The 57,671-nt window shown below is 40.7% G+C and carries 52 protein-coding genes and 1 pseudogene (2 of these 53 cut by a window edge); 15 read left to right on the forward strand and 38 right to left on the reverse strand.

The window, feature by feature from the left end; all coding sequences use genetic code 11:
• The 3 genes and pseudogenes from serA to B9T29_RS03085 form a co-directional block, all read left to right on the forward strand.
• Window positions 1-630: the 3' portion of a phosphoglycerate dehydrogenase gene (serA, locus tag B9T29_RS03075; protein ID WP_086174511.1), read on the forward strand. 603 nt of this gene lie to the left of the window's left edge; only the last 630 of its 1,233 coding nucleotides appear in the window; the start codon falls outside the window, past its left edge; the stop codon is at window positions 628-630.
• Window positions 631-1,139: 509 nt separating this feature from the next.
• A pseudogene (locus B9T29_RS03080) lies at window positions 1,140-1,439 on the forward strand (EamA family transporter); the annotation flags it as partial.
• Window positions 1,440-1,631: 192 nt separating this feature from the next.
• Window positions 1,632-2,498, forward strand: a complete 867-nt coding sequence (locus B9T29_RS03085; protein WP_086174512.1) for an EamA family transporter — start codon at window positions 1,632-1,634, stop codon at window positions 2,496-2,498.
• 409 nt (window positions 2,499-2,907) lie between these two features.
• Here B9T29_RS03085 and B9T29_RS03090 read toward each other — a convergent pair whose 3' ends face one another.
• The 3 genes from B9T29_RS03090 to truB form a co-directional block, all read right to left on the reverse strand.
• On the reverse strand, window positions 2,908-3,375 hold the full coding sequence (locus tag B9T29_RS03090) for a hemerythrin domain-containing protein (protein WP_086174513.1): 468 nt from the start codon (window positions 3,373-3,375) through the stop codon (window positions 2,908-2,910).
• A 115-nt stretch (window positions 3,376-3,490) separates the two neighbouring features.
• The gene (locus tag B9T29_RS03095; protein WP_086174514.1) at window positions 3,491-4,258 is read right to left on the reverse strand and encodes a sulfite exporter TauE/SafE family protein; all 768 of its coding nucleotides are present in this window, start codon (window positions 4,256-4,258) and stop codon (window positions 3,491-3,493) included.
• A gap of 16 nt (window positions 4,259-4,274) precedes the next feature.
• Window positions 4,275-5,183, reverse strand: a complete 909-nt coding sequence (gene truB / locus B9T29_RS03100) for a tRNA pseudouridine(55) synthase TruB (RefSeq protein ID WP_086174515.1) — start codon at window positions 5,181-5,183, stop codon at window positions 4,275-4,277.
• Window positions 5,184-5,332: 149 nt separating this feature from the next.
• Between truB and B9T29_RS03105 the strand changes: the two genes are divergently transcribed.
• The 3 genes from B9T29_RS03105 to B9T29_RS03115 all read left to right on the forward strand — a co-directional run bounded on the left by B9T29_RS03105 (window position 5,333) and on the right by B9T29_RS03115 (window position 8,687).
• The gene (locus B9T29_RS03105) at window positions 5,333-6,364 is read left to right on the forward strand and encodes a lipase secretion chaperone (RefSeq protein WP_086174516.1); all 1,032 of its coding nucleotides are present in this window, start codon (window positions 5,333-5,335) and stop codon (window positions 6,362-6,364) included.
• Window positions 6,365-6,478: 114 nt separating this feature from the next.
• Window positions 6,479-7,459: a lipase family alpha/beta hydrolase gene (locus tag B9T29_RS03110; RefSeq protein ID WP_086174517.1), complete on the forward strand. Its 981-nt coding sequence runs from the start codon at window positions 6,479-6,481 to the stop codon at window positions 7,457-7,459.
• A 274-nt stretch (window positions 7,460-7,733) separates the two neighbouring features.
• Entirely contained in the window at window positions 7,734-8,687 is a 954-nt protein-coding gene (locus B9T29_RS03115; RefSeq protein ID WP_416202474.1) for an esterase/lipase family protein, read from the forward strand.
• A 74-nt stretch (window positions 8,688-8,761) separates the two neighbouring features.
• Here the strand turns inward: B9T29_RS03115 and rplS are convergent, their stop codons facing one another.
• The 12 genes from rplS to ispH all read right to left on the reverse strand — a co-directional run bounded on the left by rplS (window position 8,762) and on the right by ispH (window position 19,855).
• Window positions 8,762-9,136, reverse strand: a complete 375-nt coding sequence (gene rplS, locus B9T29_RS03120) for a 50S ribosomal protein L19 (protein ID WP_086174519.1) — start codon at window positions 9,134-9,136, stop codon at window positions 8,762-8,764.
• 151 nt (window positions 9,137-9,287) lie between these two features.
• Window positions 9,288-10,028, reverse strand: a complete 741-nt coding sequence (trmD, locus tag B9T29_RS03125) for a tRNA (guanosine(37)-N1)-methyltransferase TrmD (RefSeq protein ID WP_086174520.1) — start codon at window positions 10,026-10,028, stop codon at window positions 9,288-9,290.
• A 57-nt stretch (window positions 10,029-10,085) separates the two neighbouring features.
• The gene (gene rimM, locus B9T29_RS03130; protein WP_086174521.1) at window positions 10,086-10,634 is read right to left on the reverse strand and encodes a ribosome maturation factor RimM; all 549 of its coding nucleotides are present in this window, start codon (window positions 10,632-10,634) and stop codon (window positions 10,086-10,088) included.
• Window positions 10,635-10,650: 16 nt separating this feature from the next.
• Window positions 10,651-10,908, reverse strand: coding sequence for a 30S ribosomal protein S16 (gene rpsP, locus B9T29_RS03135; RefSeq protein ID WP_068912833.1), 258 nt, complete (start codon window positions 10,906-10,908; stop codon window positions 10,651-10,653).
• A gap of 146 nt (window positions 10,909-11,054) precedes the next feature.
• Entirely contained in the window at window positions 11,055-11,480 is a 426-nt protein-coding gene (locus B9T29_RS03140) for a type IV pilin protein (RefSeq protein ID WP_086174522.1), read from the reverse strand.
• Window positions 11,480-12,082 carry a type IV pilin protein gene (locus B9T29_RS03145; RefSeq protein WP_086174523.1) on the reverse strand — a complete coding sequence of 201 codons (603 nt, stop codon included), beginning with the start codon at window positions 12,080-12,082 and terminating at the stop codon, window positions 11,480-11,482. The genes B9T29_RS03140 and B9T29_RS03145 overlap by 1 nt, the downstream gene beginning before the upstream one ends.
• 10 nt (window positions 12,083-12,092) lie before the next feature.
• On the reverse strand, window positions 12,093-16,151 hold the full coding sequence (locus B9T29_RS03150) for a pilus assembly protein (protein WP_086174524.1): 4,059 nt from the start codon (window positions 16,149-16,151) through the stop codon (window positions 12,093-12,095).
• A gap of 17 nt (window positions 16,152-16,168) precedes the next feature.
• On the reverse strand, window positions 16,169-16,855 hold the full coding sequence (locus tag B9T29_RS03155; protein ID WP_086174525.1) for a pilus assembly protein PilX: 687 nt from the start codon (window positions 16,853-16,855) through the stop codon (window positions 16,169-16,171).
• Complete coding sequence (locus tag B9T29_RS03160) at window positions 16,855-17,811, reverse strand: PilW family protein (protein ID WP_086174526.1); 957 nt, start codon at window positions 17,809-17,811, stop codon at window positions 16,855-16,857. Before B9T29_RS03160 ends, B9T29_RS03155 begins: the two co-directional genes overlap by 1 nt.
• Window positions 17,801-18,289, reverse strand: coding sequence for a type IV pilus modification protein PilV (gene pilV / locus B9T29_RS03165; protein WP_086174527.1), 489 nt, complete (start codon window positions 18,287-18,289; stop codon window positions 17,801-17,803). The genes B9T29_RS03160 and pilV overlap by 11 nt, the downstream gene beginning before the upstream one ends.
• Before the next feature lie 20 nt (window positions 18,290-18,309).
• Complete coding sequence (locus B9T29_RS03170) at window positions 18,310-18,741, reverse strand: pilus assembly FimT family protein (RefSeq protein WP_086174528.1); 432 nt, start codon at window positions 18,739-18,741, stop codon at window positions 18,310-18,312.
• A 163-nt stretch (window positions 18,742-18,904) separates the two neighbouring features.
• The gene (ispH, locus tag B9T29_RS03175; protein ID WP_086174529.1) at window positions 18,905-19,855 is read right to left on the reverse strand and encodes a 4-hydroxy-3-methylbut-2-enyl diphosphate reductase; all 951 of its coding nucleotides are present in this window, start codon (window positions 19,853-19,855) and stop codon (window positions 18,905-18,907) included.
• Between the two features lie 134 nt (window positions 19,856-19,989).
• On the opposite strand from ispH, the gene gmk reads away from it, so the two are divergent.
• The 6 genes from gmk (at window position 19,990) to bfr (ending at window position 24,827) form a co-directional block, all read left to right on the forward strand.
• The gene (gene gmk, locus B9T29_RS03180) at window positions 19,990-20,613 is read left to right on the forward strand and encodes a guanylate kinase (protein ID WP_086174530.1); all 624 of its coding nucleotides are present in this window, start codon (window positions 19,990-19,992) and stop codon (window positions 20,611-20,613) included.
• Between the two features lie 76 nt (window positions 20,614-20,689).
• Window positions 20,690-20,971: a DNA-directed RNA polymerase subunit omega gene (rpoZ, locus tag B9T29_RS03185; protein ID WP_086174531.1), complete on the forward strand. Its 282-nt coding sequence runs from the start codon at window positions 20,690-20,692 to the stop codon at window positions 20,969-20,971.
• Window positions 20,972-21,192: 221 nt separating this feature from the next.
• Window positions 21,193-23,298 carry a RelA/SpoT family protein gene (locus B9T29_RS03190; RefSeq protein WP_086174532.1) on the forward strand — a complete coding sequence of 702 codons (2,106 nt, stop codon included), beginning with the start codon at window positions 21,193-21,195 and terminating at the stop codon, window positions 23,296-23,298.
• 68 nt (window positions 23,299-23,366) lie between these two features.
• Window positions 23,367-23,750: a RidA family protein gene (locus B9T29_RS03195; protein WP_086174533.1), complete on the forward strand. Its 384-nt coding sequence runs from the start codon at window positions 23,367-23,369 to the stop codon at window positions 23,748-23,750.
• Between the two features lie 168 nt (window positions 23,751-23,918).
• Window positions 23,919-24,113 (forward strand): bacterioferritin-associated ferredoxin, encoded by a 195-nt coding sequence (locus B9T29_RS03200; RefSeq protein ID WP_086174534.1) that lies wholly within the window; start codon window positions 23,919-23,921, stop codon window positions 24,111-24,113.
• A 249-nt stretch (window positions 24,114-24,362) separates the two neighbouring features.
• On the forward strand, window positions 24,363-24,827 hold the full coding sequence (bfr, locus tag B9T29_RS03205; protein ID WP_086174535.1) for a heteropolymeric bacterioferritin subunit Bfr: 465 nt from the start codon (window positions 24,363-24,365) through the stop codon (window positions 24,825-24,827).
• A gap of 60 nt (window positions 24,828-24,887) precedes the next feature.
• Here bfr and B9T29_RS03210 read toward each other — a convergent pair whose 3' ends face one another.
• Window positions 24,888-26,525 (reverse strand): PglL family O-oligosaccharyltransferase, encoded by a 1,638-nt coding sequence (locus B9T29_RS03210; RefSeq protein WP_086174536.1) that lies wholly within the window; start codon window positions 26,523-26,525, stop codon window positions 24,888-24,890.
• A 136-nt stretch (window positions 26,526-26,661) separates the two neighbouring features.
• Between B9T29_RS03210 and B9T29_RS03215 the strand changes: the two genes are divergently transcribed.
• Both B9T29_RS03215 and B9T29_RS03220 read left to right on the forward strand, forming a co-directional pair.
• Window positions 26,662-27,816 carry a glycosyltransferase family 4 protein gene (locus tag B9T29_RS03215; RefSeq protein ID WP_228146549.1) on the forward strand — a complete coding sequence of 385 codons (1,155 nt, stop codon included), beginning with the start codon at window positions 26,662-26,664 and terminating at the stop codon, window positions 27,814-27,816.
• On the forward strand, window positions 27,813-28,832 hold the full coding sequence (locus tag B9T29_RS03220) for a glycosyltransferase family 4 protein (RefSeq protein ID WP_086174538.1): 1,020 nt from the start codon (window positions 27,813-27,815) through the stop codon (window positions 28,830-28,832). The genes B9T29_RS03215 and B9T29_RS03220 overlap by 4 nt, the downstream gene beginning before the upstream one ends.
• On the opposite strand, the gene B9T29_RS03225 is transcribed toward B9T29_RS03220, so the two are convergent.
• From B9T29_RS03225 to B9T29_RS03325, 20 genes are all read right to left on the reverse strand, one after another.
• Entirely contained in the window at window positions 28,822-29,835 is a 1,014-nt protein-coding gene (locus B9T29_RS03225; RefSeq protein WP_086174539.1) for a glycosyltransferase family 2 protein, read from the reverse strand. The two genes, B9T29_RS03220 and B9T29_RS03225, sit on opposite strands and share 11 nt — an antisense overlap.
• A gap of 9 nt (window positions 29,836-29,844) precedes the next feature.
• Complete coding sequence (locus B9T29_RS03230) at window positions 29,845-30,867, reverse strand: stealth family protein (RefSeq protein WP_086174540.1); 1,023 nt, start codon at window positions 30,865-30,867, stop codon at window positions 29,845-29,847.
• 11 nt (window positions 30,868-30,878) lie between these two features.
• On the reverse strand, window positions 30,879-32,606 hold the full coding sequence (locus B9T29_RS03235) for an ABC transporter ATP-binding protein (RefSeq protein WP_086174541.1): 1,728 nt from the start codon (window positions 32,604-32,606) through the stop codon (window positions 30,879-30,881).
• Between the two features lie 8 nt (window positions 32,607-32,614).
• Window positions 32,615-33,463: a glycosyltransferase family 2 protein gene (locus B9T29_RS03240; RefSeq protein WP_086174542.1), complete on the reverse strand. Its 849-nt coding sequence runs from the start codon at window positions 33,461-33,463 to the stop codon at window positions 32,615-32,617.
• The gene (locus tag B9T29_RS03245; RefSeq protein ID WP_086174543.1) at window positions 33,460-35,397 is read right to left on the reverse strand and encodes a hypothetical protein; all 1,938 of its coding nucleotides are present in this window, start codon (window positions 35,395-35,397) and stop codon (window positions 33,460-33,462) included. Before B9T29_RS03245 ends, B9T29_RS03240 begins: the two co-directional genes overlap by 4 nt.
• Window positions 35,398-35,492: 95 nt before the next feature.
• Window positions 35,493-35,918, reverse strand: a complete 426-nt coding sequence (locus B9T29_RS03250; protein ID WP_416202475.1) for a pilin — start codon at window positions 35,916-35,918, stop codon at window positions 35,493-35,495.
• A gap of 218 nt (window positions 35,919-36,136) precedes the next feature.
• Window positions 36,137-36,697 carry a TPM domain-containing protein gene (locus B9T29_RS03255; protein ID WP_086174545.1) on the reverse strand — a complete coding sequence of 187 codons (561 nt, stop codon included), beginning with the start codon at window positions 36,695-36,697 and terminating at the stop codon, window positions 36,137-36,139.
• A complete protein-coding gene (locus B9T29_RS03260; protein ID WP_086174546.1) occupies window positions 36,691-37,752 on the reverse strand; it encodes a TPM domain-containing protein in 1,062 nt (353 codons plus the stop codon). The genes B9T29_RS03255 and B9T29_RS03260 overlap by 7 nt, the downstream gene beginning before the upstream one ends.
• A 41-nt stretch (window positions 37,753-37,793) precedes the next feature.
• A complete protein-coding gene (locus B9T29_RS03265; protein WP_086174547.1) occupies window positions 37,794-38,384 on the reverse strand; it encodes a LemA family protein in 591 nt (196 codons plus the stop codon).
• A 162-nt stretch (window positions 38,385-38,546) separates the two neighbouring features.
• Window positions 38,547-39,431, reverse strand: a complete 885-nt coding sequence (locus B9T29_RS03270; RefSeq protein ID WP_086174548.1) for a metal-dependent hydrolase — start codon at window positions 39,429-39,431, stop codon at window positions 38,547-38,549.
• 296 nt (window positions 39,432-39,727) lie between these two features.
• Window positions 39,728-41,149 carry an FAD-dependent oxidoreductase gene (locus tag B9T29_RS03280; RefSeq protein ID WP_086174550.1) on the reverse strand — a complete coding sequence of 474 codons (1,422 nt, stop codon included), beginning with the start codon at window positions 41,147-41,149 and terminating at the stop codon, window positions 39,728-39,730.
• 74 nt (window positions 41,150-41,223) lie between these two features.
• Window positions 41,224-45,699 (reverse strand): glutamate synthase large subunit, encoded by a 4,476-nt coding sequence (gltB, locus tag B9T29_RS03285; RefSeq protein WP_171263961.1) that lies wholly within the window; start codon window positions 45,697-45,699, stop codon window positions 41,224-41,226.
• 453 nt (window positions 45,700-46,152) lie between these two features.
• Window positions 46,153-46,998 (reverse strand): hypothetical protein, encoded by an 846-nt coding sequence (locus tag B9T29_RS03290; protein ID WP_086174552.1) that lies wholly within the window; start codon window positions 46,996-46,998, stop codon window positions 46,153-46,155.
• 3 nt (window positions 46,999-47,001) lie between these two features.
• On the reverse strand, window positions 47,002-48,087 hold the full coding sequence (gene aroB / locus B9T29_RS03295) for a 3-dehydroquinate synthase (protein WP_086174553.1): 1,086 nt from the start codon (window positions 48,085-48,087) through the stop codon (window positions 47,002-47,004).
• A gap of 17 nt (window positions 48,088-48,104) precedes the next feature.
• Window positions 48,105-48,653 carry a shikimate kinase AroK gene (gene aroK, locus B9T29_RS03300; protein ID WP_086174554.1) on the reverse strand — a complete coding sequence of 183 codons (549 nt, stop codon included), beginning with the start codon at window positions 48,651-48,653 and terminating at the stop codon, window positions 48,105-48,107.
• Between the two features lie 36 nt (window positions 48,654-48,689).
• Complete coding sequence (gene pilQ / locus B9T29_RS03305) at window positions 48,690-50,813, reverse strand: type IV pilus secretin PilQ family protein (protein WP_171263962.1); 2,124 nt, start codon at window positions 50,811-50,813, stop codon at window positions 48,690-48,692.
• A gap of 62 nt (window positions 50,814-50,875) precedes the next feature.
• Window positions 50,876-51,403 carry a pilus assembly protein PilP gene (locus B9T29_RS03310; protein ID WP_086174556.1) on the reverse strand — a complete coding sequence of 176 codons (528 nt, stop codon included), beginning with the start codon at window positions 51,401-51,403 and terminating at the stop codon, window positions 50,876-50,878.
• Entirely contained in the window at window positions 51,403-52,155 is a 753-nt protein-coding gene (locus tag B9T29_RS03315; protein WP_086174557.1) for a type 4a pilus biogenesis protein PilO, read from the reverse strand. The genes B9T29_RS03310 and B9T29_RS03315 overlap by 1 nt, the downstream gene beginning before the upstream one ends.
• The gene (locus tag B9T29_RS03320; protein ID WP_086174558.1) at window positions 52,152-52,805 is read right to left on the reverse strand and encodes a PilN domain-containing protein; all 654 of its coding nucleotides are present in this window, start codon (window positions 52,803-52,805) and stop codon (window positions 52,152-52,154) included. Before B9T29_RS03320 ends, B9T29_RS03315 begins: the two co-directional genes overlap by 4 nt.
• Window positions 52,805-53,866, reverse strand: coding sequence for a pilus assembly protein PilM (locus tag B9T29_RS03325; RefSeq protein WP_086174559.1), 1,062 nt, complete (start codon window positions 53,864-53,866; stop codon window positions 52,805-52,807). The genes B9T29_RS03320 and B9T29_RS03325 overlap by 1 nt, the downstream gene beginning before the upstream one ends.
• A 165-nt stretch (window positions 53,867-54,031) precedes the next feature.
• Between B9T29_RS03325 and ponA the strand changes: the two genes are divergently transcribed.
• On the forward strand, window positions 54,032-56,560 hold the full coding sequence (gene ponA / locus B9T29_RS03330; RefSeq protein WP_086174560.1) for a penicillin-binding protein PBP1a: 2,529 nt from the start codon (window positions 54,032-54,034) through the stop codon (window positions 56,558-56,560).
• 40 nt (window positions 56,561-56,600) lie between these two features.
• Here the strand turns inward: ponA and B9T29_RS03335 are convergent, their stop codons facing one another.
• Window positions 56,601-57,404 carry a putative RNA methyltransferase gene (locus tag B9T29_RS03335; RefSeq protein WP_086174561.1) on the reverse strand — a complete coding sequence of 268 codons (804 nt, stop codon included), beginning with the start codon at window positions 57,402-57,404 and terminating at the stop codon, window positions 56,601-56,603.
• 80 nt (window positions 57,405-57,484) lie between these two features.
• Window positions 57,485-57,671: the 3' portion of a phospho-N-acetylmuramoyl-pentapeptide-transferase gene (gene mraY, locus B9T29_RS03340; RefSeq protein ID WP_086174562.1), read on the reverse strand. Its footprint extends 932 nt past the window's final position; only the last 187 of its 1,119 coding nucleotides appear in the window; its start codon lies beyond the right edge, outside the window; its stop codon occupies window positions 57,485-57,487.

Raw genomic sequence — 57,671 nt, forward strand, 5'->3', positions numbered from 1 at the left:
CTTGCCAATGCAGACGTTGTATCTCTACACGTTCCAGACGTTCCATCTACTCGTAACTTCTTTGGCAAAGATCAGTTTGCACAAATGAAAGAAGGTTCAATCTTCATCAATGCTGCACGTGGTACTTGTGTGATCATTGAAGATCTTGCTGATGCGATCAAGTCTGGTCACATTGCAGGTGCTGCAGTAGACGTATTCCCTAAAGAACCTAAAGCAAACGGTGAAGAATTTGTTTCTCCACTTCGTGGCTTGGACAACGTGATCTTGACTCCTCACGTGGGTGGTTCAACCATGGAAGCGCAAGCGAATATCGGTTTAGAAGTAGCAGAGAAATTTGTGGCTTACTCAGATAAAGGTATGACTTTATCTGCAGTGAACTTCCCGGAAATCGCGTTGCCGTTGACTGAAGGTAAACACCGTTTACTTCACATCCATAAAAACATCCCGGGTGTATTGTCTAAAATCAACAACCTGTTTGCTGAACACGGCATCAACATCTCTGGTCAGTCTTTAATGACTAAAGGTGATGTCGGTTACCTGGTGATGGACGTTGATGCAACTGCATCTAAAGAAGCGCTTGATACGCTTAACGAAGTTGAAGGTACAATCCGCGTTCGCGTATTGTTCTAATTCAATTTTATTTAAAAACCACAGCATTCGTGCTGTGGTTTTTTTATTTTTTAAAATCCGTAATTTGAATGTAAAAAAATATAGGTTCCGCAATTACGCTATTCGCAGCTGTTCGAGGCAGACTGAAATTAAATAATGAATGTTTCTGCGATAAACAAAATTAGATGGAAACATTTGACAAGTTTTGCGATGAGAACATTTAAAACATGTTTCAAATGTTCGTAAAGTGGTTTTGTTCTTGCGCAGTTTTGCTGCTCATGCCGAAACAAAAGTAATAAAGTCTTTCAAGAAGGATTACCCGTCTCAATGAAAAGACTCCGTCGTGAAATTTATTCAATGTTTTTGAATATAAACAAAGGCTATGAATTTTTTAAAGCTTTTGTTGCTGATCTCCCGCTATTCGAGAAATCGAAACAAATTTAATTATGCCGAATTTTAAAATGGCACCGCATGTGCAAGCGCCACTGATTCTTCTCATTGCAATGATGAGCATGCAAAGCAGTGGCTCTTTCTCGGGTATGCCTGCCCATACTTTCGAGCCAAACAGTCTGGGGTACTTTATGGCTTTGGCTGTACTCGCGAGTGCCTTGCCTTTTAGTTTAGAGATGATTGCCTTACGCAATTTAAGCGCCTTAAGTTTTGGTACTTTAATGAGTGTGGAACCTGCCATTGCGGCACTTTCAGGTTTTATATTTTTAGGCGAACAGCTGCTTTGGAATCAGTGGCTGGCTTTAGCCACCATTATCACCGCCTCGATTGGCTGTACCTTTACCACACAGCGAGCGAAAAAAGCCGTTTCGAACAGCTAGCATCCTGTTTAGTTTTATCTCTTTTAATTTGAATTCAAAATTAATTAGCTTTAGCAATATGCATTTTAAAGATTTAAACACTTTGAATTTAAATTTTAGTCTGCGAATGGCATACCTCAACATTCAAATGATTTTCGTTATAATGCAGGCCCCTTTTTCATATGAACTAGCGCTGTAGTTCTTGTATGTGCCATGCCTAAATCCCAAATGATTGCCGTGCTGTTTATGCTGCTGTCGATGGTGTCCTATCAAATTAGTGCATCTTTCGCCAAACAGCTGTTTATGGTACTTGATCCCCTGACCGTCACGATTTTGCGCTTGGGTTTTGCCTCGGTCATTGTCTGCATCATGTTTCGTTCATGGCACATCTTAAAACGTCTGTCCTTTTTAAAATGGCGTGACTTATTGTGTTATAGCGCAGCACTTGGATTCATGAATATCCTGTTCTATATGTCCTTGGGAAAACTGCCTCAAGGCATTGCTGTCGGTTTGGAGTTTATCGGGCCTTTGGGCTTGGCCTTACTGTCTATCCAGCGCCGTAGTGATTATCTCTGGGTTGGACTTGCCATTTTAGGCATTGCCCTGATGGTGCCATGGGGACAGACTCAAAGTGAACAATTTTCACTGATCGGTGCTGCATGTGCCTTAGCGGCAGGACTCTGCTGGGCATTTTATATTTATTTTGGCCAAAAAGTGGTGCAGCAGAATATTGGCATGCATGCGCTGACCATTGCCATCAGTTTGTCTGCTCTCAGCCTGTTACCCATTGGCTTATATCATAATGCTGCTGCATTAGTTGAAACCCAATATTGGGGCAAGGCCTTGGCAATTGCAGTACTGGCAACCGCCATTCCTTATGCGCTAGATCTGCAAGCGCTTAAGTCTTTAAGCAAACTGAGTTACGGCACATTATCCAGTCTTTCTCCTGCTCTAGCTGCACTTACGGGACTGCTTTTGCTTGGAGAAAAAATAGGAATGTTACAGTGGATGGCCCTGCTGTGTGTCATGCTGGCATCGGTTGGGGTGACATTCAGATCCCGCCAAAAAGCCGGGTCTTGAAATAACTCAATTCAAAAAAGATGGCACTGATGCCACTGCTGTCCCATAGTTGAAGTCCATGTGTCAGATTCGCGAGTGTGGCAGGGATGCCACACATTCCCCATCCTTGCGCTGCGTTTTAAAGCAGTGCTTAAAACTGGCTCAGGATGTCGTGTATGGGGAATAAAGACTTTTCTTGCGAACTCAAAATATATTTTGAGTTCTCATTTTGGTCTGTCGAAAGTAGGGCTTAGCCTACACAAAGCAACTTTAACCTTTAAAGAAAAGACAAGGCTGTGAAAAATATAAATATCAAATATTTAAAGATAAGAAATCATCATGCTGATTCAGTACTAAAATAAAATTTAAATTGTGGGACAGTAGTGGCACTGACGCCATCTTTTTTATCCTGCAACTTTTAATTTAAATTTTAGCTTTTTACCAGCATATCTTTTTTCATGTCTTTATAACGCTGATATTCATTTTTGTACTGCACTGCTAAAGCTGTTTTCTGTTCCTCTCCCAGAATTTTTCCGGCCTGCTGAAAAAAGCCGTGCTCTTCCTCTTTCAGATGATGGTGCACCTTTTCAGAAAGCTTTTTGGCTATTGCGATCCAGCCGGGATTGCTGAAATCGGTTTCACTCAGCTCTTCAATCATCTCATCCATTTCATGATGTTCAGCCAAGGCATGACGGGTAATATTTAATCCAGAATCTGTCATCATGAGCGGAATATAAAAATAACGGTCTTCAGCCGCTTCATGTGCAAATAATTCATTCTTCAGTTGCTTGAATAACTCATGGCGTTCTGGTGAATCCCCAGAAGTTTGCAGTAATTTTTCTGCCAGATCGCGCTGGATTTCATGACTTTCCCTTAATGCTTCGAAAATGGTCATCATGTAATTTTTCTCCTGTTTTTATCATGCCTTTAATCCAGCATAGAGTGGAATTGGCAAATATTCAGGAACTTTTATAAGGAGAATTTGTATAAGAAAGTTTAATATCAAAAATGATTTATGGGAAAAATGTTTGATAAGCCAAACGGCATATCAATATGCTCACCAGAATTAAAAACAGAATACGGATAAAACCGCTGCCGTATTTTAATGCCGCCCGCACACCGACAATTGAACCGGCCACATTGGCTACAGCCATCATTAAACCCAAGCCAAACAGGACATGACCGGTCGGGGCGAAAAAGCTCAGTGCCGCCAGGTTGGTGGTTAAATTGGCCACCTTGGACAAGGCTGAAGCATGCAAAAAGTCAGCTTGTAAGTAACGAATAAAAAAGAAGATAAAAAAACTGCCGGTTCCTGGACCAAAAATGCCGTCATAAAAACCAATCAGCAGGCTGCCTACTGCTGCTAACAGCAAGATTTTTGGTGTCAGTTCCTGACGCACATGCACTTGCCCAAACTGTTTTTTCATAAAGGTATAGATGGCAATCACAATCAGCATCACCAATACAAACGGACGCAGCACTTCTTTGGGAATCATGCTGACACAGGCCGCACCAGCAAAAGAGCTGACAAAAGCACAGCTGGCAATAACCGCCAGCAGCTTCCAGCGCAATTTGACTTTACGCACAAATGAATAGGCGGCCGATGTGGTACCGCAGATTGAGGACAGTTTGTTGGTACCAAATACCGTCGCGGGCGACAGTTGCGGCATGGCATTCATAATGGCTGGAATTTGAATTAACCCGCCACCTCCTACTGCTGCATCAATTGCACCGGCAAAAAATGCAAAAAACAGAAGGCTTAAGATAATTTCAATTTCCATACATTTATTTCAACAATTATTCGAGATTTAACACGCGTTTCGGCACCAGACGATTACGCTCGGTAATTTCTGCCAGCCCCAAACATTTTTCACCATCAAACACCAACACTTGGGCTTCTGCTGCATGCTCAATATTGCTTTCCATGCCACGGCTAAAGTATTCCGCACGCCCTTCTGGCACTTGTACTTTAAGAAAATGATCCACAGGTGCATAGGCAGGCAGCAACAAAGCCTCTCGCTCTTGCTCTGTCAGGTTTTCCAGATACTCAATGGTATAACTTGGGATCAGGTCGAAATGACCGGTTTTGATACGGTGCAGATAAGTCAGATGACCATATGTACCCAAGGCTTGGGCAATATCTTCCCCCAATACACGAATGTACGTGCCTTTAGAACAGGTCACGTCAAGGGTAATACTATTTTCAGTAAAAGAGAGTAATTCGATGGCATAAATATGAATCGGACGTGCTTCCCGTTCAATTTCTATCCCTTTACGCGCCAATTCGTACAGTGGACGACCTTCTTTTTTCAATGCCGAATACATGGGTGGCACCTGCTGAATATCGCCGAAAAATTTTGCCAAAACCTGGGCAATTTTCTCTTCAGTCAATGCAGGCACAGCCTGTTCCAGCAGTACTTCACCTTCGACATCGCCAGTCGTCGTGCTATGTCCCAAATGAATGGTGGTTAGGTAACGCTTGGTCGAATCGAGCAAATAATGGGAAAATTTGGTTGCCTCACCCAAACAGATTGGCAATAAACCTGAAGCCAATGGATCTAAAGCCCCGGTATGCCCGGCCTTTTGCGCACGATACAGCCAGCGTACTTTTTGCAAGGCCGCATTTGAACTGATACCCAAAGGCTTATTCAGTAAAAATACGCCGCTGATAGGACGGCGCTGAATTTTAGGTGAAGTCTTTTTCATAGTGAAAATCAAACAAGTTCAAACGGCTGCTATGTTAGCAACCGCTTGTCATTTTTTACAACTTTTCTACGCTTTATTAATTTTTTTTATGGCACATTGGGTTCACTTTTAGAACCATAAAAAAACAGAAAAAGAAGGTTGCATAGGAAATGCATAAAAATCATAAATTATGGATTATTTTGGTGGTGATTCTGGTGTGTCTAGGAGTGCTGTTATTTTGGCTCGCACCTTCCCAGTCCACCGCAGAACAAACAGAGGCTGCTCAAACGGCTGATGTGCAGAATAATACCTTAACATCATCTATGCCAGCCACTACAGATCAAAGTCGGGCTTTGGTCAGTCATAGCCAGCAAGACACGCAAGTGAACTGTCAGTTAGGTCTAGACAAGGCCAATCATTTAATCGTGAATGAACAGACACGCAACTGTTTTGAATATTTCATTACCGAATATGGCGAAAAAGATCTCAAGCAAATCAAACACGATTTCAAAGCATACATCCAACTTAACTATAAGGAACCCGCTTTAGGACAAATTATTGATTTGTGGAATCGCTACATGGATTACCGGGAAAAACTGGGCGATTTGCAGGCACCTAATATCGATAAGGAAGATTCTAAATATTATCAAAGCGTTTTTGCGAATATGAAAAATTTGCGTAAACAACTTTTCTCTGACTACGAAATTGAAGGCTTATTTGGTACTGAAGATACCTATCATGAATATACCCTCAATCGCATGGCCGTTCTGGCAGACAAGAGCTTAACCGAAGCACAAAAAGCACAAAAATTAAAAGATCTGTTTAATCAATTACCTGAAGACTGGAAAGAAAACCTCGAACAACTCAATAAACTGGAAGACTTGCGCAAACTCACCGCAGACATAAAAGCCCGTGGCGGTTCAGCGGAAGAAATTCATCAGATGCGTACCAACCTGGTAGGTCCCGAAGCCACCCAACGTTTAGAAGCCTTAGATAGTCAACGCACTGACTGGAAAGATAAGGTCAATCAATATCTGAATGAACGGGACAGCATCATGAAAAGCGGCATGAGTGATGAAGCCAAGCAACAAGCCGTGCAGAAATTACGAACTCAGCATTTTAAAAAACCAGAAGAACAACTTCGAGTAGGGACTTTTGAAACCATCCATGATCAGGGAGGAAAATTACCATATAGCGAGTAATCGCAATGTAGTCCAATAAGGCGATCAGATCGATCCTCTTATTCAGCACCTGTACCAGCTAAAGTTTAAAAAATGGGGACAGGGTTAAAAATAAAAAAAAGTGAGATAAACAAAATGAAATGGAACTCAAAGCGTTTAATTTGCGCAATTTTATCTGGCGCTGCAATTGCATCCAGCCAAATAGCTGTAGCGGGTAATGCATCGCAAATTAAAGGGAATGCGATCACCAGCTATGCAAAAACCAAATATCCACTGGTGTTTGCTCATGGTATGGGCGGCTGGATTCGTGCAGGAACTGATGAACTGGGTGTGGATTACTGGTATCAAATCTTGCCAGATTTGGCTCGCAATGGAGCAAATGTCTGGGCAACCCGTGTTTCACCCTTTAACTCATCAGAAGTTCGTGGCGAACAGCTGCTACAACAAGTGGATGAGATTCTGGCTTTAACCGGTGCGCAGAAAGTCAACTTATTGGGACATAGTCATGGCGGTCACAGTATTGCCTATGTTTCAAATGTGGCTCCACAAAAGGTCGCTTCAGCTACGGCTATCTCTAGCCCGCTGAAAGGTTCAAAAGTCGCAGATTTGATTATTTCTGCTGAAGGAACCCCGCTAGAAGGGCCTTTAGTCAATGTCGTGAATTTTGCTTCTAAAATGCTGGTTTGGGCACAAGGACTCAATCCAAGCTCCTTCCCGCATGACTCATTAAATGCGGGTAAGAGTTTAAGTCTGGCAGGCTCTGCAGCATTCCAGACCAAATATCCTCTAGGAATGCCAAAAACCGCATGCGGTGAAGGGGCAGCAACTGAAAAAGGCATTTATTTTTATTCCTTCTCAGGTGTAGGAACCGTGACCAATACAAATGACCCCGACATGCTCTTGGGTGTAACAGCATTGCTTACTGATCTTAAGGGTGACAATGACGGTCTGGTTTCTCGCTGTAGTGCCAAATATGGTAAAACCATTCGCGACAACTATAACTGGAATCATCTAGATGCAATTAACCAATTCTTTGGTTTAACTGCCTTTTTGGCACCTGATCCGGTTGCTGTTTACAGACAACATGCCAACCGCTTGAAGCTACAGGGTTTATAAAAATATTGGCATAAGTGCAGCCTGCGCTTATGCCATCGTCTGAATATCAAGCATGATGATCAGCGCGACTAAATCCATGCACTATTCAGTACTCCAATGAGCACTTTATTGCTGTCCCAAAAACAGCTCGTCCATAGCATGGATACCTGATGATCACAGGAGGAACTATTCAACCATTCACCACCTTTATAAAAATAACCTCCAAACAAAAATATCATTTAAGGAAAAGTTGATGAAAACTTTAAATGCTAATCTAAGAAATAAAAAAGCCATCATGCTTGCCGTGATAACTACTTTAGTTATAGGGCTTAGCGCAGAAACTCAAGCTTCAAAAGGAATTTTACAAGTTAAAGAAACGGTAAAGTCTGACTATGCCAAAACCAAATATCCTATTGTCATGGTCCATGGCTGGTTAGGCTGGTCACGCATTGGTGATGACAGTTTCAATCTTGATTACTGGTACCAGATTTTGCCTGATATGGCCCGCAATGGTTCGACGGTTTTTGCCGTGCAACTCTCCCCTGCCAATACTACCGAGTTCCGTGGTGAACAGTTGATTGCTCAAGTAGAAGAAGTACTCGCGATTACCGGTAAGGACCGAGTCAACCTGATTGGTCACAGTCATGGTGGCCCAACCGTACAATACGTAGCAGCTGTAAAACCGCAGTATGTAGCATCGGTAACAGGCGTGGGCGGAACATATCGCGGTTCTAAAGTCGCCGATGATATTCAAAGCAATACGCTTAGCCGTAGCGCATTCAATATCCTGGGACAATATCTGATTGGGCCGATATTAACCTGGGCACAAGCGAATCCCGATATTCCCGTTAACTTTGATGCATCAATGAAATCATTGACTGAAGTCGAATCTGCAAACTTTAATAAGCGCTTCCCGACCACAGCCTTAGCTTCTGACTGTAACAAGAGTGGCGCTAAAGTGGATAAGGGAATCTATTATTATTCTTGGGGTGGTACCGCACAAACCACCAATCTTTTAGACATTGATACAATTTTGATGCAACTTGGCCCATTGTCTTATGGCAACAAGGACAATGATGGCATGGTGGCTCGCTGTAGTTCACATATCGGTCAAGTCATTCGTGATGATTACAACCTTAATCACACCGATCTGGCCAATATGATGTTTGGTCTAAAAGGCCTCTTCGCACCTGATCCTGTTGCTCTCTTCAGGCAGCATGCCAACCGCTTAAAACTACAAGGGCTATAAATTTACCTAGCCAATTTCAAGCATAAAAAAATGCGCCAAAGGGCGCATTTTTTTCACTCGTATAAAACTTAAAATTAAGCTTTAACTTTACGAGCTGGCAATTTTTCACGAATACGTGCAGCTTTACCAGACAATTCGCGTAGGTAGTAAAGTTTAGCACGACGAACGTCACCACGACGTTTCACTTCGATACCAGCAACGATTGGAGAGTGAGTTTGGAATACACGCTCAACGCCAACACCGCTAGAAATTTTACGTACTGTGAACGCAGAGTTCAAACCACGGTTTTTCTTAGCAATTACAACGCCTTCAAACGCCTGTAAACGCTCACGGTCGCCTTCTTTTACTTTAACTTGAACAATAACTGTATCACCTGGTGCAAAAGCAGGGATGTCTTGTTTCAATTGTGCGTTTTCGATTACTTGAACTAAAGGATGCTTACCGCTCATGGGGTATCTCCAATATGTGCGAGTCAGAAGAGGTCTGATCATCGCTGGGTATAGAGGCTAAAGCGCATATCGACCCGTTTATCTTTCCCTTTATTACTTAAGCAGATACTCAAGCCAATAAAGAGCCTATTCATTAATACTTAAATGGAATTTAAGTATGCAAATCTTTTAGCCATTTTTTTTGCTGCTTGGTCAACTCTGCTTTTTCCACCAACTCAGGTCGGCGTTCAAGGGTTCGTTGATAGCGCTGCAAAAACCGCCATTTTTCAATATTGGCATGATGCCCGGACTTTAACACCTCAGGCACATCCAAACCTTCAAAATGGTCTGGCTTGGTATATTGTGGGCAATCTAACAGACCATCCACAAATGAATCTTGCACAGCGGACTGTTCATCTGACATGGCACCCGGAAGTCTCCGAATGATACTGTCCAATAAAACCATCGCAGGCAGTTCACCACCCGACAATACGTAATCTCCAATTGACCATTCCTGATCAACATATTGCTGGATCAAACGTTCATCGACCCCTTCATAACGTCCACACAGCACAATCAGTCCGTCATATTCGACAAACTGCTGTACCGCAGGTTCGTTTAAGGTTTTTCCTTGCGGCGACATATACACCACAGGAACCTGAACACATCCTGCTTGCTTTGCAAGCTCTTTGGCATGGTTGATTGCTTTGGACAGAGGTTCTGCCATCATCACCATACCTGGACCACCACCAAATGGACGTTCATCCACTCTTTTGTAGTTGCCCTCAGCATAATCGCGAGGATTAATACAAGTGACTTGCACTATTTCACGTTTTGCCGCACGCCCGCTAATACCGTAGGCTGTAATCGCTTCAAACATTTCAGGAAAAAGCGTAATGACTGCAAAAAACATCGCAGACTCCTCTACTTTCCTGCTGCGTTCATCCTTAAAGGACAAGCTTTTAAATATTTAGTAATCCACGCCCCAATTTACGTAGATACGACCAGCTTCAAGATCAACTCGCTGTACCACATCTTTATGCCATGGAATCATGCGTTCTTCAGCATCAATGCTGTCCGGTGTTGCGTGAACCACCATCACATCATTGGCACCTGTCTCGAACATTTCATGGATTTTACCGAGATTCACTTCTTGTTCATTTTCATCAAGACCCAACACGGTTAAGCCTTTTAAATCCGACCAGTAAAACTCATCCATTCCTGCTTTCGGAAGTTGCGCTTTTGAAATCCAGACATTTACGCCAACCAAGCTATCCGCTGCAGTGCGATCACTCACATCCTTTAACGAAACAACCAGGCCTTTGCCATGCGGTTTCCAACGTTTTACATCTACTGTTTGCCAACCTGCTTTGGTTTCAATGTACCAAGGAAGATAGTCAAAGATGTTGCTCATAGGTTCTGTATTGGAATAGACCCAGAGCCACCCATTTAATCCATATGCTGAACGTAACTGTCCAATCTGAATACGATCTTCGGGAACATTCTGTGTTGGTGTCATGGGCTACCTACTACAATTAAGCAGCAGCTGCAGCTTTCTTAGCTTGAGCAGCTAAAGAAGCAACGCGTTCAGACGGTTGAGCGCCTTGAGCAACCCAGTGAGCAAAACGGTCAGCATCTAAACGAAGTTTTTCTGCTTTACCTTGAGCTGTAGGGTTAAAGAAACCAATACGTTCGATGAAACGACCGTCACGCGCATTGCGGCTATCAGTTACAATAACTTGATAGAACGGACGTTTTTTAGCACCACCGCGTGCTAGACGAATTACAACCATGATAGAACCTTATAGTTTTTACGGATTATCCATGAACCGACCATCGGCAGCATTTCAAACCCCTTTCATAGAGGGCAATATTTTACGTTATATTTGCCCTGAAAGAAAGATCAAATTTTAGGTTATCCACAGTTTTGAATTTAGATTTATCTACCATCCCAATTAGAGGTGGCAGAAGGGGTACATACTGTCGTAGTTTTAGTCCAACATTTCCACCCATTACTATTAAGAATTACACTTCCATTATCTACCTGAACAGTACCAGATTTAGGCTCTGCAGTTAATGTATAGGTTTGACCACTTGTAACAAGTGTAATGCTATAGACAGGATTAGCTGTGGGATAATCCTTGCTGGTTGTGCCGTTATCTAGGGTTGCACTCGTATAATTATGATTAATGACATAGTAGCTCTGTAAACGCTGCGCGGTATTTATCATTTCAGTTTGCACATCAACACGGTTAGTACGAATTTTATATTGAGTATAAGATGGGTAAGTAATCGCTGCCAAAATAGCAATTATTGCCACTACAATCATCAACTCGATTAGGTTAAACCCTTTATTTTTTTTCATTACCATGACTCACTGTTACTCGTACCGCAATTTGTATAATCTGTTACAACATCTTCGGTTCTAGTCATACAACGTATTCCTGTACTCGTGAGCAATAAGTCATAATTACGTGGCTGTTTAGATTTAGGTGGACTACTACTATCTTTAGCCCGCTGTACCGACATCACCCAAGTCAGACCATTCACACTTGCAGAAGCCGCAGTTTCATTGCCATCTGAGTCTTTTGCAAAAGTCAAAGGTTTGTATCCTGTTCCATTATTGGCTAGTGTTAATGTATATTTCGCTGTAGATACAGTTGAACCTATCGGTAACAACAACTGGCCTGTAGCAGCGTCATAATAACTTGCTGGTGTCGGATTCCCATCAGCATCAGTACCCACATAGGTATACAGGTAACTGGCATCGAAACCTTTGTAACTAAAGTTTTTTGCTTTAAACCGCTCCAGCTCAGCAGCAATGCGTAACGCTTCCTGCCGTGCAATTGCCAGATCCCGTCGTTCCATATATTGCTGATATGAAGGAAACGCAATTGCTGCAAAAATTGCAACAATCACGACCACAATCATCAATTCAATCAGAGTAAAGCCACGTATTTTTTTCATGACTCCCCCCCTATCGAGTTTCATACCAGCGTAACTGTCTAAGTTTCGCTGCTGTAGTAAACTCTTGACATTCTGGTAAGTTTGGCGTGGTTGTACAATTTAGAGTTGTAGGACGTCTTACAATCAGACCTGTATTATTAGCATTACTAAAGCCTTGCCCTAAACCTGCACCTAAAATACCCGCTCCCAACTTAACACTATTTGGAACGCCACTTGTTGTAGTAGCAAAAGAACATTTTCCTGTCGGCAAGCAGAATTGATAGACATAGGAATCTCCTTTTACACCTGCACCACAAGAACCACCAATACCCGTTCCATCACGATGGTATACATTGACATAGAGCATACCATCTAAGGCATACAGCTCATTCATGCCTTTATAAACACCAGCTGTAGGTGAATAGATATATTTCCAGCCATTATTACTAGCAACAGCAACACCCGTGCTTATATTTGTATTTAAAGAAACAAGCGTTACATTTTGTGTAGTCAATGTCGGTGAGGTTGCGTACAAATCTGTTTTTGCCACATCTTTGTCGTATACAACAAAAACCCCATCCGCCGCACTTACTGTTGAGCCAGCTTGGTTACCATTTATTACCGCTGTGCCTACTAATGGTGAACTCCGGTTACCGGAACTAAAGGCAACTGCTGCAACATAGCCATTATCTTCATGAATAGAAACACTTGGCATTTCATAGAAACGAGGACTTGTACCACCACTCGTATGTTCATTAAACAAACGTACCACACGAGTCGCAAAACTATCTTTAGCTGTTACACTATTATTTAAATCGACACGGAAAGCTTGTCCACCTAAATCACCGAAATAGAGATTATCAACCAGACCATCATTGTCACGATCAATCGCATTAATCTGGCTAACCACACTATATTTCATGTTAATCGTAGATGCGCTGGCATCAGTAAATGCTTCGGCTCCTTTAGCTTGTGTAGCGTAGGCACTGGTCCACCAAAGTAAACTACCGGTGTTAGCATCAAACATATATATGCCTGCACCGCTACCCGTAGTGGTATTTTGATCATAGGCTGCACCTTCATAACCTGCGTCATAGCCTCCACCTACAAACATCACCAGTTTTTTAGTATCGCCAAATTTAACATAAGCAAGTGTAGGTTTAGACCAGCTTTGCCCCATATAACTTAGTGCATTATCAGTATCTGGTGTTCCAGTAGCAGTCACAGCTGCAGCAGGATTAATATGAAATTTCAAACTTGGTTTATCTATATCTGATAAATCTAATGCATAGTAGCTGCGTCCACCCATACGTAGACCACCATACACCCACTGCAAACCTTTGAGCGCAAGATCTGTATTAGTACCACCATCACTGGTACGGTCAGAACTCTTCACAGTTAATGTTCCATCGGCTTTTGACACATACTGGGTATATGCGGTCCAAGGTGCATCTATGCCATAGAACAAGTTGTTTTTACCACCAGTACTACTGGCTTCAGATAAAAAAGCTGCTTTTTGATTTAGATTTTGCATCATTTCATGTGGTGCAAAAGCAAATTTCTCTACCCCATCCGTATCGACGACATGCAGTAAACCCTGTGTACTACCAAAGAGTAGATAATCTTCTCGGTCTGTTGTGTCAATTGTGCCTGAACTGTATGTAATTTTGCCTTGTTGCGTGAGTAGAATTGGAGTCGAATGCATTACTGCACCGACCTGACGTAATTCTGGGTTTGTTGAAAGGTTATCCAACGTTACACCAGTTGCTGTTGCACTAATATTATAACCAAGTAGATTCAGCCAATAGTTTTTATCTGGATCATTGACAAACAAAGCCGTTGTCCCTGTACCAAATAAACTATTCACATTGACTTTTTTAAGTGAATTGGCTTCACTCGCTGTATAAGGTGCTGCATCAGTAATTTGTCGATTGGTATAGATGGTACGATTAGCAAATTTTTCATTTTCAGTATTTGTAGTTAAACCTAAAGGCAGCTGTCCTTTCACCCCCCCCATCCATAGACCATTGGCTGTTGAATCTAATGAACCATCCGATTTGATTAAACGTATAGTTTTGCTGGTGTTATAAAGTTCACCATTATAGATGTGGTATTTGTTGAGATTACCAGCCCAGAGCTGGGTAGTTTCCTGTGGTTTTGGAATAAATGAAGAATAATAACCATACGGCTGGATACGCAAAGGGTTTAAAGCATCCTGTGGTAGGGTTGGTGAACCTGTGGTAACCGGGTCAAATTCAGGTTTTACTTCATCAACAAAATTTAAAATACTTTGTGCAATCTCACCTGGCTCTGAAGCCGAATACCATCCACCGCGCCCATATACTCCCCATAATGCGGTATTGGCAATATCAGCACGACTAGCTCCACCGGTTGTCTCACCATAAGTATTACTAATACTAGAAAAACGATTTATTATATTTGCTATATCAATATTGGTAGAAGTTAACTGGCCAACTTTTGTTTTTTCCGCTCCAGTATACGCATCCAATCCGCTATAGAATTTACCAAAACCAACTACTGCTGTTTTAATTCTGGGACGAGTGGTAGAACCGGTTAATAAAGTGTTGGCAAACTTTGCAATGCAACGCCAAACCTTTTCATTGTCCGGAGTAGCTGTTTTTGCTTTAAACTCGTAGGTCGAATCTGGACTACCAACATTAGAATCCCATGAAGACGGGCAACTGAAACCGCTCACTGTAGCTGACATTTCTGTTTCGGGATCTGCAATACTAGTTGTGCTAGGACCGCCATCTGTTAAAACATAAACCCCATTACCATTGCATGTTGAGGTATCTGTACCAATTGTACTTAATAATGATCTAGCCCCAATCGCATATGCCCTACCTGTTGGCGTATAGTCAGGAGCTTCCATATCTACAATTTTTTGCAATATACATGAACGTTGTGTGGTACCAGATCCAGTGCCACATTCCGCTTCAAAAGTGGTTTTCGCAGAGCCTGTTAAACTACTAGAAGTAGTATCCAAACGGCGAGCTGAAACTAAAACTGCTCCTGTTCTAGAGCTAGTTCCTGAAGTTCCTCCTGTAAACCGCGTTAGACCTATAACAATTTCATTTCCTAATTGAGGAACACCATTTAGCCCTTGTAATACGGTAAATAAACCATCTTTGAGTTTAGTAATACGATCGTAATATTTTTGAGTTTGTGTTGTGGTTTGGGCTGGGGTGAAATAAGCAGTACATCCTGTACCACAACTTTCGTTCGAGTAACTACCACTAGGAGCTGATGCACTTACCGTATTACAGCTATCGGATGTGATTGCAGCCGTTGGACAACGTCTAAATTCCGAAGTACATGTCGTAATTGTGCTGGTATTTCCACTGGTTGATGTACCCGCAGTACAACTTGCAGTATTTGTAGTTATAGGAGTACCTGTTGTAGTTGTAGTTGTAGTTGTTTTCACAACTTCAGACCGATAACGATAAGTTCTACCTGACGTAGAACTGCAATTTGATGTACCGCTATTCCGTAAATAGAAATAAGTCGTTGTCGTTAGTTTAGAAATATTACCAGTAACCACAGGGGTAGAATTGGAAGTTTCAGAGCAAAAGCTACCAGATGGAGCAGTAGTACGTAATGTGGTATTGGTACATGTTGCTTGAGAGCTAGTCGTACCGCTCTCCGTACTTGCACACTGCTTTAATACTGCATCAGCTGTCACCGTATTTGAAGTTGTCGTTGTCGCTGTCGTTGTTGCAGCTGTTATTTGAGTTTTATAACTATATGTTTTAGGTGAAGTTTCAACCGTAGCATTAGCAGTACAATAATAACGGGTATAAGATGGCGTTGTGGTGGAGGCTTCTGAATTAGAAGTTGGTACTGTTACCAAACTATCTGCCACAGGAGCATCACATGCAAATTTAAAATTAGTTGCAGCTCTCATACTGGCCGAAGTATCCAGTACAAACATAATACGTGTTTGACCACCTGTTGAATTACTATAGATATCAATATCACTGGCTTGTACAGATACACTATGACAAACAGCCAAAGTCATAAACATCGACACCGTGGCTGAAAGTCCTTTTTTTTGATTTATTTTTTTCATCTTTAAATTCTCTTTCTTTACGATACCAACTTCGGCTGACCGCCAACGGTATAGTCCGAATGCTGCATGTTATAAGGAATACCTAAACCCTCAAAACACGCCCCCACTGCCGAAGCACGCTGCTTAAAGCAGCTCTCTATTTGTGTTGTAGTTGCACCCGCAAAACTTGGCAGTACAGAAATTACTGTTGCCCCTATATTATTGGTGGTAACAGGCACATTACTTTGCCCAAGACTCGTCCCTTTCGGTGCACCACCAAATGGTGTAGACGTTGTAGCATTTTTAGTTAAATACACTTGTGACAGCACCGCAGAACGCCCCATTGCAAATTGATTGGCTTTACAAAAGCCATCCACACCAATCTTGGTTGTTGAACCATCAGCTGTAATCGCGCTAGCTTGAGATAATTTAAAAAAAGAATTTTCCGATGCGCGATAACAAAATACCAATTCATCATTGGCATTTGCTGAGGAATTGAAATAAGCGAACATCCCATCGAGTGCCAATTGCCTTGCCACTAGATCAGGATCCTCAATATTAAATAAAGCAGAGTCAGAATTACCCATCAATAGAGCATTGACCTGACTATTTGTTGCAATTTTTAATCCTAAAATTCCAGATTTCACAGCGATTGTGCCCAGCAATGTCACAAGCACCAAAATAATCAAAACCGTAATAAGCGTTGCACCTTGTTGTTGTTTCATTACGATGCTCCCAATGTATTTCGAATCGCTACAACCTGATTCACCGCCTGACGTAAATATCGTTTATTGACTGCCGCATCACCTGAAAGCGTGACATTATTTGTACCAGCAACATCAAATGTCGTTTGGGTATTTAAATTTGCTTCTGAACCAATTGTTCCTGTCGAACGAGATAAAATACCAACTTCCATTGAAATCACTTGCAGATAATTTTTTGCACAAGTATCTTCAACAATTGGGGTCGCACATGCAGCACGAATAGTATTCATTGCAGTAATGTACTCATTGATGGTCATATAACGGAGTTGACCAGAAGAATTTTTCACACCTAAGCGTATTTTAAATGCATCTACGCGCTGCATCATTTGCTGCGCGCGAGTATTTAAACCTGCAATTGTTGTATCACCAGCTGCATAATAACCAGCATCACAATATAAAGAGTATGCTGTAGGCTCACCTGTCACTTGTTGTGGGCTTTCTGCCACATAATAACGTTGTACAATTGTTTTAGATGAGGCAGCAGAAATAGTTTCCCCTTCACAATTCACAATACTGTTAATTGCTGGTACATATTGAATAGTTAAACGGTCACTTTTACCTGTAGTATTATCTGTATCTTTATTTTGTAAACTGACCAATTCGGTTTCTAAATCCGTGATTGTTTGTAATGCTGCAGGCAAATTTTCCTTTTTAAAAACAATCCCTGAACCAGTGGTAATATTATTCACTCTCTGTGAGGAAACAGTATTTAAATTGGTATGACGTAGATCATGTGCAACCAAAGACAAACCAAAATTGGCATTTTGTTGTAATTCACTCATGCCTGATTGCAATCCCAAAGAACGCGAACTACTTAAAAACACAGCCAAACCCGCCGCAACAATAAGCAGACCTAAGGTTAAAGCCACCATTAATTCAATCAGAGTAAAGCCCGAGGTATAATGCTTATGAACCATAGTTATATACCTCCATAATGATACATTTGGCATTTGGGACATAAGCAGTGCCATTGGTACAGTTTGGACTGCCCGTACCATTTGTTGCCGTTGTACCCTCCCAGGCAACATAGATGCATTTACGAACCAGAGTAGAACCTTGGCAATTTAGGACATTTATACTCATGCCCAAATTACTTGCTCGGCTTTCCACTTGAGCATAATCATATTGAGCCATTTCATTTGCAGTACAGAATGCACTTGCACAAGTAGTTGGCGGCGTAGTGACTTTTTTATATTCTGCCAACCCACCCCGATTTACCCGCATTCTTTCTGCCAAATCCCTAGTAATATTAGAAGCTTGTACGTTCATCCCAGCCTCTGCACTAGCTCCCATAGCCCTTATTTGTAATGCTACAAAACCCAACACAGCAATGCTTAAAAGCACCAGTGCAACCAGCACCTCTACAAGCCCAACCCCTTTTTGAGTATTTCTCATTTGTAATAATTCCCTTTTTCTCAGGTTGGGCAACTTGTTGCCACTTTGTTATAAACTACTGTTCCACCTTTTTGCACATAGACATACGCTTTCAAAGCTGCATCACTATTATGTTTAAATACAAAACACTGGCCGTTGGTTGTTATTTGGGACTGCCCTAAACGATTAAAAGTAACGCTAGCATCACCACTTTCTTTCGTCACATGATTTGGTATCCATTTTTTATAGAATGTTAAAACACTATTATCCACAGCCAAAACCCGTTCACTCTGCTTAAAAATCGCTTCAGACCTTGTTTCTGCCAACAAATCTACAAAATCACGCGTATCACTTATCAGTTGGTTTTTTCGAATCGTTTGAGTAAAAGAAGGAACAGCCATCGTTGCAATAATTGCGAGTATGGCTATCGTTATCATTAGTTCAATTAAAGTGAATCCTTTATTTTTATTCATACTTTCCCCAAGGCAATAAAAATTCACCCTAGTAAAATAATATCGGACCAACTTACAAAACTGACACAAATAAAGATAAAAGGCATAAAAAAGCAGATGACTGTTACATGCCAATCATCTGCTTATTTTTAAAAGAGAAATGGATTGTTATCTATTTCGCACTTTAAACTTGGGTTACGGGAATACGTAACTCTTTCGGCAAACTAAAAGTAATATTTTCTTCACGTCCCGAAAGTTCTTCCGGCGCTTTGGCACCCCAGTCCTGTAAACGTTGAATCACCTGTTTGATTAAAATCTCGGGCGCTGATGCACCTGCGGTTACGCCAATTTTGGTCTTTTCATTAAACCAGGCTTGCGCAAGCTGATCTGCATTATCAACTAAATAGGCATGTTTCCCCATACGCTCCGCCAGCTCGCGCAACCGGTTTGAATTGGATGAATTAGGCGAACCCACCACCAAAACCACATCACATTGCGTTGCCAAGTCACGTACCGCATCTTGACGGTTTTGAGTGGCATAGCAGATATCATCCTTACGCGGCCCCTGAATGTGAGGGAATTTGCTACGCAAGGCATCAATGACTTTCGCCGTGTCATCAATGGACAAGGTAGTCTGAGTCACAAAAGCCACTTTTTCAGGATGCTGTACCACTAAAGCCGCAACATCTTGTTCATCTTCCACCAAATAAATGTGACCGCCATTTTTCTTGTCATATTGCCCCATGGTGCCTTCAACCTCGGGATGACCTTCATGCCCAATCAAGATAGCTTCCGTTCCTTCACGCGCATATTTAGTCACTTCAATATGCACCTTGGTCACCAGCGGACAAGTGGCATCAAACACCTTTAAACCACGGCGTTCCGCTTCCTGTTGTACCGCTTTCGATACACCATGGGCACTAAAGATCACGATATTGTCATCTGGAACTTCATCCAGTTCATCGACAAAAATTGCACCGCGCTGACGCAAATCATCCACAACAAACTTGTTATGTACGACCTCATGACGCACATAAATAGGTGGATTAAAGCATTCTAGTGCCCGATTGACGATCGCAATTGCTCGGTCGACACCTGCACAAAAACCACGTGGATTGGCCAATACAATTTCCATAAGACCCTCAATGTTCACTTGAATTTAGACTGAATAACTTGAAATAAATGCAAACAACCTGCGAACAGCTATTTAGTTTGACGGTAGTCTGCTCTAAAATAGAGAAGATATTTTATCATATCAGGAAAAATATCATGTCGGGTCTCTTGTTTGTCGTTTCTGCTGCATCTGGAACAGGCAAAACATCTCTCGTTAAAGCCCTACTTGAGCGTGTGAATAATTTGCACGTTTCTGTCTCTCACACCACGCGTGGCCAACGTCCTGGCGAGCTCGACGGTGTGCATTATCACTTTTCAAAAAAAGAAGATTTTCTTGCCCTAGTTGAGCAAGGCGGTTTTATTGAATATGCAGAAGTGTTTGGCAATTATTACGGTACTGCTCAAGCAACCGTAAAACAACAGCTTGCCAAGGGTCATGACGTTCTACTTGAAATTGACTGGCAAGGTGCAGAGCAAGTTCGCAAACTTTTTCCTGAATCACGTCAAATCTTTATTCTTCCACCCAGCCAGTTCGATTTGCGCCAACGCCTGTCCAATCGTGGTACCGACTCAGTTGAGGTGATTGAACGTCGCTTAGGCTGTGCAGTTGAAGACATGCAGCAATATAGTAATTTTGACTATGTCATTATTAATGATGACTTTAATAAGGCGCTGCATGATCTGGAATGCGTGATTATTGCCAATCGTCTAGTATTATCGCAGCAAGCAACCCGTCATCAGGAATTGATTGAAAAATTAATTACTCCTGTTGAACCGTGATTAAAACTTGAGTCTGCAGGCAAAGCATTTTATACTGCCCAGTCTGTTCAAATTTAATATTCAAACGAGAATTCTTATGGCACGCGTAACCGTTGAAGATTGTTTAGACCATGTAGACAACCGCTTTGAGCTTGTACTAGTGGCAAGCAAACGCGCGCGTCAATTGGCACGTCAAGGGATCGAACCTACTGTAGAATGGGATAACGATAAACCGACTGTGGTTTCTTTACGTGAAATTGCTGCCGGTCATGTATCTAAAGACATCTTGAAACAACGTGATCAAGACTATCAAGCTTCTAGCCTTGACCTAGCACTTTCTGCAAACAATCTGAATTTAGATGGCTTTTCTTTCCAATAAGAAAAAATATCTGAGAAAAAGCCTAGTTTTAACTAGGCTTTTTTTATTGCATAACTTTTATATTTGCCCAATAAACGTTATAACATAGGTATAAAGATACGTTATTTAAGAGGTATCTTTTTGCTTTTTTTTAAATGAAAAAATTGACAAGTCATGCAATATGCTTTTCATTAAAGCTCTAGCGATTTAAATTGTAGAAACTGAAGTAGTAAAGGTGTTATATGCCAGGCCCACAGGTCAGCCAAGCCAAGCAACAGCTCAAAATTATTATCGATGCGTACTTAAGTGCAAGTGATGTCGAGCGCGTGCTTGTGGCCTGCGATTATGCCGATATTGCCCATGACGGCATCACTCGTAAAAGTGGCGAACCCTATATTCTGCATCCGATTGCGGTGAGTAGCATTCTTTCGCATATGCGTCTGGATGCCGAAACCCTAATGGCCGCCCTGCTGCATGATGTCATTGAAGATACCGATTTTAACAAGGAAGACATCGCTGAAAAATTTGGGCGTACGGTTGCAGAACTGGTCGATGGCGTCACTAAACTTAGTCATTCCAGTGATAAAGAATACAATAAAGCCGCATCCTTCCGTAAAATTCTGCAAGCCACCTTACAAGATCCACGTGTCATTATTATTAAACTGGCTGACCGTTATCACAACATGACCACCTTGGATTCATTACGCCCAGATAAACGCATGCGTATTGCCCAGGAAACTTTTGATATATTTGTGCCCATGGCGCGTATTGTCGGTATGAATGAAATGGCCGACAACCTAGAGCATCTGTGTTATCAGAATCTTGATCTGGATATGTTTAATAATGTTCAAGATGCCTTATTACAAACCAAGCCTAAACGTTGTGAATATCAGAGCATCTGGGAAAAGAACCTGACTGAACTGCTGCAACAGCACCAGATTACTGGCCGCATTAAAAAGAAAAATAACAATATTGAATTACTGCGTCACTTTGTGAAAAACGACATTGATTTACAGGAGCTGACTCATAGTCATGCTTTTGAAATTATTTTACAAAGCATTGCCGATTGTGACCGTCTGGCAGAAATCCTGCGTGAAAACTTCCAGATTTTGCATTATGAAGATCATATTCGTCGCCCATTACCGGGTGGCAACCAATCGTTGATGATGCGCTTAAAAGGTGAAAAAACCACACTATCATTGACCATCCAAACCGAGTTAATGCGTAGGGCAGCCCGTTTTGGCGTGGTACTGGGTGAAAATGCGCCGCAAGCCTGCCGCTCAGCCATTCAGGCCTCTATGCAGAACCTGAATGTACTAATTGATGGTGCCTGTGCCAAAACCACCTTTAGCGACTTGTTAGATTATTTACACCAGGAAAAAATCTGGGTGTATACCCCGCATGGCAATTTGCACGAACTCCCTCAAGGTGCTACAGCAGTCGATTTTGCTTATTCAGCCAGCCTGTTTTTAGGCAATCACGCTGTCGGAGCAAAAATAAACGGAGAAACCCGTCCTCTTTCAACACCACTTATTAGTGGGCAAGTGATTGAGATTATTACCGATGTTCTGGCGACACCAAATCCAGACTGGCTGAGCTTCATTAACACCCAAAAAGCCCGCCGTGCCTTACAAAATATTTTGCGTGATCAGGACATTGAAGAACAACAATTAGTCGGCCAGCAGGCACTTAACCGTGCCCTTAAACTGTTTAATCGATCAGTAAAAGACTTAACTGAAGCAGATTGGCAGGATATCCTGCAATGGCGTCATATTGAGTCCAAAGAACAGTTATTTGAGCAGATTGCTGTGGGCGATTTGCTTCCACAACTGGTTGCCAATCATCTTTTTGCACAAGGTCAAAGTCTGGAACCACAATCATCAACCCGCCTGATTCAAGGGACGGAAGGTATTGATGTCAAATATGCGCATTGTTGCAACCCGGTACTCGGTGATCCAATCCAGGGACACCTCTCACGCCGTGGCTTAATTGTGCATCGTGCTCGCTGTCATAATCTTTTGCATGAACAGCATCAGCATCCAGAAAATATTATGCCGTTGCACTGGACTGCTGAAGATATCAATGACATTAGTTTCACCGCCTATTTAAGTATTGATATGTTGATGAATGATGAACAAATTTCTGACCTGATTTATCAGTGCCGTAAAGAAAAAACCGGTGTAGAAATGGTTCATGCTCATGAAGGGAAAACCTACGTCCACATTGTGGTGCATAACCGCAAACAAATTGCTCAAATTATTCGCGATTTACGCATGCACTTTGGTTTTCCACGCATAACCCGTTTAGCCCAGCCAATCAACATTGCCGAAGCATCTAAAGCAAGTTAATTCAATCATATGCAACTTTTTTGACTGATATACGCTATGATGTATGAAGATGATATAAGGAGAAATCAATGTCACGCCAAGTAATCCATACTGAAAATGCACCCGCAGCTATTGGTACATATTCTCAAGCGATTTTAGTTGAAAATACTCTGTACCTTTCAGGTCAAATTGGTTTAGATCCTTATAGTATGGAATTGGTGGAAGGTATTGAAGCTCAAATTCGCCGTGTATTTGATAATTTAAAGGCCGTTTGCGAAGCCGCTGGTGGTTCGTTGGCAGATATCGCCAAACTGAATATTTTCCTGACTGATCTTTCACACTTCCAATTAGTAAATCAAATTATGGGTGAATATTTTGCCCAGCCTTATCCTGCACGTGCAGCCCTAGGGGTAGCAAGCTTGCCTAAAGATGCCTTAGTGGAAATGGATGGCATCGTGATTATTAATAAATAATTTTCAATTAGTTAGAAAATTGCACAAAATACCACCGATAAGGTGGTATTTTTTTATTCAAAAACTCAATCATAATAAATGATATTTCAAATAAATTTCATTGACAAACGATAATAATTATCAATAATATTACTTATCCCATTTCACTATTTAGTGTGGCTAGTTCAAATGTACGTGTGCTTATGTCGTGGTATTACCGATCAAGATATTAAAGATGCAGTCGCAAATGGTGCAGAAAGCTATCGTGAAATTCGCGACCTACTTGATTTAGGTACCTGCTGTGGTCGTTGTGCGCCTGAAGCACGTGCCATCATTAGCGAAGAGCTTTCAGAAATTGCAGCCCGTATATCGGTAGCGGCTTAAATCCGATAATCTTAATGATAAATTTAATGGTCAGAAGATCATTTCTCCTCTCCCGCTTATGACTCTAGGCGGGTTTTTTATGCGCCCTGTCTAGCTTGCAGCCTTTTATGGTTCTTGATTGCGATTTTCATTTGCTGTTCAATAAACTACTCGCCATTGTTTTGCTTCTTGTTTAAGATAATTGACATAATAATTTTTTTGATTGCCTGACCCTGTATGAAGGCAAAAATTGTTGATGGAGAACTTACAATGAAAGGCAATCGTGACGTCATTAATCAGTTAAATCAGGTGCTTTATCACCAGTTGACTGCCATTAACCAGTATTTCCTGCACTCACGTATGTTCAATGACTGGGGAATTGAAAAGCTGGGTTCAGCAGAATACAAAGAATCGATTCAGCAAATGAAAGATGCAGATAAAATTATTGAACGTATTTTATTCTTGGAAGGCCTGCCCAACTTACAAAATTTAGGCAAGTTATACATAGGCCAGCATACCATTGAAGTACTGAATTGCGATGTACGTAAAGTCAATGAAAATATTGAAGCCCTGCAAAAAGCGGTCAGTCTGGCCGAGCAGGAAATGGATTATGTGACTCGCGATCTTGTTCAGGAAATTCTGGAAAAAGAAGAAGAATATCTGGATTGGACCACCACCCAGCTTGATTTAGTCGAAAAAGTCGGTATCGAAAACTATATTCAAAGCCAGATTTAAGTTTAAAAAGCCAGTCGATTGACTGGCTTTTTTAGTTGTTAGATTCGCTTTTTGACCGCCTTATTTTTTGGCTACGGGTTGGGCCAATGATGCGTAATCCAGATCGACTTTACGTAATTTTTTTAACAACCAGAGCTGATGTCTAGCTTCCTGCTCATAGCCATTAAAAGCCAGTATTTTGGCATATTTAAGCAGATCATAGGCAGTCGGATAATTGAGCACCATTTCCCTAATTTCTTCAAGTTGCTGTGCACTCACCTTGCTATAGGGATTCATACGAATCCAGTCTATACGCCGGTTAAACTCTTCCAGCAAGTAAATCTGATCTTGATTGGTAATTTTTTGCGGTGTTTTTTCATAACGTAACGTTTGATTGAGCTTAGGGACCATCACCGAATAATCTCGCACGATCAGAATCAATAGCAAGAAAGATAGACCATAAGTCACCCGCATATAATTGGGTGAAAGGGTCAGGACTTTAGTATCAACCTGTTGCGACTGAATCAAGCCAACGATAAAACCTACCGGGAGCAGAAAATACGCATAGTACTGAGGGAATTCCAGCATTGAATGAATCAGTACTGCGCCAACCATCAAAATCCCGATTACCGATTCTACCGAATTGACCCGTTTATTCAGCTGATAGCCCCAATAGCCAAAGTAGGCCAGAAAAGGAAGTCCGATAATAAGGCCGTTCCACAGGATAAAATCGAGAATAAAATTATGTGCGCTACGAATCCAGACCGGTCCCTGAAAATGATCACTGACCAAGGTATAAGCCACACTGGTCTGATTCCAACCATAACCCAACCATGGATGGTCAGCAATCGCATGCAGCATCTGTTGCCAAATGGCTAAGCGCGACATATCTCCTGTGGCACGTTGTACCACATCACGGCTTTGAACAATGTGTGCATCTATGGCTTGAGCAAGAAGTTGGCTCAATATCGGGGCTACAATAATGAATCCGACAAATAAAAGAAACCAGCCAGTTGACCAATACCATTTAAGGCGAATAAAGCCACGATATTGTTGATAAGCCAGATAGGCTAAAATGCATAGGCAGACCACCCAGGAAGTACGTGACTGACTTAAGGCCACGCCTATGAGTATAGGTAAAGCGCAAACGACCAACCATTTGGTTTGAATTTTTTTCTTTTCATAAAGATACAAACATGCCATTAATGACATAAGTAGAAAAGTGGCCATATTGTTGGGTTGGGCAAAGTTTGCATATGGACGTGTATTGCCCTGTATGTTGATCATACCGGGCAAATGAGCATCTAAATTGGTCCATTGGCAAATAGCAATAATACCCGTCGCTGTTCCAGCCATGAGAAACACATAGCTAAGTCCGGTAAAAATGCTTTCACGGTCTGTTTTTTCACTTGATAAGTTATAGCCAACCACCGTGCTCAGCCAAAAACCAAGGACAAATAACGTACAGATAAAGGCTTTATCAAAGAAAAACAGTTCCCCTGCCCCATATTGAACCAGCGGGATAGCCGCAAGACATAATAGCGGCAGACTAATCACAGGTAATTTAATTTTGTCTTTTAAATAAATGGCAGCGAGTACAAACAGAGATAAAAAGGCAAAAAGTTCACCGGTATAGGTAACCCAAGGCCTATAATGGATAGGCAGGAGCCAAGCCAGTGAGATAAAGACACTGGCTAAGAGGAGCAGAAGGAATTTCATAACAACATGCACAAAAGTGAGCTTCTCATATGATAAAGAAAAATAACTATAAAAAAAAAGAATATAAATATTATTCAAATAGAAAAATTTTGGTTATTTAAATATAATAGAAAATAATTTTATTTTTCATATGAATATGAATAAGAAAAAAATTTTAATTGTAACTCGTAACCTGCCTCCACTCATTGGAGGGATGGAACGCCTTAACTGGCATATAGCAGATGAGTTAAGCCATGAAAATGAAATTTTATTATTAAGCCATAAGGACGCTCAAAATACAGCACCTCAAAATTGTAATTTCTACGGCGTTAGACTCAATCCTTTACCCTTATTCTTAATTACTGCATTTATTAAAACATTTCTAATTTGTATTTTCAAAAAACCAGATATTCTTTTTGCTGGCAGTGGCTTAACAGCGCCAATTGTGGTTTTCTGGGCAAAATTTTTTCGTAAAAAAAGTATTGTTTATATTCATGGTTTAGATATTGCAACGAATCACTCTATTTATAATTTGTTATGGGTTCCTTTCATTCGAAATGCAGACCAAGTAATTGTAAATAGCACCCCCACTCAAGAAATTTGTGAAAGAAAAAGCATCTCAAAAAATAAAATTAATATTATTCATCCAGGTGTCACATTTCCACCATTAGATCGAGATGAGTTAATTATTAAAGAATTAAAACAAACCTATCAATTAGAAAATTCAAAAATTCTGTTGTCAGTTGGGCGTTTAACAAAAAGAAAGGCTCTCAAAGAATTCGTAAATTTATCTTTACCTGAAATTATCAATAAAGTTCCAAATACCAAATTAGTCATTATTGGTGATACACCGTCTCAAGCATTAAATAAAAATCTACAAAGTAAAGAAGAAATTCTGCGAATAGCAGCCCAACATAATATTGAAAAGCATCTTATTTTTATTGGAAACATCTCAAATGAGATGATTCTTTCATCTTGGTTTTATCTAGCCGATTTGCATGTATTTCCTGTAAAGCATATTCTTGATGATCCCGAAGGATTTGGTATGGTTGCAATAGAAGCAGCTTCTCATGGTACACCTACCGTTGCCTTTGCTACAGGGGGAATCATAGATGCTGTTAAATCAAATGTATCTGGCTATCTTATTGAACCAGAAAACTACAAACAATTAACAACACAAACAATTGAATTACTCAGACACCTAAAGAAAATTAAGACTGAGAAATGTAAATCTTTTGCAGAAAGGTTTGCATGGCACCAATTATTGAATAAGTTTAACAATATAATAAATTACATGGAGAAGAATAAATGACTAAGCCCGCCATATGGTTTCCGATAATTAAAGCAAATACAGGTGTGGATCGTTTTACACTAAGTTTAGCTGATGCATTACATCGGCATGGTATACGTACTGAAATTACCTGGCTACCACATTATGCTGAATATCTACCTTATTTAATTTCTAAGATTAGGCCTCCTGAATGGGCAAATATTATTCATATTAATTCATGGCTCCACTATCGTTTTTATGCACATTTTGGTTTACCTGTAGTCGTTACTTGTCATGGTTGCGTACATGACCCAGCTTTAGTCCCTTATAAAACCTTAGCACAAAAAATATATCATCATTTATGGATAAAGCCATTAGAAAAATACGCTTTTCATCATGCCCATACAATTACTGCCGTCAGTCAATATACAGCCGAAATTACTTGTAAGAATTTTAATTCACCTTATATAATTACAATTCCTAATTGGCTTCCTAATGCAGCCTTTAATTACCCTAAACACAGAAAAAAACCTCACCACCCATTTAAATTATTATTCTTAGGTAGACTAAGCACACGTAAAGGTGCAGATTTATTACCACTAATCATGAAAGCTTTAGGAAATAATTTTGAATTATATTATACAGTTCATCCACGAGATAAAATCAATCGAAATGACTATCCTAATAATATGAAAGCATTAGGCTGGTCATCTAATCCAGAACAAATTAAAACATGGATTGATGAAGCAGATACTTTACTTTTTCCTAGTCGTATGGAAGGAATGCCTTTGGCTGTACTTGAAAGTATGGCTAGGGGATTACCAATAATATGTAGTGATAGCTCATCTTTACCTGAGATTGTAATATCAGGAGTTAATGGTATTATCTGTCAAACAAATAATATTGATGAATATATTAAAGCTATTTTAATTTTATATAAAGATACTGAAAAATGGATTTCATTTTCAAAAAATGCATATCATTATATGCATATGCATTACACAGAAAAGCAAATCATTGAAAAATATATTAATCTTTACATATCTATTATCTTATAAATTTATGCTTAACTAGTAGGTATTGAGAATAGCTATAGCTCAAAAAATCAACAATAAAAAAACTAACCACACCATACTTATATAAATTTAGGAACATTTTGTCCCCTCGATTAACAATTATACTTTTTTCATAATTCCCTATTAATAGCTTATCAATTTCAATCTTACAAAAAGCTCTATGTGCAGCAAGCGCCCCCCCCATTCTATATGAAATTGCAATATACACGCGAAGCATATGTACTAATGGAATAATAAATAAAATATCTTTTGTAGCTGCATTTCTTAGACTCTCAATAACATATTTCAAACTTAATATATTTTTTTCAAGTACTCTAATATTAATATCATTTGTTATACTTTCTTTTCTATCTCTATAAGCATATAATAGCTTATTAGAAAAATAAATAGATTGAGAATTTTTAAACACAAAAGGAAGAACAGCTACATCTTCAAAATTGTAACCGACGGGGAATTTTAAAGAGTTAAAAAGTTTTTTCTTATAAACCCTTACCCATAAATACCATGCATTATCATTAAATATTCTCTTCAATATATCATTATTGATGACACACAACTCACATTCTTGTATTGAAAATTTTCCACTTATATTTTCTAAAAAACTATTAAAAAACCTACAATAATTGAATTGAATAATATCTGTACGATATAATTCTATCAAGGATAAAATCTCAGAAAAATATTCAGGCATTAAGATATCATCAGGATCCAAGAAAGCTAGATATTCTCCTTTAGATTTTTCTACACCTAAATTCCTTGCTGAACTTACCCCTTTATTAACTTGTTCATAAACTCTAAATTTCTTTCTTATATCTATAGATTGTTTATCTAATACCTTATCAACTATTTCCATTGATCTATCAGGTGTACCGTCATTAACTAAAATTACTTCTACATTGGTAGGGAGCTGGGTAATGATACTTTCAAGGCATTCTGTTATGTATTTTTCTACTTTATATATCGGAACGATTAGACTTAGCAACATATTACAGACTCACATCATATCAAGTTCAAAAGAACTTTTTCGTGGAAACTTTTCCAAAAGAGCTGTTGTTAACTTCATCTTTAACGTAACAAAATCATCCACACTTTCATGATCATTGATACATATCTCACAAGCATCTTCTCTTAAGAGCATTTCAACAATTTCATCAATATTATGTGAATTTATATTATAACAACGCCCTCGGCGACTCTTATTAACTGGATAAAAATTTCCCTCAACAAGATTCCAATAACGAAATAAATATGTATTAACTTCTCCTTCACTCCTGAAACGATGAGAAGACATATCTGTTAAAAACAACATTTCTTTATTCCAAATTTTATCAAAGGTACTCCTCAACATTGGTGCTGATACATGATAATCATGAAATGCAGAGAAATAACCATATGGAAACTGAAACAGGTTTTTTAAATTATCCATTAATCCATAATGAATATTAAAAATTTTTGAAAAATGTCTATACATCACTTCTTTTTTATTAAAGTATTCATTAATAATATTAACACAACGGTGTCTCACTATTGCCCATGAATGTTTATTCCCTATTTGGAACAAAGACTCCATCAATAGCTGATCACAAGGCACACCTCTTTTAAAAAAATAATCAGGAGAAATATCTTTATTGACAAATACATCATCATTAAAATATACAAAATTCTCACTTAAATTATTAATTTTATTTAAATAAATCCCTATCACCTGTGAATTGAACGTAGGTAAAAAATCTCTTGGAATAATATCCTCATGCTTTACTAAATTTAATTTAGGATGATTAATATTTAACCATACTGGATAATGACCGCTGGTTACAAGATGAACCTTACGCACCCAAGGACAATATTTTTCAACAGACCTAAACCAAAAGTGAAAATTATCCCAATCTCTGAACCTAGAAATATTAACCGCATGAGGGCTTATATTTTTATATTGGCCTTTATAAAAACGATAATGCTCCTGCCACTCAGGATCATTACCATCCACCCAAGTCACAACAAAATCTATATCAGACATTTGATAATCCCTTACCTAATTAAGTTGAAATCTATAAACCAATCGCATCCCGCCACTGCACTCTCCCGATGTGTAATAATCACGATGGTCATTTTACCGTTTAAACGCCGAATGGCTTCATTAACGGCCTGTTCAGTTTCAGTATCTAACGCACTGGTCGCTTCATCCATAAATAAAACCTGTGGTTTTTTATATAAAGCACGTGCAATTCCAATACGTTGACGTTGCCCCCCAGATAGCATCACTCCACGCTCACCCACCAAGGTATCATATCCTAAAGGTAGTTGATTTTTAATAAAATCATGTATCTGTGCTTGTTTAGCAACAAATTCCACCTGTTTAAAATCAATCTGTGCTGACGGCACACCAAAGGCAATATTTTCCGCAATGGTTTTATCCACCAAATAAATACTTTGCGGTACATACCCGACCAAGTCTCGCCACGCCATGATGTTATGTTCGGTCAATGCAACTCCATCAATCAATATCTGCCCCTGCTGGGGTTGTAAAAGCCCGAGCATCATATCCATTAGGGTACTTTTTCCACTGCCACTTTTACCCACGATACCTAGACTGCTATTCTTAGGAATGCTCAGATTCATGTCTTTTAATACAAGTTGATCTAGCCGATTTGGGTAGGCAAAACCAATATTGTTTAGACAAATCGAATGTTCAAAACTTAACTTTTGTAAATTTGATTTTAAAGGTATTGCATGCTTATGTTCTTCTAAGGCAAATTCAGGTTGCAGGATTGCCAATACTTGCTGAGAAAATTTAATTTGCGAAATTGAACGGTAAATATTTTGCGCTGCAGGCAACATACGGTAAGCAGCAAAACCGTATAAGCCCAATACAGGCAAAATATGCGAAACATCTTTCCCCGACACCACCAAAATCATGGCTAAACCAATTAAACAACCATAGCCAACGGTTTCAATAATATTCAGCGGTACTTGCCCTAATGTATCACGAGTGGCAATGTGCCGCGCAAACACAAGTGACGATTGCTCAAATTGTTCAATATAGCCATGTTTAGCATTATTAATCATCACATCTTTGATACCTGCCAATGCCTCTTGGCAGGTTTGATAACGCTCTTTATTTGCTTGAGTAAATTCTTGCCCAATTTGAGTCAGTTTTTTGCGCACTAACATATAAATAGTGATATAAAATACGCAAAGTACAAATGCTGTTGCCACTGCCATAAGCGGGTCATACAGTAGAAGAATTCCAACCATTGACAATAACACTATTCCATATGACATAAGCGTTAAAGCTGGTAAAATCATAGCCCAAATAAGTTGATCGACTTCAGATAAAATGTTTTTGACTAAGGTTGCACTATTTCGCTGAATAAAAAATTCATAGTTTTGCTGTAAATAAATTTTAAGTAAGCGAGTAGAAAAATAATGACGTTGTAAACTTGCAAAACGATTGACCGCATACTGGGTCACAATTTTAAATACTGTTGAAAATATAACAATAGTTAAAGAGAGAAAGCCTAAATAGAGTATAAAGTTTTGTTTATTTAAGGCTCCTGTAAAACCATATAGTAGTTTTAAATAGTGATTCGACTCTACGACTTCTGGGTTCGATAACACTGCCAAAAAAGGCATAATTGAAATGACTCCCGCTGATTCAATAAAAGCCATACCTATCACTAAAATTAAGACATAGATAACTTTGCGTTTATCAAGTGGCGAAAGAATTTGCCAAAGTTGTTTCAAACTACTAAACACGATTATATTTACTTCTCTTTATACATCAACGCTGTAATTTGTTCTGAAATTAAGCCCATAAGAAAAATCATAATACCGCCTGTATAAAGTAAAGCACTCATATTAGTAAAACGATGAAACTCATAAAGGGTATAACCATACCAGCCTGTCCCCATTAAAAACAGCACCACAGCAATCGGTAAAAACATCTTTAAAGGTGAGAATAACGTAGCTATCTTAAATATGATTAAAAAGAATCGCACTCCGTCTTTTAAAGGTTGAATATGACTTTTACCAATACGTTTAGCTGCGTGAATGGGAACATAGGTTACCGAATAGCCTGCACGGAAAAATGCCATAGTACTGGTGGTTGGATATGAAAACCCATTCGGCAGTAAATATAAAAATTCTCTGAATTTATTCGCACGTACTGCACGAAAGCCTGATGTTAAGTCTTCCACTTTTTGCTCAGTCATATAAGTCGCAAGGTTGTTATAGAGTGTATTAGCAATTCCACGACCAACACTCGCTTGAGAGCCTTTTTGCCTAGCGCCTACAACTAAATCATAACCTTGGTTTATTTTTTCCAGTAATCGAGGAATGTCTTGCGGGTCATGCTGTCCATCAGCATCCATAAATACAATAAGGTCACCTGTCGCATTTCTTGCCCCAGTCTTAATTGCTGCACCATTCCCTTTGGAATAAGGATGAGTAATCACTTTTGCACCAGCTTGTTCTGCTACAATTGAAGTTTTGTCGGTAGACCCATCATTCACAACAATAATTTCATCAACTATATTCAGTTGCTTAATTTTTTTAATTGTTTGTTCAATTGCTGCAGATTCATTTTTAGCAGGCAACACCACACTAACTTTCATGATGCCACCTTACTTAATTCAGCATTTAAATCTATTAACATATCACGTCTTGTTTGTTTTATAGTTTCGTCATAATAAGTGTTTGACTTTTTTAAAGTACTTTCAGGTTGCTTATCATAAACCACTTCAGTTTCATCTAATAATTTTAATGCTTGTGGCAAATAACCCGCATTACCCATTACAACAACCATATTCAAACCATATTCAACATCTGCAGATAATGCAAGGGACTGACTATAATATTGATATGCAACATCAGGTTTATTTTGCAAAGTCAAAATTCGTCCTTGCAAAAAAAGAGCATAACTCTTGAAGTCTTTTATTCTCAAATAAGATGGATTGTCTGACATAGCATTTAGTATATCTAACAAAGCATCACCATACTTTGCAATGATCGGTGGCTTATCTAATGTATAAAATACTAACTCTCGAATTGCAATCGCAGCTTGAGTATCTGCACGGTGTAAACTGACCTGCTGTTTTGTCCGTATAAAATCTTGCTGGCTTACAGAACCATCTTTAATTTTTTGCAATAATAATTGTAGCGACAATAAACCACTTTCAGGTCGCCTTTTTAATGCTAGTTCCACAATCTCATTTGCTTGTTGATAGTGTCCACCTCTTGCTAACACCTCTGCAATAATACTTTGTGCACGTGGAGAATTCGGACTATTTTGTGCCCAATAGAGCATTAATTTGTTTTCATCCGACCATAATGAAGCGCGCTGCCAGGTCATTGCAGATAAAAAAACAAGTATTAATAAACTTACAAATATCACTACACTTGGCTTAATAATTTCAGATAAAGCATATAATCCTGCTGCTAGAGGTAAAAATAAAAATATTGCTGCTATATAATTACGATGTTCAAAATATAACTCCAAGCCAATTACTGTAGATTCCATGAGATGAGCAGCAAAGAAAAATAAAATGGCCAGTGCAAGCAGGGGATATTTTTTTCGGAGCAAAAAACTCCCAATAAATAAGAGCAATAAGAATAAAATCGAAAATAGTGTACTTGGTGGAGTAAGCCAACCTTTAGATACTAAAAAACCATCCTGAAAAAAACCATAACCTTCTATACGTGGAATAAATAGTTGAGCCAGATAATCTACAATAATCCGCCCCTCGGTCAATAATCTCTCTATTTGATTAAAATTACGACTTGGCCATGGATCTGGTGAGAAATCAATATAATGTAAAAGCACAACAGCTATAGCCATCGAAGGCAACCATAGACAGATAGCTCGCCATTGCCATAGTGGCTTATTATTTGTATTGGGGTTACAGAACTCAACAACTAAAACAAGCAGTGGCAATAATGCTCCATTCTCTTTACTAAAAGTCGCCAATATCGTGCCTAATCCTATTGAAACTGTCATCAATACATATGCAAAATAAGGTTTTGTGACTATTAAAGCGCGCCCTTTGAAATATCCAATCAAAGCCAATAAAGTAAATAGTAATGGTAATTGTGCCATCCGTTGAATCACATAAAGTGTCGTAGATAACATAAATGGATGTAATAGCCAAAAACTTGCAGTTAACAAGGCAATCCATTTTATTTTTTGTTCTTTTATTTCTCCATAAGCGCGTAATAACAGACATGTTACCCAATATAACAATACACCACAAAGTAGATGAATGATGAGATTGACCACTTTAAACGGCAAGGCATTACCTGTAAACCAATCCTCAGCTTGAGGGACAAAAGTAATCAACGATACTGGTCGACCAGTCGGGCCTGCGATCCCATTCATTACAAATTTTTGTACATCTGCCCATTGGCTCATATCACCATATTTAGATATTTCACTTAAGTTACTTAGATCGTCAAAAAGAAAGTCCCCTTTTAATCCAGGGAAATAGACTAAAACCACCAATACCAAAATAAAAAATAGACAAATTTCTGGTAATGATTGTTTCTTATACATTTAAACTTCCTTTTTTTCTTTAGTCGAACAAATAACATCATAAAAACTAATATAAAAAAAGCGACTTAAAGTCGCTTTTTTAAGAACATTACAACTTATGGAAGCAATGCTTTAGGAACATATTTAGTATCAATGTCAGTAGTAGTATTTGCAGGTGCTGTTGCAGGTGCAATAATAGAACCGTTAGACTGAACTAATAGACCTAGCTTTTTACCAGCAATTTTGGCTGAAATACCATTATGGTAAGTTACTTGTACAGAACATTGTGGTGTTGCACCAGCAGCAATCGTTGCATCAATAACCGCTACAGTTGCATATTTCCCACCCATTGTAGAATTACCACATTTACTGTTTTGTAAATTATCAGTAATTTCTGTTTTTAAACCATCAGCTAAAGATGGGCCTTCAGATGCTTGAGAACGAGCAATATAATCCTGATAAGCAGGAATCGCGATAGCAGCCAAAATACCGATAATCGCTACAACGATCATTAATTCAATAAGAGTAAAACCCTTTTGCATAGATTTCATAACATTCTCCACAAATGTTTTTTGTTTATTTATAAGCTTTGTAAAGCTAATTTAGCTTAATTTATAGTTAGCACTAACTGTGCCAAGATTGATTATAATAAAATTAATAAAAAAAACAGCACTTTAAAAAAATAAAATTGTTACAACGTAGTTTTAATGTTTTTTTTGGTAAAAAAGTGACATTTTATGTCACTAATCCACCTCTTTTTCTAGTCAATAATGATAGGAGCATTCGTCAATTCATTATCTTGCTCTTTAATCGATTGAGCATAAAAGTGGTTGAGCACTTCACCAATGTTCATCACGCCTGACACCACAGCTTCCTTAAACTGCTGGTCAACCAATTGCGTAATCATATTTTGGCAAATTTCATCCCAAATCATTTGCTGCGTGGCTGTTTTTATTCCCCGATCAATCACAATTTCAACTTTTCTTTCACATAAATTGATGTAGAGAAGCACACCGCTATTATATTCAGTATCCCATACCCCAAGTTCTGCAAACAGCTGACGCGCACGCATGCGGGTATTTTGAAAATAGGCCTGATTTACGGGCAGATGACCTTCAATGACTACCTGAATTTCCCCGACATGACCATGCTCAGCCTCAGTCACTACCTGCGCAATCGCAGCTTGATCGTGTTTGGAAAAATAGCGTTGTGTTGCAGGCATATATAAAAAATGCTTTAACCAACGCTTAAAACTGGGCTGACTTACTTCTGCTGTCTTAGGTTGTGTGACAATTTCTGTTGTATCTGTTGTTGTTACCATGATCCTGATGCCCCTCCTCCACCAAAGCCGCCACCGCCGCCACTAAATCCGCCACCACCACCAAAGCCGCCACCACGTCCACCACCGCGACCGGCAGATGAAAGTACAAGTTGAAAAATGGTTTGCGCAATTGCAGTAATGAGTAAGAAAAAAATCCCGCCGCCGATTAATAAACTGGTGACTAATCCGGCTCCATTCACTAAACCTGCTACAGTTCCCGCAACAGCTGCTGTAGCAGCACTTAGAGGTTTGCCTACAATAAATGAACCAATAATCCCTGCAATTAAAATAAATAAGGCTGTACTAAAGGTTTTCTCTTTGGCCTGTTGTTCATGCAAGGCTTTTTCTTGCCGGTCTTTCAGTTCCTGTGCTGCATTTGCTGCAACTTCAGGATCCATATTTAAAATACGTTCAATTTCAGCCAAACCGGCATCAATGCCTTGCACATATTGAGCCTGTTTAAAATAAGGTGTGATTTGATTACGAATGATTCGGCTAACAATAATATCCGGCAACACACCTTCCAGACCATATCCGGTTAAGATCTGGATACGCCGGTCATTTACCGCAATCGCCATCAACAAACCATTATCCTGTTTTGCAGATCCAAGTTGCCATTTTTCAGCCACCCGCATAGCAAAATCAAAAACATCTTCCTGCCCTGTCGTCGGAACGATCACCACACCAATTTGGGCTTTGCCCTGTGCATGCAAGTTTAGAATGCGCTGGCTTAGTGCCTGCTTTTCACCAGCACTAAGCAAATTGGCCTGATCCACAATCGGTTCATTTAAAGTCGGCAGTCCACGGATAGATTCACCTTCCGCCATATCATTGGCAACTTGCGGCTGCCTTGCTTCTGACTGCACCGATGGTTTTTGCTGAGTTTGATTTGCTTGTTGTTGCTCTTGAATCACTTTCCCGACGATAACCGCTTCTTCACTGTCACTGGCTGTGTCCACTTCACTCAAAGCAAATGAACTGGACAACATTGCAAAGCACAAGATCAGCACGTGTAAAATTATCGTGAACGTATTTTTATGTTCTGAAGAAAGCATAAGCGCATCCTTTTCTATTCAGGCACCTTACTCATGACCTACTAGTTAAATGTAACCTTAGGTGCGCTTTGTGCACCCTGTTCTGCACTGAAATTCGGTTTTGGATTCATTCCGATGACTTTGGCCGTCATCACTTGCGGGAACTGACGTACATATGAATTGTAGTCCTGCACAGTGCTGATATAACGATTACGGGCAACTGCAATGCGGTTTTCAGTCCCTTCGAGTTGTACCTGTAAATCACGAAACTGCTCATTGGCTTTTAAGTCCGGATAGTTTTCTGAAACCGCAATTAAGCGTGACAATGCACTGGTCATCTGGGCCTGAGCCTGCTGATATTTTTGGAATAAAGCAGGATCTTCCAGCACTTGTTTATCCACTTTTAGACCTGCAACATTGGCACGCGCCTGAGTCACTTCAGTCAATACCTGCTCTTCATGTTTGGCATAGCCTTTCACCACATTCACCAGATTAGGCACCAAATCTGCACGGCGTTGATACTGGTTTTGTACTTCTGCCCAAGAAGCTGAAACCGCCTCATCCTTCACCTGTAAAGTGTTATAACCACAGCCGCTTAAGGTCAGCGTGCTCGCAAGCACGACTGTCGCTGCAGTTTTTTTCATAAAATTCATTGCGCTATTCCTCTATTATTTATTTGTATTTGTTTAAATATTTTTATTGTAAACATATTTAGCCACAGTTTTGTTTAATTTATTTATTCAAGATGAAGTTCATTTTTTTCAAGAAAATAAAAAGCCCGATCATCAATCGAGCTTAATCCAGCAAATTTTCAATCAGCTATAGGCAACTGTTGATAGCTCCTTTTGAAATTCCGGATGGAGATATTCGGTCGCCAGTCGCTGCTTCCAATCCTTGACGATCTCGCTATAGTCAATTTCAGAAGGATGAAAATCAGCTTTAAAATAAGATAAATACTCAGGCAATAACTGGACAAACATTTTCCCGATTAAATAAATTCCCAGAAGATTACCCGCCACTTTAGGTAAACTTTTTTTCTTATCTTGCCAAAATAACCGAGTGGCCGAATAGAAGGTCAAGCTGGCAAAACCTGTGGTCACACTACGCATAATCATACGCCGCACTTTATCATCCCCATACACATACTGATAAACATCAAAGGCGACAGCACGATGTTCAATTTCCTCAATGGCATGCCAGACCCAGAGTTTGATGGTATCTTCATCCAGGCTTGCCAAGATTTCAGGATGTCGCAGAATATATCCGCCCAGCAAAGCGGTAAAATGCTCAAAGGCACAGGTAATCGCCAGCTGAATTTTAGGATGCAGTCCTTTTATATAGCTGTCTTTACGTGCCAGCCAAGCCTGAAATCGGTCAAGATGATAATCATCACGGCGCCAAGCAGCATTAAACTCGGCATGGGCTTTGGAATGCATGGCTTCCTGTCCAATAAAGGCTGCAATTTGAGCCTGCAATTTTTCATCTTTTACCTGATCACGAACATTACGCACGCTATGCACGAAAAACTGTTCTCCTATAGGAAATGTAGAAGATAGCGCGGTCAGCAAATGTGACATGATAGGGGAATTGGCGAAATAATGCCTGCGAATGGCTTGCGGATTAAATTGTGGTTTACGCACTGTAATCCCGATAGCCTTTGGACGATTTTGATATGATTTTTCTGTCGTCACTTGAGTCATGTCGTTAATCCTAAAAATTTGATCGGATAATAACCTTAGTATGAACAGCAATTTTTCTGACAGATATGGCGAAAGCGCTTGTTGAATTAGCGAAAAGGTTCATTTTTTATTTAGCCCAACCATTTAAGAAGTTCCCTCTCCATGTGGGAGATGAGCAGCGCTGCTGCGCAAGGATGAGGGAAAATTTATATTTAAATCCTCCCCAACCCTCCTTTGATAAAGGAGGGAGTTATATAGGCAATAAAAAACCCGCCGAAGCGGGTTTCTAGAATGAATCCAATTCAGTTTAAACCGAATTAAACATCCAAGTAATCCAAGATCCCTTCTGCGGCTTGACGACCTTCCCAGATTGCAGTCACAACCAGGTCAGAGCCACGTACCATATCGCCACCAGCAAAGATTTTTGGATTTGAAGTCTGGAATTTAAACTCTTGCTGTTCCGGCGCAATAACACGGCCTGAACCATCCAAGTTAATTTTCACATTATTAAACCAATCAGCTGGGCTGGTACGGAAACCAAATGCAAGAAGTACGGCATCCGCTGGCAACACTTCTTCAGAACCTGGAATTGGCTCTGGACTACGGCGACCGCGGCTGTCTGGCTCGCTCAATTGTGTAGTCACAAATTTAACGCCGGTCACTTTGCCGTTTTCACCGACAATTTCAATTGGCTGACGGTTAAACTGGAATTCCACCCCTTCTTCACGCGCATTTTTCACTTCGCGACGTGAACCCGGCATGTTTTCTTCATCACGACGGTAAGCACAGATCACTGATTCAGCACCTTGACGGATAGAAGTACGGTTACAGTCCATCGCAGTGTCACCACCACCTAGTACGATAACCTTTTGGCCTTCTACACTGATATATTCAGCAGGATCTTTTTCCCAACCTTGGCAACGGTTGACGTTGGCAATCAAGAAATCAAGCGCGTCATAGACACCATTCAGATCTTCACCAGCAAAACCACCTTTCATGTAAGTGTATGTCCCCATACCCATGAATACTGCATCATAGTCTGCAAGTAGTTGATCAATCGTTACGTCTGTACCAATTTCAGTATTTAAACGGAATTCAACGCCCATGCCTGTGAAAATTTCACGGCGACGCTTCATCACATCTTTTTCCATTTTGAATTCAGGAATACCGAAAGTCAGCAAACCGCCAATTTCAGGGCGTTTGTCAAATACCACCGGTTTTACACCATTACGTACCAGAATATCCGCACAACCTAGACCGGCAGGACCCGCGCCAATGATTGCGACTTTTTTATCAGTCCACTTTACAGAAGACATATCTGGACGCCAGCCCAAAGCAAAGGCAGTGTCGTTAATGTATTTTTCTGCATTACCAATGGTCACTGCACCAAAACCGTCGTTCAAGGTACAAGCCCCTTCACATAAACGGTCTTGCGGACATACACGACCACATACTTCTGGCAAAGTGTTGGTTTGATGGCACAATTCTGCTGCCTGGAAAATACGGCCTTCAGCAATTAACTTTAACCAGTTTGGAATGTAGTTATGTACCGGACATTTCCATTCACAATAAGGGTTACCACATCCTAAACAGCGATGGGTTTGGTTTGCCGCAATTTCCGCTGTAAAAGGTTTATAAATTTCCACAAACTCTGCTTTGCGGACAGTTAGATCTTTTTTCTCTGGATCTTGGCGTGCTACATCCAGAAATTGAAAGTCATTGTTTAGGCGCTCTGCCATGTCTCTCTCCGTGGGTAGGTGTAACGGTTTCATCTTTTACCGCTACACCTGCCTATCAATCTGCAGTAGTGGAATTATTGTGGATCAGCTTTGGTTGTTTTCAAAAGCGTTTGCAAATTAGCAGCTTTTGGTTTTACAAGCCAGAATTTACGGCTGTAAAAATCAAACTCATTGCGGATCTTGTACGCCCAAGCACTACCTGTTTCAGCAATATGTTCATCTAAGATACGAAGCAAGAATTCTTGATGCTCTTCCATCGCCTCTGTAGAAATACGGTTCAATTCAATTAGCTCATGGTTGTAATGGTCAACGAAGTCGTTATCCAAATCAAGTACATAAGCAAAACCGCCAGTCATACCTGCACCGAAGTTATGACCCACTTTACCGAGTACAGTCACAATACCGCCAGTCATGTATTCACAGCAGTGATCGCCTGCACCTTCAATCACGGCAAAGGCACCTGAGTTACGTACCGCAAAACGCTCACCTGCAGTACCTGCAGCAAACAGTTTACCGCCAGTCGCACCATACAAACAGGTATTACCAATAATTGCCGTTTCTTGAGTTTGGAAAGGCGAACCTTTTGGTGGGAAGATCGATACGCGACCACCCGCCATACCTTTACCGACGTAATCGTTGGCATCGCCTTCAAGTTTGATATGCAAACCGCCAGCATTCCAAACACCGAGTGACTGACCTGCAGTACCTTTCAAATTCATAACAACAGGATGTGCTTCCATGCTGAGGTTGCCATAACGTTTAGCAATCTCACCAGAAATACGTGCACCAATTGAACGGTCACAGTTCACCACATTAAAGCTAAACTCACCGCTCTTACCGGCTTCAATGGTCGGAAGCATCTCATCAACCATTTTCTCTGCAAGCAGACCTTTATCGAATGGCGCATTACCTTGTACTTGGCAATATTGCGCCTTACCTTCTGCAGATGGATGTGAAGTCAATAATGCACTTAAATCCAAGTGAGCATGTTTATCCGTTTCACCTGGCAATACTTCAAGCAGATCAGTACGGCCAATCAGGTCTTTCAGGCTTGATACACCAAGCGCTGCCAACCATTCACGTGTTTCTTCCGCAATAAAGTGGAAGAAGTTGATCAGCATTTCAGGCTCACCGATGTAGTGTTCCTGACGTAAATGATCCTGTTGGGTTGCAACACCGGTCGCACAGTTGTTCAAGTGACAGATACGCAGGTATTTACAACCCAATGCAATCATTGGCGTAGAACCGAAACCGAAGCTTTCCGCACCGAGAATTGCCGCTTTCACCACGTCTAGACCAGTTTTCAAACCACCATCGGTTTGTACGCGTACTTTGCCACGTAGGTCATTCACACGAAGGGCTTGATGCGCTTCAGAAAGACCTAATTCCCATGGAGAACCGGCATGGTGAATTGAAGACAATGGCGACGCTGCGGTACCACCGTCATAACCTGAAATGGTAATGAAGTCAGCATAGGCTTTCGCTACACCTGCAGCAATTGTACCTACACCCGGTTCAGATACCAGTTTTACTGACACCATCGCCTGAGGATTGACTTGTTTCAAGTCAAAGATCAATTGTGACAAATCTTCAATTGAGTAGATATCATGGTGCGGCGGAGGTGAAATTAAGGTTACGCCTGGTACTGAGTAACGTAAACGTGCAATTAAGCCATTCACTTTACCACCCGGTAACTGACCACCTTCACCCGGTTTTGCACCTTGCGCCACTTTAATCTGCAACACTTCAGCAGAAGTTAAATACGCAGGTGTTACACCAAAACGACCAGAAGCGATCTGTTTGATTTTCGAGTTACGGATGGTGCCATAACGCGCTGGATCTTCACCGCCCTCACCAGAGTTTGAACGACCACCGATGGTATTCATGGCAATGGCAATCGCTTCATGTGCTTCAGGAGACAATGCACCCAAAGACATCCCGGCAGAGTCGAAACGTGGCAGAATTTCTTCAACCGATTCCACTTGATCTAGTGCAATTGAATTATCGGTTTTCAGCTTCAACAAGTCACGAATGGTAGCGACCGGACGGTTGTTTACCAGTTCAGCATATTCTTTAAAGTCTGCATATTTGCCAGAACGAACTGATTTATGTAGGGCATTGATCACGTCCGGGTTAAATGCATGGTATTCCTTGTCGAATACGAATTTCAGCATGCCACCCTGATCGATTGGCTTACGTGATTTCCACGCTGTATCAGCCAGTTTTTTCAGATCATTTTCAAGATCAGCAAAAGTTGCACCTTTAATACGACTTGGTACGCCAGTGAAGCATTTAGCAACCACTTCAGTCGACAGACCAACTGCTTCAAATAACTGGCCACCACGGTAAGAGGCAACAGTCGAAATACCCATTTTCGAAAGGACTTTCAATAAGCCTTTTTCAATCCCTTTACGGAAGTTGGCTTGGGCATGGATTGGATCACCCAACAACTCGCCTTTCGCGATCAAGTCATTGATCACGTCATATGCCAGGTAAGGATAAATCGCAGTTGCACCAAAGCCCAAGATCACCGCAAATTGGTGTGGATCACGTGCCAAACCTGTTTCAACAATAATGTTGGCATCAGTACGCAGGCCCACATTGATTAAGTAGTGATGTACTGCACCTGTTGCCATGAGTGCATTAGCAGGCAAGAAACCTTGACGGATTTTCTTGTCTGAAAGCACCAATAAAGTTTTACCATCACGAATCGCTTGTGCAGCCTCGATACAAATACGTGTAAGCGCAGCTTCCAGACCTTCAGTTTCTGCATAGTTCAAATCGATATCAGCAATTTCGTAACCCGGACGCCCAAGGGTACGAATCTGATGCATTTTTGAATTAGTCAGTACAGGACTAGAAATAATCAAGCGATCGGCATGTTCAGGGCTTTGCTCGAATACGTTTTGTTCGCGACCCAGGCAAGTTTCCAATGACATCACAATCGATTCACGTAATGGGTCGATTGGCGGATTGGTGACCTGTGCAAACTGTTGGCGGAAGTAATCTGATACATGGCGTACTTGACGAGACAATACTGCCATTGGCGTATCATCACCCATTGAACCCACTGCTTCCTGGCCACTTTCAGCGATTGGGCGAAGCAACTGGTCACGCTCTTCAAAAGTCACCATGAACATTTTCTGTGATGCTTTCAGCTCATCGCCTTTCAAGCCTTGATCACATAAATATTCTTCCAGTTCCGGACTACCTTGAATGCGTACAGAGTTCTCACGCAACCATTCACGGTAAGGACGCATTTTTTTCAAATGGTTGCTGACATCTTTGGTGTCAAGCATTTTTCCAGTGAAAGTATCAATCACCAGAATTTGACCCGGGCCAACACGACCTTTAGAAATCACATCTTCAGGTTGATAACCCCAAACACCAATTTCTGATGCAAGCGTGATGTAGCCATTTTTAGTAATCACCCAACGTGCTGGACGTAAGCCATTACGATCCAGCATACAGATCGCATGACGGCCATCTTGAATCACCAGACCCGCCGGACCATCCCAAGCTTCCATATGCTTAGAGTTGAATTCATAGAATGCACGAAGGTCTGCATCTAAAGTTTCAACGTTTTGCCAAGCTGGTGGAACCAGCATACGCAGTGCACGGAACAGGTCCATGCCGCCACCGACAAGAATCTCAAGCATGTTATCCAGGCTTGAAGAGTCTGAACCGGTACGGTTCACAATCGGGTTAAGATCGGTTAAGCCAGGTAATAGCGAGTTTTCGAATTTTGGTGTACGCGCCATTGCCCAGTTACGGTTTGCAGTAATGGTGTTGATTTCACCATTATGCGCCAGATAACGGAACGGCTGTGCTAAAGGCCAACGCGGTAAAGTGTTGGTCGAGAAACGTTGGTGGAACACTACAATATGAGATTCCAGGCGTTCATCTGCCAAATCGGTGTAAAAGTCAGCAATCGCTTCAGGCATCATCAGGCCTTTATAGCTAATCACTGTAGAACACAAAGTGGTCACATAGAATGATGGATCATTAGTTAACTGTTGTTCTGCACGACGACGTGCCAAGAACAATTTACGGTTAAACTCGACCTCAGTCACACCCATAGGGCAGTTGACAATAATCTGTTCGAATGCAGGTAAAGACTGCATTGCAATTTCACCAAGCACACCGTTATTGGTTGGAATAACACGCCAAGCGAGAACTTTAAGACCTTCAGATTCAATTTCTTTGGCCAGCACTTGTTTAGAATGTGCAGCAATTGCTGGGTCTACATTTAAAAATACGGTACCGACAGCAAAAATTTCGCTTAAAGTGATATCACTGAGTTTTTTTGCTTCTTCACGGAAGAATTTCTTCGGCATTGCCAAGAGCAGACCACAACCATCCCCTGTCTTACCATCTGCGGCAATACCACCACGGTGTGTCATACAGCTAAGACTATGCATAGCAGTCTTGACGAGATCATGGCTGGCATCACCCTGCATATGGGCGATTAAACCGAAACCACAGTTATCTTTAAACTCATCCGGTTGGTATAAACCTTGAGCGGGAGCTACAGTATTAGGCGATGGCATGTGCATAGCGTACCCTTCTTTTCAACATGGCCCATAAAGCGGGCATCTAACAATCAAATATCTTCTTTGCGATTTAGTCCAATTTACTCACTTTAAGATCAATGATGAGTAAAATCTTTTCATCATGCTTAAGATAATCCGATTTTAATCTTTGTACATGAATTAATTGCAAAAATGTTTTGCTTCGTTCACGCACTCTTTTAAAGCAGGCAAATTTGACGATTTCGCACAATCATTGAATCTTTTCGCGCCAAAACAGGGACATCAACTCAATTCACGCACCAATTAAGCAAAAAATATGCCAATCACAAAAAGACAATGCTAAACGTTTTAAATATAGAAACATTAAAGTTTTGCGAATTTTATCAAACTCTCAGCAAAACATTTTTTGCACTATATTTGTGCGTATTATTATTTTTATAACCTAATTTGCTCTATTTTAGAACTATATTTTTAGTTAAATGGGTCATTAATTTCTTTTTCTGCAACTTTATTTCCGCCTTGTTTCGGTGCAGATTCGACAGCTGAATGTGACTGCTGTACATCCACTACATTGCCCTGTTCGTCGCGACGTGTCACAGTGGTGGTTGTAGTTGCTGTTTTAGCATCAGTTGCCGGCTCATTGGATTTTGGTTTTACAATTGCCAATACGCTTTCGTCAACTTTAGGTAAAGGCGCAGATTTCAGATTGACTGCATACAGCTTATTATTAGTGCCCATTTCATCTGCGCCCATGTCATTTACTAAAGATACATAATTTTCAATATCCTGTACTTTAGGCTGAACAGTCTTGGGAAATTGCAGCGGTAATTGCTCTAGCATACGTTGAGCTTCATCTTTATTTCTATATACTCCATAGAGAAGCACATATTGTTCAATCTGGTTCTCACCGCTTAAACGTATATAAAAAAAGTTCTTGCGATCGGATTGTTTTTTTAAAAAACTGCGAATCACATCATCTTTGGTTGTGCGAAACAATTCGATGGTACTTGCGTTCTTATTATCATTAATAAACTTGCTACCACGAAATTCCGGTTCATAACTTCCAGTGGTCACCACACGTGTGGTCATTTCTAAAGGACGAACTTCATCCTGTAGCGCACCAAGCAAGTTCGTTGCAGCAACTTTTTCGGGTTGAATTTGTAGCTCAGACTCCGTTTCAGCAGATTTTTCCACTTCAACTAAAGCATCACTATCCGTGATTGCCCAAAAAACAAGTGCTGCAAATAAACACACCACCCCACACACCAGCCAGATATAATTTTGAATACGTTGCCATTGTGTACGGAGGGTTGCCATGAGTTATGCCTTTTCTTGATTCGCTAAAATCGCTTGTTTCATCAATTCCACATCAAATTCTTTGGTAATTACGGCTTGCCCCAGTGCTTTCATCAGGACCAGACGCAACTGCCCATTCAGCACTTTTTTATCATGTGACATATAGGCAAGAAATTCTTGCAGTGGAATAGCTGGGCATTTTACGGGTAAATGAGCACGTTGAATGATTTTTTTTGTACGTTCTAGATCTTCAAGTGAAATCCAGCCCATACGTTGTGACAAATCAGCCGCCATCACCATCCCCGTAGCAACAGCTTCTCCATGTAGCCAAACGCCATACCCCAAATAGGATTCGATTGCATGACCAAAAGTATGACCTAAATTCAGTAAGGCACGTTCGCCTTGTTCTTTTTCATCATTGGCGACAATGCGTGCTTTATGAGCGCAAGATTTATATACAGCTTCAGCGAGCAGTCCAGGATCGCGCGCAACCAGCCCATCCATATTTTGTTCAAGCCAGACCAAGAAATCACGATCTCCCAGTAAGGCATATTTAATCACTTCTGCCAAACCCGCAGATAACTCGCGGTCTGGCAAAGTCGAAAGCTGCGACATATCAGCCAGCACAACTTGAGGTTGCTGAAAAGCCCCAATCATGTTTTTACCGAGTGGATGATTGATACCGGTTTTCCCGCCCACACTTGAATCGACTTGCGACAAAAGTGTCGTCGGCACCTGAATGAAATATACCCCACGCTGGAAACAAGCAGATGCAAAGCCCGCCATATCCCCAATAACTCCGCCACCCAAAGCCAATACTGTCGCATCCCGGTTAAAACCCGCTTCCAGCAAAGCATTAAAAATGAGATTTAAATGCTCAATATTTTTATACTTTTCGCCATCAGGCAAAATACATGTCGCAACCGTTTTCCCCAGACCTTCAATCGCACTGAGGTAATGCTCTAGATATAAAGGGGCAACCGTTGTATTGGTTACCACCATCACCTGCTTTCCGTGAATATAAGGCTCAAGTAATGATTGAGGATCTAAATCACTACCAATAAAGATAGGATAACGGCGATCACCGAGTTCAACATGTAAAGTTTGCATGAAATTAAAACCGTTAATTAGACTAGCTTTGCTTCTTGAGAAACAATCATATGTAAGATTTTTTGCGCTAAATCACGAGCAGCGCCCTGATTTGTTTCGATAATATAATCTGCAACTTCACGATATAAGGGATCGCGAACAGCCAATAAATCACGTAACTTTTGTTCAGGATTTTCAACTTGCAGTAAAGGACGGTTTTTATCCCGATAAGTGCGCTGTAATTGTATTTCGACAGGAGTATAAAGGTAAACCACAATTCCACGTTGTTTTAAGAATTCACGATTAGGTGACTGGGTCACTGCTCCACCACCAGTTGCAATAACCAACTGTGAACGAGCAGTGAGTTCATCAATCACCATTGTTTCACGGTTACGAAATCCCTTTTCACCTTCTTTTTCAAAGATCCAAGGAATTGTCGCACCTGTTTTACGCTCTATTTCCTGATCACTATCAAGAAACTCTCGTCCCAACAGTTCCGCTAAATGACGACCAACCGTTGTTTTCCCAGCCCCCATTGGCCCTACCAAATAGACATTTGGCAGGGTTTCAAACTCATTGCTTGGCAAGGAGTCACCTATTTATTTTGCTAAATTTAAAATATATTAATGATTTCTTGAAACACTGTCATCAACAATTCGTGGTGTAACAAAAATCAGTAGTTCGCTCTTATTATCCTTTTTTACATCTTTACGGAATAAGCGTCCCACATAAGGCAAGTCTCCCAAGAAAGGCACCTTAGTTTGAGTATTGGCTGTCTGCTGTTCAAAAATACCCCCCAAGACTACTGTTTCGCCATTTTCAACCAATACATTGGTGTTGATCTCATTTTTATTGATTGTATATTGACCGGTAGGTGTTGGATTCCCTACAGAGTCATTTTTGATTTGCAACAACATCTGGATTTTGCCATCTGGAGTAATGCTTGGCGTGACATCTAAACTCAAAGTTGCATCAACAAATGAAGTTGTGGAAACAGCATTTGCCCCCCCTCCTTGAGAAGATTGATAAGGAATTTGGGTACCCGATGCTACTTTTGCTGCTTGTTTGTCAGCAGTGAGTACTTTAGGAGTAGAAATAACTTCACCATAACCATCAGCTTGCAATGCAGAAAGTTCTAAATCCAGCATAAAATCAGACAAGCTAATCAAACCAAAAGCAATTCGGCTAGCTCCAGTCGATGTCACCCCTAAATCCACATTTAAGTTCTGTGGACGTTGAATGGTATATTTACCATCATCACTAGGAGTTTTTAAATTCCATAAGGTGGTGTCACTACCACCGACCAACAAATCATTATTTTGGGTAATCCCTTGCGAAAGAATTCCCCATTTCACTCCCATCTCTTTAGTAAAATCAGTTGTTGCACGAACTATACGTGCTTCAACCATAACCTGTTTCACAGCCACATCCAGCAAATCCACCATTTTGCGAACTTTATCGATGTTTTGTGAAGTATCGTTAATAATCAAGGTATTTGTACGTGCATCAACCGAAATTGAACCACGTGGACTTAAGAGGGTTTCACCTGAATTATCATTTGATCTACCACCACTACTCCCACCACCCGAATTATTCGACTGTTTAGTTTCAGTAATTAACTTTTCAATATCAGTGACTTTAGCGTAACTTAATTTTAAATATTCAGTTTGAATCGGCGCCAATTTTACACTTTGTGCTATAGCTTTAGCTTCTTCTTCTTCCGCCTTGATCAGTTCTGATACCGGTGCAATCCAGATCACGTTGCCATTACGGCGCTTATCCAGATTTTTGGTTTTTAAAATAATATCAAGAGCCTGATCCCAAGGTACATCTTTTAAACGCAGGGTAATATTGCCTTGAACGCTATCCGCAGTCACCATATTGATACCGGTGAAATCTGCCAATAATTGCAGTACACGACGTACTTCAATATCTTGGAAATCCAAAGAAATCTTTTTCCCTGTATAAGCATTCGCTGCTTTAGGTTTTAATGGATTTTTATCTTCAGGACGTTTTAAGCTGATGGTTAGTTTATTATCAGTCTGATAAGCCATATATTCATAGCTACCAGAAGTCTGAATGGTAATCACGCCATTACTACCGTCATTTGTAGCATCAACCGTGGATACTGGAGTTGCAAAATCATTGACATTTAAACGACGTGCCAAGTGTGCAGGAACTTTGTTACCCAAAGTTCGTACTACTACTTTACTGCCTTGCTGTTGTACATCTACTGGAGTATTGCTCCCCAATAAATCGACTACGATTTGGCCTTCACCTTGACTGCCACGCTGGAAACCAATATTAGAAATGCCTTGCGCAGTTTTTTGAGCCACCACTTGCTGTGATGCAAATGTATTTCCAGCAGCAGAATTAATTTTTAATATAAAGGTATTGCCTTCAATACGTGTGGTAAAGGCACCTGCATCAGCCAAGTTCACAGTTAAACGTGAACGTTGCGCATCCGAACTCACATCGACCGAAGTTGCCTCTTTCGTTGCGACAGGTATGCTATTTTGTTGTAAATTTTGTTGTGCTTTATCAAAATCAAGAATCAAACGTGACGGCTGCTCAAGTTGATAAGCTTGAGGTTGTGGTGGTAAACCATTAAACATCACACGGATTTCTGTACCTTGACCTGCAATCTGCATCGGCACAATATTAGTAATACTGACTTGTGCATTTGCAACCTGCATGATCGCGATCGCAACAGCACCCATAGAAAATTGACGAAACAAATGGTTCATTGTATTGCCATCCCCAAATATAAAATCTTTAAAACTATTATTCATTTTTATTCCTTTTAAACTTAAGGCGCTGGTCCAAGTAATACTAGACTTCTTGGACGTTCCACGTATCCTTCTCGCCCATCTGGAATAATTTCCACGAGATCAATTTGTGTAGGTGTAATATTGATCACACGACCATGATTCACACCCATATAACTGCCGCGCTGTATTCGTTCAATTTCACCATCTGGCGTCTGAATCAATGCCAGTATCTGTCCAGACTGGCTACGCATACTTCCCTTCATATTTAACGATTCAATCGCATAACTTTCTAAAGGCTGCAGTTGACGTGACAAATTAGGATAGACCCGCTTTCCTGACATAATTTTTAATTCAGCAGCCAGCGAACTCGGTAAAAAAGGACTCTTCAACTGGTGTGCCGCATAATCGAATGTCGGTACAGGAGGAAAAACCGGAGCGGGTTCAATCGGTAATGGGGGTTGATTACGGATATTGGCCATTTGTTCATTCACGGCATCAATACGCGAGTCACAGCCTACTAACATTAAACCCAACATCAAGCTGAGAGAGATTTTTTGCATTTTCATTACTTTGCCCCTCCAGTTGTAGCCGTTGAGTTAGCATCCGTAGCCTGAGTACCAGTAGCTGGAGTAGCCGTAGTCTGAGCATCCGTAACGCCAATATAACGATATGTTTTTGCTTTAACGCTATAATTCACTTGAGGAATGTCAGATTTTTTCTCTTTATTTTCCGATGCTGTAATCTCAAAGTCATGCAAAGTCACAATACGTGGTAATGCCGCAATCCCGCTAACAAAAGAACCAAAAGCGTGATAATCACCCGTAGCTTCAATCGCAATTGGCTGTTCAATAAAGAACTCTTGTTTTATTTCATTTTCTAAACGGATATTTTTGAATTTCAGACCAGAGTTTACACCAGTGACGTTGATATCCTCGACCAGTCCAGGAATCTCGGTTTCTTTAGGCAGTTGCTCCAGCTGCTGATTAAAATTCGCTTCCATTTCCTGTAACTGCGCTTGCAATAATTGCAGGTTACGAAGTTTGGAGTCTTTTTCACGAAACTCATTGAGCAGGTTTTGCTCTTGAGCAGCAGCATTGGAAATATCTTCCAATTTACTTTTAATTGTTAAAAAATAACCCAGAATCCCAATCGCCAGCACAATCGCAATCCAGCAGGTGATTTTGACGGATAACGGCCAACTACCATAATTATTTGGATCTAAAGTATTGAACTGCTGAAGAAACTTATCCAGCGTCATTTTCTTTTTACGCGCCACAGCTTCATTTGGATTTAATTCATCAAATTCATCGAGACTCATTTCGCTGCCTCCACGGTTGAATTAGCTGTACTGGATGGTGCTTGTTGTTGTGCTTCTGGTGCAGCTGGTTGTGCGATTTCGTCTAAGTCAGCAGTCACCACAAATGAACCATAACCTTCTTCAACACGCGGAACGACTGAACTAGGCGCTTTATCTTTTTGCTCTTCAACTGCTAAAAAAGAATTCATAAAAGCGTTGCGATACCAAGCAGATGACTCCAAATTACGTAAAAACTCTGCCACGGTATTCGGGCTTTCCGCCTTCCCCTCGATAGTAAATTTATCGCCTGTACGCACAAATTTGGTAATGTACAAATTAGTTGGCGTTACTCGTACCAATTCGTCAATCAGACGTACTGCAATCGGACGTTGCCCTTGCAAGCCTTGAATCAGTTTCATACGCTCAATAATAGCATTGCGCTGTGCTTCCAAACCTTCCAGAGATTTTAATTGCACATCAAGATTTTGATTGGTGCTGGTAATGAGTTGATTGGCCTGTTCCTGGTCTCCAAGTTTATGATCATAATAAAACCATGATGATGTAACCGCCAAAGCGCCAATGAATGCAGCCCCAATACAAACTGCTATAAATTCTTTTTTTCGTTTCTCTCTCAGCTCATCACGCCAAGGGAGCAAGTTAATTCTTGCCATTAATCAAAACTCCTCAATGCCAGACCACATGCCACCATGAGCGAGGAAGCATCATTCTCTATTTTTTTAATATCGATTTGTGGAGAAAACCCCATTTGCAAAAATGGGTTGGCAATCGTGACGCGATAACCCAGTTTTTGTTGTAGTAATTTCGCGAGTCCTGGAATATTAGCATTCCCCCCCCCCAATAAAATGTGGTCAATCTCATTAAACTGTGAAGACGAGAAGAAGAACTGCAGTGATCTTGCTGCCTGTTGAACTACAGCTTCCAAGAACGGCTCTAAGACTTCAACATCATAGTCATCGGGCAATGAACGGGTTTTCTTGGCACGGCCCGCTTCTTCAAAAGACAGACCATAGCGATTTTGAATTTCTTGAGTCAGCTGTTTACCGCCAAACACCTGCTCTCTGGTATAAATCACTTTATTATTTTGCATCACAGATAAGGTCGTCATGGTATGACCTATATCTAAAACACCAACCGTATTCACACCTATTGGTAAAGTATCGGAAAATACTTTATAGGCATTTTCTATCGCAAAACTTTCAACATCGGCAATTTTTGGTGTCAGGTTAGCCAGTTCCAACACTTCAGCACGTGCTTCTACATTTTCAAGACGCGTTGCAACTAAAAGCACATTCACCCGATTCGGATTGGCTAAACGATCCGGCAATACTTCAAAATCCAGACTGGCTTCATCCAGAGGAAAGGGAATGTATTGCTCTGCATCCATACGGATCTGAACTTCACGTTCGTCATCCGTCATATCGGCATCCATTTCAATGGTTTTGGTAATCACCAATGAAGTTGGGATGGCAAGGGCTGCAGCTTTAGATTGCGTATTGGCAAGATTAAGCGCTCGCTCTAGTGCATCTCCGACTGCTTCTGGATTTAAAATATTTTTTTCAACAACACTACCTTCAGGCAAAGGAACCAGTGCATAGCTCTCAACCCAGTACCTGTTACCGCTCTTAACAGAAAGTTCTAACAATTTAACAGAAGTAGAACTAATATCTACTCCTACTAACCCCTTATTCGGCTTACGATATAACCTGAGCACAATATACTTCCTATTATTTTTTTATCCCCAATAAAAGTAACCTACTAATCAGTGCTGGTCTATAATTTTATACAGATACAATAACTCATCTAACAATCTGCATGTGTAAAGGCTATACTGACCGCTAATTAGTTTGCCATTAGCTCTTATTAAAACTTACTTGTTATGAAAAAGCTATCACGTTCGGGCCATGTTCATCCATTTTTTTTGATCATAATTATAGTTTTGGTCTCAATTCCGATGGGATTTTATGGCATGTATCTCTATATTGCCCCATCCTTACCCAAAATGACCACCTTAAAAAAGGCGCCGTTATTAAAACCTTTACAAGTATATAGTGCTGATAATGAGCTTATTGCTGAGTATGGCGGGAAATTGTCTGTTCCTGTGGAATACAAACAGATTCCAAAACCCTTTATCTCGGCTTTCCTTGCTGCAGAGGATTCATCCTTCTTTGAACATAGCGGAATTAGCTTTAAAGGTTTAGGACGTGCATTGAGTGAAACCATCACCGGTTCCAACGTACAAACCGGCGGTTCTACCATCACCATGCAGGTGGCTAAAAATTATTATTTAACACCAGAACGCACGCTAAAACGCAAACTGACTGAAATTTTCTTAGCACGTAAAATTGAACAGAACCTGACCAAGGAAGAAATTCTCACCCTATATGTGAATAAAATTTTCTTGGGTAAAAATGCCTATGGCATTGCTGCAGCTGCAAAAATTTACTACAACAAAAACCTGGATCAGCTCAGTATTGCTCAAATGGCCATGATTGCAGGGCTGCCCAAAGCACCTTCAAAATACAATCCTGTGGTCAATCCTACCCGCGCCTTGGAACGTCGCAACTGGATTCTGGGACGTATGCTACAGCTGGGTTATATCAATCAGACTCAGTATAAACAGGCCATTGCTGAACCCATTAACCTTGATATGCCTGAACGTGGCATCAATAATAAATTTCCCTATGTGGGCGAAATGGTACGTTCAGAATTAATGGAAAAGTTTGGTGAACAAGCAATTGATTCTGGATATAAAGTCTATACCACCATTAATAGTCAACGTCAGGCTTTCGCAGAACAATCGGTACAAGAAGGTCTCGAAGCCTATGACCGTCGACATGGCTGGAGAGGTGCTGAAGCCCATGACAAACCCTTGAGCGAATTCATGGCGTATGCAAATACCTATCCTGCCAAGGTGATTAAAGTCGATAAAAATGCTTTTGAAGCATTGATGCAAGATGGCTCTAACGTGACTGTACCTTGGTCAGGCATGTCTTGGGCTTCTCCTTACAGGAATGCCAACAGTGTAGGTCCTGCTCCACGCACAGCTTCCCAAATTGTTAAAGTAAACGATATTATTCGGTTACGCCCGAATGACAATAAATCCTCTTGGGCACTGGTACAAATTCCTAAAGCTCAAGGTCAGCTCATTGCATTGAACCCCAACAACGGCGCAATTGAAGCCATTGTCGGGGGATATAATTTTTACCAGTCCAAATTTAACCGTGCCTTACAAGGCTGGCGTCAACCAGGTTCCACCATCAAACCTTTTGTCTATGCATTGGCACTTGAGCGTGGCATGACACCCTACAGTATGGTCAATGACAGTCCGATCACGATAGGAAAATGGTCACCGAAAAACTCGGATGGTCGTTATCTTGGCATGATTCCATTACGTCGCGCCTTGTATTTATCACGGAATACCGTGTCCGTTCGCCTGCTGCAAACGGTGGGTATTGAGCGCACCCGACAATTACTGATGGATTTCGGTTTGCATGAAAATCAGATCCCGCGAAATTACACCATTGCCCTAGGTACACCACAAGTTCTTCCGATTCAAATGGCCACAGGTTATGCCACATTCGCCAATGGCGGTTACCGCATTCAGCCGCATTTTATTGACCGTATTGAAGATGCATATGGCAAAGTGATTTATCAAAGTAATCCGGACTATGCATGTATTTCCTGCATCAACCAAACTGATGAAGAAACTAACTCTGCAGAACCGGTAACCCCTGATGATGAAGTAATTGATGTCACCAATCAGACATTACCAGAAGAAAAAGAACTGGCCAAACTTGAACTTGATGAAACAAAAAGCCAGTACCGTCAGGCACAGCGTGTCTTAAAATCAAGCTCTGCATATGACATGGCCAATATTCTGCGTGATGTGATTCAGCATGGTACCGGACGTGCCGCATTAAGAATTGGTCGCGATGATCTTGGCGGTAAAACCGGAACAACCAATGATGCCAAAGATGCCTGGTTTGCCGGTTTTAATGGCAAACTGGTGACGGTTGCCTGGGTCGGTTTTGACCAGCCGACTACGTTGGGTCGCCTTGAGTATGGGGGTGTTGCCGCCTTGCCAATCTGGACCAACTTTATGGGCAATGCCTTAAAAGGCACACCGGCAGCCTGGGTGCATTTTGACAAAAACGCCAAAGCACCAACCAATCATAACCAGACGATTACTGTCGGTGAACCTGTTCAAACAGACCGTTCATCTCCACCTTTGGCTCGTCCATTGTATCGTCCAGCACCGGTTGCTCCAGCACGGGCACCGGAACGTGACTTTGAAGATCTTCCTGGAGAGAAAATCCTGGTTCCGGATAATACCAACCCGCCAGACATGCAAAAACAAAACCACAAACCGGATGCACTTGATCATCTGATTGATGTATTTGAATAGCATGCTAAAAAGCCCTCGAATGAGGGCTTTTTTATTGGGCTTATTTCTTTTTGAATAAATAAATCTGGAATTGGGCTTTTAACTCAAACTGATCTTTCTGTTCCAAAGCCTGACGACGTTCTGGCTTGGCTTTATAAGCATAAGGTGTCATGGCAATCAGATGCTTTAAATCTTCCTGTTGCAAGATAAAGGGCGCATCTACGATACTCTCCCCTACCAGCTCAAAAGCATCTTCCAGCTGAGCAACAAATTTATGTGGTTCATGCGGATTCACGTCTTCAAAAAGCGCCTCACGCATGGCATATAAATGCTCTGTTGCAGGCGTAACCACTATCAAATAGGCATGCGGTTTCAGTACCCGTAATATCTCCTGTTTTGGAATAGGGCTAAACAAGCTGGTACACAAGTCGATTGATGCATCTAAAACAGGTAATGTTGCACCCGTTCCAACCACCCAGGTCACATTTTTATTCAGCTTGGCTGCAACCTGAACTGCATTTTTGGCAATATCTACACCGACACATTGCAGCACTTCCGCCTGCATGGCATTGGTGTAATAACCTTCACCACAACCGATATCCAGCAGATTTTCAATGCGTAATTCGCGAATTTTTTCAACCACGGCCTGTTGTAAAGGGGCATAAAAACCTGCACTTAAAAATGCACGACGTGCTTGTACCGATTCAGGCGTATCACCCGGATTTTTACTGTGCTTATGCTGCACCACATGCAGGTTCACATAGCCTTGTTTTGCCACGTCATAACTGTGGTTATTCACACAGTGCCATGTTTTTTCGGTCAGTTTCAATGCTTCATGACAGACAGGACACATCAGCAGATTCATATTTTTCTCCAGTGCCTGAAATCAGGCGATAAAAAAGCCGGCAGATGTGGGAGCAAATGCCGGCTCTTTCGAATATTTGCTTAACGCAATTTTAAGGTCATTAAGCCTAAAACTACCAGCATAATTGTGATAATCCAGAAACGAATCACCACCTGGGTTTCACGCCAGCCTTTTTTCTCATAATGATGATGCAACGGCGCCATCAGGAAGACCCGCTTGTTACGCATGCGCAGTGAACCGATCTGCAAGAATACTGAAATGGCTTCT

The organism is Acinetobacter sp. ANC 3903 (genome assembly GCF_002135315.1).
Classification (GTDB): Bacteria; Pseudomonadota; Gammaproteobacteria; order Pseudomonadales; family Moraxellaceae; genus Acinetobacter.

Bases quoted from the DNA above. Each gene is read 5' to 3' on its own strand.
- B9T29_RS03085 (WP_086174512.1), top strand. From the start codon at position 1,632: ATGCCTAAATCCCAAATGATTGCCGTGCTGTTTATGCTGCTGTCGATG.
- B9T29_RS03090 (WP_086174513.1), bottom strand. From the start codon at position 3,375: ATGATGACCATTTTCGAAGCATTAAGGGAAAGTCATGAAATCCAGCGC.
- B9T29_RS03095 (WP_086174514.1), bottom strand. From the start codon at position 4,258: ATGGAAATTGAAATTATCTTAAGCCTTCTGTTTTTTGCATTTTTTGCC.
- truB (WP_086174515.1), bottom strand. From the start codon at position 5,183: ATGAAAAAGACTTCACCTAAAATTCAGCGCCGTCCTATCAGCGGCGTA.
- B9T29_RS03105 (WP_086174516.1), top strand. From the start codon at position 5,333: ATGCATAAAAATCATAAATTATGGATTATTTTGGTGGTGATTCTGGTG.
- B9T29_RS03110 (WP_086174517.1), top strand. From the start codon at position 6,479: ATGAAATGGAACTCAAAGCGTTTAATTTGCGCAATTTTATCTGGCGCT.
- B9T29_RS03115 (WP_416202474.1), top strand. From the start codon at position 7,734: ATGCTTGCCGTGATAACTACTTTAGTTATAGGGCTTAGCGCAGAAACT.
- rplS (WP_086174519.1), bottom strand. From the start codon at position 9,136: ATGAGCGGTAAGCATCCTTTAGTTCAAGTAATCGAAAACGCACAATTG.
- trmD (WP_086174520.1), bottom strand. From the start codon at position 10,028: ATGTTTTTTGCAGTCATTACGCTTTTTCCTGAAATGTTTGAAGCGATT.
- rimM (WP_086174521.1), bottom strand. From the start codon at position 10,634: ATGACACCAACACAGAATGTTCCCGAAGATCGTATTCAGATTGGACAG.
- rpsP (WP_068912833.1), bottom strand. From the start codon at position 10,908: ATGGTTGTAATTCGTCTAGCACGCGGTGGTGCTAAAAAACGTCCGTTC.
- B9T29_RS03140 (WP_086174522.1), bottom strand. From the start codon at position 11,480: ATGAAAAAAAATAAAGGGTTTAACCTAATCGAGTTGATGATTGTAGTG.
- B9T29_RS03145 (WP_086174523.1), bottom strand. From the start codon at position 12,082: ATGAAAAAAATACGTGGCTTTACTCTGATTGAATTGATGATTGTGGTC.
- B9T29_RS03150 (WP_086174524.1), bottom strand. From the start codon at position 16,151: ATGAAAAAAATAAATCAAAAAAAAGGACTTTCAGCCACGGTGTCGATG.
- B9T29_RS03155 (WP_086174525.1), bottom strand. From the start codon at position 16,855: ATGAAACAACAACAAGGTGCAACGCTTATTACGGTTTTGATTATTTTG.
- B9T29_RS03160 (WP_086174526.1), bottom strand. From the start codon at position 17,811: ATGGTTCATAAGCATTATACCTCGGGCTTTACTCTGATTGAATTAATG.
- pilV (WP_086174527.1), bottom strand. From the start codon at position 18,289: ATGAGAAATACTCAAAAAGGGGTTGGGCTTGTAGAGGTGCTGGTTGCA.
- B9T29_RS03170 (WP_086174528.1), bottom strand. From the start codon at position 18,741: ATGAATAAAAATAAAGGATTCACTTTAATTGAACTAATGATAACGATA.
- ispH (WP_086174529.1), bottom strand. From the start codon at position 19,855: ATGGAAATTGTATTGGCCAATCCACGTGGTTTTTGTGCAGGTGTCGAC.
- gmk (WP_086174530.1), top strand. From the start codon at position 19,990: ATGTCGGGTCTCTTGTTTGTCGTTTCTGCTGCATCTGGAACAGGCAAA.
- rpoZ (WP_086174531.1), top strand. From the start codon at position 20,690: ATGGCACGCGTAACCGTTGAAGATTGTTTAGACCATGTAGACAACCGC.
- B9T29_RS03190 (WP_086174532.1), top strand. From the start codon at position 21,193: ATGCCAGGCCCACAGGTCAGCCAAGCCAAGCAACAGCTCAAAATTATT.
- B9T29_RS03195 (WP_086174533.1), top strand. From the start codon at position 23,367: ATGTCACGCCAAGTAATCCATACTGAAAATGCACCCGCAGCTATTGGT.
- B9T29_RS03200 (WP_086174534.1), top strand. From the start codon at position 23,919: ATGTACGTGTGCTTATGTCGTGGTATTACCGATCAAGATATTAAAGAT.
- bfr (WP_086174535.1), top strand. From the start codon at position 24,363: ATGAAAGGCAATCGTGACGTCATTAATCAGTTAAATCAGGTGCTTTAT.
- B9T29_RS03210 (WP_086174536.1), bottom strand. From the start codon at position 26,525: ATGAAATTCCTTCTGCTCCTCTTAGCCAGTGTCTTTATCTCACTGGCT.
- B9T29_RS03215 (WP_228146549.1), top strand. From the start codon at position 26,662: ATGAATAAGAAAAAAATTTTAATTGTAACTCGTAACCTGCCTCCACTC.
- B9T29_RS03220 (WP_086174538.1), top strand. From the start codon at position 27,813: ATGACTAAGCCCGCCATATGGTTTCCGATAATTAAAGCAAATACAGGT.
- B9T29_RS03225 (WP_086174539.1), bottom strand. From the start codon at position 29,835: ATGTTGCTAAGTCTAATCGTTCCGATATATAAAGTAGAAAAATACATA.
- B9T29_RS03230 (WP_086174540.1), bottom strand. From the start codon at position 30,867: ATGTCTGATATAGATTTTGTTGTGACTTGGGTGGATGGTAATGATCCT.
- B9T29_RS03240 (WP_086174542.1), bottom strand. From the start codon at position 33,463: ATGAAAGTTAGTGTGGTGTTGCCTGCTAAAAATGAATCTGCAGCAATT.
- B9T29_RS03245 (WP_086174543.1), bottom strand. From the start codon at position 35,397: ATGTATAAGAAACAATCATTACCAGAAATTTGTCTATTTTTTATTTTG.
- B9T29_RS03250 (WP_416202475.1), bottom strand. From the start codon at position 35,918: ATGCAAAAGGGTTTTACTCTTATTGAATTAATGATCGTTGTAGCGATT.
- B9T29_RS03255 (WP_086174545.1), bottom strand. From the start codon at position 36,697: ATGGTAACAACAACAGATACAACAGAAATTGTCACACAACCTAAGACA.
- B9T29_RS03260 (WP_086174546.1), bottom strand. From the start codon at position 37,752: ATGCTTTCTTCAGAACATAAAAATACGTTCACGATAATTTTACACGTG.
- B9T29_RS03265 (WP_086174547.1), bottom strand. From the start codon at position 38,384: ATGAATTTTATGAAAAAAACTGCAGCGACAGTCGTGCTTGCGAGCACG.
- B9T29_RS03270 (WP_086174548.1), bottom strand. From the start codon at position 39,431: ATGACTCAAGTGACGACAGAAAAATCATATCAAAATCGTCCAAAGGCT.
- B9T29_RS03280 (WP_086174550.1), bottom strand. From the start codon at position 41,149: ATGGCAGAGCGCCTAAACAATGACTTTCAATTTCTGGATGTAGCACGC.
- gltB (WP_171263961.1), bottom strand. From the start codon at position 45,699: ATGCCATCGCCTAATACTGTAGCTCCCGCTCAAGGTTTATACCAACCG.
- B9T29_RS03290 (WP_086174552.1), bottom strand. From the start codon at position 46,998: ATGGCAACCCTCCGTACACAATGGCAACGTATTCAAAATTATATCTGG.
- aroB (WP_086174553.1), bottom strand. From the start codon at position 48,087: ATGCAAACTTTACATGTTGAACTCGGTGATCGCCGTTATCCTATCTTT.
- pilQ (WP_171263962.1), bottom strand. From the start codon at position 50,813: ATGAACCATTTGTTTCGTCAATTTTCTATGGGTGCTGTTGCGATCGCG.
- B9T29_RS03310 (WP_086174556.1), bottom strand. From the start codon at position 51,403: ATGAAAATGCAAAAAATCTCTCTCAGCTTGATGTTGGGTTTAATGTTA.
- B9T29_RS03315 (WP_086174557.1), bottom strand. From the start codon at position 52,155: ATGAGTCTCGATGAATTTGATGAATTAAATCCAAATGAAGCTGTGGCG.
- B9T29_RS03320 (WP_086174558.1), bottom strand. From the start codon at position 52,805: ATGGCAAGAATTAACTTGCTCCCTTGGCGTGATGAGCTGAGAGAGAAA.
- ponA (WP_086174560.1), top strand. From the start codon at position 54,032: ATGAAAAAGCTATCACGTTCGGGCCATGTTCATCCATTTTTTTTGATC.
- B9T29_RS03335 (WP_086174561.1), bottom strand. From the start codon at position 57,404: ATGAATCTGCTGATGTGTCCTGTCTGTCATGAAGCATTGAAACTGACC.